Below are 47447 nucleotides of genomic sequence, written 5' to 3'. Positions count from 1 at the left end.
CCGCCATCACCTTCAAGCCATTGACCTTGGCCTTGGCCACGATGGCCGGGCCCAGGGACACGTCCGGCGGGCAGATCACAAAGCCCTTGGCGCCGTTGGCCGCCAGGCTGTCGATGGCCGAGAGGGTCTTCTCGCCGTCGGGCACGGCGATCTTGATCACGGTGAACCCGTGCTCCTTGCCGGCTTTTTCGGCAAAGGCCCATTCGGTCTGGAACCAGGGTTCTTCGGCCTGTTTGACCAGGAAGCCGATTTTGACTTCTTCAGCAGAGACCAAGCCGCTGAGGCTGCTTAACGCAACGGCGGCAGCGAGGACGCGGAGAGTCTTTTTCATGAACGACACCTCTTGTTGTTGTTTTTAAGTTTTGGGGTTTTAACCGGCAAAGCGATGGCAGGGTCTGCCAGGTACATCGACTTCGATAGCCAGCACGGCGCCGTCCAAGGGATGATCCAAGGGGCTGGCCGCGCTGGTGATAAACAGGGTGGTGAGGTCGGGTCCACCGAATACGCAGCTGGTGGGGCGACTGATCGGCAGCTCAATGATGCGATCCACCTGACCATCGGGCGTCAGGCGCAGCAGGCAACTGCCGTCCCAGCGGGCGTTCCAGAGATAGCCGTCAACGTCCATCGCCGACCCGTCCGGCCCGCCGCGCGCGTGCGGGCCAAACCACACGTGCGGCGGCGCGAGCCGGCCATCGGCGTGAATCGCATACTGATAGAGCGTGCCGTCCAGGCTGTCGCCAAAGTGCACCTGGCTGCCCTCCTCGTTCCAGAGCAACGTGTTGGGAATGCCCAGGCCGTCCAGCAATGGCGTGACCTGCCCGTCGGCATCGATGCGAAACAGGCCACCGGAGCGCCGCGTGATCGGCAGGTCTTCGCCCTGTTCACCGATGTTGTTCTGCATGGTGCCCAGCCACAGGCGCCCCTGAGCATCGCAGCGTGCTTCATTGCCACGGTTGCCCGGTTGCGGGTCGGCCACGCACAGCAGGGTCAGGGCTTCGGTGGCCAGGTCGAGGCGGTAGACGCCGCTGCTCAGGGTCACCAGCGCATCGCCGCTTTCACACGGGATAAACGCCGAGACATGCTCGGGCAACTGCCAGATCTGCAGGTGCCCGTCCATCAGGCGCAAGGCCTGTTTGCCGGCGATATTGACCCAATACAACGCCTGGGTCGGCACGTCCCAGAACGGTCCTTCGCCCAATTGTGCACGGTGTGCAGTGACCGCATTCCACAACATGAAACCTCCGGGTTCCTTAGAGCGACTCGCGCGATGGCGTGCCATCCACCAGGCGCTGGATCCGCAACGGGTTGGCGTTTTTCAACGCGTCGGGCAGCAGGCTATCAGGGTAGTTCTGGAAGCACACCGGGCGCAGGAAACGGTCAATGGCCAAGGTGCCGACCGAGGTGCCACGGGCGTCGGACGTGGCCGGGTACGGGCCGCCGTGCACCATCGAATCGCAGACTTCGACGCCGGTCGGGTAACCGTTGAGCAGGATGCGCCCGACTTTCTGTTCCAGCAGCGGCGTGAGCTCAGGGAACTGTTGAAAGTCCGCCGGCTCGCCAATGATCGTCGCGGTCAACTGGCCGTGCAGGCCCTGCAAGGCGGCGCTGAGCTGGGCCTGGTCGGCGACTTCGACAAACACCGTGGTGGGGCCGAAGACTTCTTCCTGCAACGCTTCGTCGCCATTGATCAGCAAGCTGGCATCGGCCTTGAACAGCTGTGGCTGCGCCTGATTGCCGGACTGGGCATTGCCCGCCAGGTGCTGGATGCCAGGGTGCGCCAGCAGTTTTTCCAGGCCCTTGCCGTAGCTGCTCAGGGTCCCGGCATTGAGCATGGTTTGCGCGGGCTGCTCGCCGATCAGTTGCGCGACTTGCTGGGTGAATGCGGTGAATGCCGGCGAGGCAATGCCGATCACCAGGCCGGGGTTGGTGCAGAACTGGCCGCAGCCTTGCACGACCGAGGCGGTAAGGTCGCGGGCAACGGTTTCGGAGCGGGCTTGCAGGGCCTGGGGCAACACGATCACCGGGTTGATGCTCGACATCTCGGCAAACACCGGGATCGGCTGCGGGCGTGCCGCGGCCATATCGCACAGCGCACGGCCGCCTTTGAGCGAACCGGTAAAGCCCACCGCCTGGATCGCCGGGTGCTTGACCAGCGCCTCACCGACACCGCCGCCGAAGATCATATTGAACACGCCCGCGGGCATTTCGGTGGCTTCGGCCGCACGGATGATCGCATTGGCCACCTGCTCAGCCGTGGCCATATGCCCGCTGTGGGCCTTGAACACCACCGGGCAGCCGGCCGCCAGCGCGGCGGCGGTGTCGCCGCCAGCGGTGGAAAACGCCAGGGGGAAGTTACTCGCGCCGAACACTGCCACCGGGCCCAGGCCGATGCGGTATTGGCGCAAGTCGGGGCGTGGCAGTGGCTGGCGATCCGGCAGGGCTTTGTCGATACGCGCACCGTAGAAATCGCCGCGACGCAGCACCGTGGCGAACAGGCGCATCTGGCCGCTGGTGCGCCCGCGCTCGCCTTTGATGCGCGCGGCGGGCAATGCGGTTTCGCGGCACACCAACTCGACGAAGTTGTCGCTCAGCGCATCCAGCTCATCGGCGATCGCATCCAAAAACTGCGCGCGGCGCGCGGCACTCAAGGCGCGGTACGCGGGGTATGCCTGCGCGGCGGCGTTGGCGGCGGCGTCGACTTCCTGCGGGGTGGCCTGGTAGAAATCCTGGGGCAAGGCTTCGCCGGTGCTGGCGTCCACGCTGTGCAGTTTGACGCTGCCGTTGGCGCTGCGCTGACCGCCGATGTAGTTGTGGCCGAGGTACTGGGTCATGGGGAACTCCTTAAAGAGGGGTGACTTGGCCGGGTTCAAATACCGCGTCGACCTTGCCGACGGTGTTGATCAGCGGCGCGCCGAATTCGGCCTGGCTGATCTCGAACACATCGCCCGGTTGGGTACGTATACCGTCGGCGAATGACAACGTGGCGGTGCCGAAGAAGTGAATATGCACGTCGCCTGGCTTGAGGAACTGGCTGTATTTGAAGTGGTGGTATTCGAGGTTTTCCAGGCTGTGGCACATATTGGCCTCGCCGCTGAGGAATTCGTTCCGCCAGATTTCCTCGCCGTTACGCAGGATGCGGCTGGTGCCGGCCAGGTGCTGGGGCAACTCGCCCACGCGCAGTTCCGGACCGTAGCTGCAACTGCGCAGTTTGGAATGGGCCAGGTACAGGTAGTTCTTGCGCTCCATGATGTGGTCGGAGAATTCATTGCCCACCGCGAAGCCCAGGCGATAAGGCTTGCCGTCATGACCGATCACGTAGAGGCCGCCGATTTCCGGCTCTTCGCCGGCGTCTTCGGCAAACGGCGGCACCGGGAAGGCCTGGCCGGGGCGTACCACGATGCTGCCGTCGCCTTTATAAAACCACTCCGGTTGCACACCGGCCTGGCCAGCGGCGGGCTTGCCGCCCTCCACGCCCCATTTGAAGATGCGCATGGTGTCGGTCATGGCGCTGTCGTCGCCAGCCTGCTGGTGCATTTTGTCCCGCGCCGAGGCGCTGCCCAGGTGGGTCAGCCCGGTGCCGCTGATGAGCATATGGGCCGGGTCCGGGTGGTCCAGCGGCGGCAGGACTTTGTGTTCGGCCAGCAACGCCGAGTAATCATGGCTGTCGCCCAGGCCGAGGCTTTCGACCTGCTGTTGCAGCTTGATGCCCGCCTCGATGGCGGCCAGCGCCAGTTCGCGCACGCTGCGTGCGCTGCGCACTTCGCGCAGTTGATCGCCGTCTACGATACCCACGCGACGCTCGCCATTATTGAGTTCGAACTGCACTAAACGCATAACGCTTCTCCAGGATTTAAGTACGTGTGGCGCCACGGGCGCTGGCGGCAAACTGATCGGCCGGCAGCACGTGCCTGCGCTCCAGCACGCGATACACCACACCGGTCAGCACCAGGCCGAACACCATCACTGCGGACAAGAAGTACAAGCCCGACGCCAGGTTGCCGGTGTATTCCTTGAGCGCACCAATCACGAACGGGCCGATATAGCCGCCGAGGTTGCCCACCGAATTGATCAACGCAATGCCCGCCGCCGCACTGGCGCCGGCGAAGAAGCGCCCCGGCAAGGTCCAGAACACGGCGGTGCAGGAAAACAGCGCGAACGCCGCCAGGCACAACGCGGCCATCTGCAGCACCGGCGCGCTCAGCCAGGCACTGCTGAACAGACCGATGGCGCCCAGCACATAAAGCACGGCGAGGTGGCCGTAACGGTCATTCGAACGGTCGGAACTGCGCGGGATGATCAGCAGCCCGATGATGCCGAAGATATACGGCACGGCAGAGATGAAACCGGTGGTGAGGTCGCTGCCGCCGAACTGTTTGATCAGGGTCGGCAGCCACAGGCCCAGGCCGTAGATGCTCAGGGTCACCGGCAGGTAGAACAGCGCCAGCAGCAACACGCGCGTGTCTTTGAGCGCATGCAGCGGGTTGCCGTGGCGGGTCTGGCCGTAGGCTTGCAGGTCTTTGTTCAGCTCACCGGTCAACCAGGTCTTTTCGGCGTCGGTCATCCACGTGACCTGTTTCGGGCCATCCGGCAGGTACCGCAGCACCGGCCAGGTAAGCAGGATCGCCGGGGTGCCGATCACGATGAACAGCCATTGCCAGCCATGCAGGCCGAGGATGCCATCCATGCCCAGCAGGCCACCGGACACGGGGCCAGTGATCATCATGGCGATGGGTTGAGAGAGGATAAACAGCCCGAGGATCTTGCCGCGGTGGCGCACCGGGAACCATTGGGTGATGTAGTACAGCACGCCGGGGAAAAAGCCGGCTTCGGCCGCACCGAGCAGAAAGCGCATCACGTAGAAACTGTGCGGGCCCTGCACGAACGCCATGCCGATGGTGATGGCGCCCCAGGTGATCATGATGCGCGCGAACCAGCGCCGCGCGCCGAAGCGGTCGAGCATCAGGTTGCTGGGGATCTCGAACAGGAAGTAGCCAATGAAGAACAACCCCGCGCCCAGGCCATAGGCCGCATCACCAATGCCGACATCCGCGCCCATGTGCAACTTGGCAAAGCCCACGGCGGAGCGGTCCACGTAGGCGATCAGGTACAGCAGGATCAGGAAGGGAATCAGTTTCAGCGTGATGCGCCGGATAAGCCGCAATTCCTCGCTCATGGGGTCGATCTCCGATTGTTGTTCTTATAGGTATCGGGGATGCCTCTCGCGGAAAAATCCGCCAGGGTCATACCTCAGTTGAGACTGACTATATAGTAGGACTATTTGCAAAACAACACTTCCAAATGGAAGATTTTGCGCTTATGTTTAGCTGTAGAGAGAACATATAGTCATACAATAAGAGAATCGATCATGTCTGATAAAAAGCCCGGCCTACGCTCTGCCCAGTGGTTTGGTACCGCCGACAAGAACGGCTTCATGTACCGCAGCTGGATGAAGAACCAGGGCATCGCCGACCACCAGTTCCACGGCAAGCCGATCATCGGTATCTGCAACACTTGGTCGGAGCTGACCCCGTGCAACGCGCATTTCCGCCAGATCGCCGAGCACGTCAAACGCGGCGTGATCGAAGCCGGGGGCTTCCCGGTGGAATTCCCGGTGTTCTCCAACGGCGAATCGAACCTGCGCCCCACGGCCATGCTGACGCGCAACCTGGCGAGCATGGACGTGGAGGAAGCCATTCGCGGCAACCCCATTGATGGTGTGGTGTTGCTCACCGGGTGCGACAAGACCACCCCTGCCCTGCTGATGGGCGCCGCCAGTTGCGACGTGCCGGCGATCGTGGTCACCGGCGGCCCGATGCTCAACGGTAAGCACAAAGGCCAGGACATCGGCTCGGGCACGGTGGTGTGGCAGCTGAGCGAGCAGGTCAAGGCCGGCACCATTACCCTGGATGATTTCCTCGCGGCCGAAGGCGGCATGTCGCGCTCGGCGGGCACCTGCAACACCATGGGCACCGCGTCGACCATGGCCTGCATGGCTGAAGCGCTCGGCACCTCGCTGCCGCACAACGCGGCGATCCCGGCAGTGGATGCGCGGCGCTATGTGCTGGCGCATATGTCCGGCATGCGCGCGGTGGAGATGGTGCGCGAAGACTTGAAGCTGTCGAAGATCCTCACCAAGGAGGCATTTGAAAACGCCATTCGCGTGAACGCCGCCATCGGTGGCTCGACCAACGCGGTGATCCACCTCAAGGCCATCGCCGGCCGCATCGGCGTGGAGTTGGACCTGGACGACTGGACCCGCATCGGCCGGGGCATGCCGACCATCGTCGACTTGCAACCGTCGGGCCGCTTCCTGATGGAAGAGTTCTACTACGCCGGCGGCCTGCCGGCCGTGCTGCGTCGCCTGGGCGAAGCCAACCTGATCCCGCACCCCAACGCCTTGACCGTCAACGGTAAGACTCTGGGCGAAAATACCAAGGACTCGCCGATCTATGGCCAGGACGAAGTGATCCGCACCCTCGACAACCCGATCCGCGCCGACGGCGGCATTTGTGTGCTGCGTGGCAACCTGGCGCCATTGGGTGCGGTGCTCAAGCCTTCGGCGGCCAGCCCCGAGCTGATGCAGCATCGCGGCCGCGCGGTGGTGTTCGAGAACTTCGACATGTACAAGGCACGCATCAACGACCCGGAGCTGGACGTGGACGCCAACTCGATTCTGGTCATGAAGAACTGCGGGCCCAAGGGTTACCCAGGCATGGCCGAAGTCGGCAACATGGGCCTGCCGGCCAAGCTGCTGGCCCAGGGCGTGACTGATATGGTGCGGATTTCCGATGCGCGCATGAGCGGCACGGCATACGGCACGGTGGTGCTGCACGTGGCACCGGAAGCCGCGGCGGGCGGGCCGTTGGCCACGGTGAAGGAAGGTGACTGGATCGAACTGGACTGCGCCAACGGCCGTTTGCACCTGGACATCCCCGACGCAGAACTGGCGGCGCGCATGGCTGACCTGGCGCCACCGCAGAACCTGATCGTCGGCGGCTACCGCCAGCTGTACATCGACCATGTGTTGCAGGCTGACCAGGGTTGCGACTTTGACTTCCTTGTCGGGTGCCGTGGCGCGGAAGTCCCCCGTCATTCCCACTAATTGGGATGCTATGATGCCGCGAATTTAAGCCAGAGCATCCCGCACGTTATGGATCACCAGCCGCCCAAGCCGCGCAAGAGCATGCATGCCCAGATCGTTCAGGACTTGGGCATGCACATCGTTTCCGGTCGCTTCAAGCCCGAAGAACGGCTGCCCATGGAGGCCACGCTCTGCGAGGAGTACAAGGTCAGCCGCTCGGTGCTGCGCGAGGCCACACGGGTGCTCAGCGCCAAGGGCCTGGTGTATTCCAAGCCACGGGTGGGTGCGGTGGTGCGGCCGCGCTTGAAGTGGCACCTGCTCGACCCGGACGTACTGTCCTGGTTGATGCAGTCCACGCCCCACAGCGAGTTCTTCAATACCCTGGCCGGCGTGCGGCGCATTCTGGAACCGGAGATCGCCGCCATGGCCGCGACCACCGCCACCGATGAAGACATCGCGATCATCGAAAAAGCCTACCAAGGCATGGAAACCGCCAAGACCCACGAGGACTTGCTGCAGGCCGACCTGGACTTCCACCGCGCCATCGCCGACGCCACGCGCAACGATCTGCTCGCCTATATGTGCAACATGCTGTCGTTGCCATTGCGCGAATCGATCAACATCACCAACCGCCGCCCGGATATCCAGGGCCTGAGCCTGCCCCGGCACAAGGCGATCCTCACCGCGATCCAGAACCGCGATGCCCTGGGCGCGCGGCATGCCTCGCTGGTGCAGTTGGATGACACGCGCGTGGCACTGGATACGGTGATGAATGTGTTGACGCCGCTTTAAGCGGTGTCGGCGCTCAGCCCGGCCATCGCGCCTTCAACGCGTCGACATGACGGCCGACTTGACCGGAAGTTTGGAAAATTGCGGGTGCTGCTTGACGAAGGTGCGCACTGACTGTTCCTGACGGTCCACCACGCAGATGCCAATGCTGGGGTAATCCACCGTGCAGGTCGCGAGCGCCAGGATCCCGCAGTTTTTCACGCCATAAATCGCGGCCGGGCGTGCCACGAGCGGGCAACCGTAGGTCATTTCGCCCAGGTAGTTGAGTTGACCGTTAGTCACAGTAAAGCGCAGGGGTTTTGAATAAGGCCCCATCACACCGCGGCGCGAGCCCAGGTCACTGACTTCATAGGTGCCCGCCGGCAGCCAGGCCGAGTAATAATCCTTGGGTCCCCAGCCGTAGTCTTTGCCGGTGTCCACGTTGCGAAAATTCATCCAGGTGCCGTAGGGGCCGCCCTCGATCAGCGCGCCGAGGACAAGCCCCGCGTTTTCCGCGGAATAGACTTTTGAGTCCAATGCCATGTCAGGCGGCAACGTCGAGCAGGCGCTTGTCAATGCCGCGACCCCAATCACAAACCACTGATTTATTTTGTGCATTCAATCCTCGGTCCATCGAAAAAAAATCGATATTGCCCGTATGATGCGCAATTTCCCACCTTTGGCGTTAAGGATGACCCCTTTCCATGAGTAATTTTTTTGCCGGCCGTACGCTCGGCGCGACGTGCCTGGCGGTGATGTTGAGCGGTTGCAGTGTGACGGGCACGTACCCGGATGCCACCGAACCGGATGCCGCCAAGCTGCGGTTTATCAGCGACATGAGCAGTTCCACGCTGAGCGTGATGGATGCGCAGCATTGTGACGGGCAAACCACCGGCATTCTCAACAACCTGTTTCTGGCCAACACCCGCAGGCGGGCGGGCATGTCGATGCCGCCGGTCTCCGAAAAAACGCCGTATCTGGAGATCCGGCTGGCCCCGGATAAACAGGTACTCCTGCACTTGAACACCCAGGGCACCGGCTCGGTGTGTGGCATGGCGTTCACCCTCACCCCGCAACCTGGCGCGGAATACGAAGTGACGTTCGATCGCGCCGGCAGCCAGTGCGTGACCATGCTTAAACGCCTGCACACGGTACAGGGCCAAGTGGTGCGGTCACCGGTCCCGCTGATCCACAAAGGCCTGCCCAGTTGCGCGGGTGCCAACGCGCTGTTTCCCGTAGCGCCCAAAGGTCTCCCGGCCACCCCGGAGCGTGATGCGTTGGCCGAGCAGATTATCGCGCCGAGCATCATCGCGGAAATGAAACCCCAAACCTCCCCGTTCAACGACAGCGCGCGGGCCCAGGCCGTTGAGCTGGTGGTCAACAAGCGCAAGGGCGAGATGAATCTTGACTTGCCGGATGCCTATTGGACTCAGTATCGCCAGAACGTCACCAATTATCTGGTTCAAGCGTATGGCGTAAAGGCCACGGCGCTCGAACGGTACAAAGCTGAGTACCGCGCGCGGCTCTCGCGGCTGGACACGCCAACGTTGAAAACGCTGGTGCCCGATACCCCAGCCACCGACGTGACCCAGGCATTGGCCGTCAACGGCGCGATGCTGCAGTACTACCGGCAGCTGAATGGGTTGCTGGAGAAAGAAGTCATGGCCGACAACTGGGTGAAGATGGCCGAACTGGATAAGCAGTTTGGCGTGTGCGAACGCTACGCCAAATGCTGGCAGAACTGATAACCGCCAGCGGAAGGCGCATCGCGGCGCGCGCGGGTTCGCCCGCACACGCCGCCCATCGCCAGGTCAGAGGGTGTAGGAAATGCCCACCTGCACCGTGCGCGGCGCACCCGGATAGGCGTAGATATTGCCGAAGGCGCCCTCTTCGTACTCGCGATTGAACAGGTTCTTCACATCCAGATTCACGCGCACCTGTTCGTTGACCTTGTAGTAGCCGAGCAGGTCGACGACGGTGTAGGCGTCCATTGAGAACGCGGCATTGGCGGTCTGGCCGGCGCGCTGGTCAACGTATTTGCCGCCGGCACCAAGGCCCAGGCCCTTGAGGGCTCCGTCCTGAAACTCATACACGTTGAGCAGGCTGAAGCTGTTGCGCGGTATGTTCAGCAGACGAGTACCGGCACTGATCGTGTTGTCCTTGGTGACCTGCGCATCCACGTAGGCATAGCCGCCAATCACGCGCCACTGCGGCGTAAGGTTGCCCGCCACGTTCAGGTCAAACCCACGGCTGCGCACTTGGCCGGCAGCGACACTGAAGGTGTTGACCACCGGATCGGTGGTCAGGACGTTCTTCTTCTCGATCTGATAGATCGCCGCGTCGACGCTCAGTTGGCGATCCAGGGCCTCCCACTTGATACCCATTTCGTACGACTTGCCCTTTTCCGGCTCAAAGGCACCGCCTTCGCGCGCGGCGCCGGGGTTCGGCTTGAACGAGCGCGCGGCGTCGGCATAGACCGCGACCGTATCGGTAAGGTCGTAGATCACACCCACGCGTGGGGTGACCGCGTTGTCGGCGGCCTGAAACGGGCTGACGCCGGGCACATAGCTTTCGTACTCATGTTCAAAACGCTCGAAACGCGCACCGGCCAGCACTTTCAGGCGCTCTGTCAGGGCCACCTGGTCCTGCACGAAGGCGGCGTAGGTTTTGAGATTTTCCTTGTCGTGGGTGGGCGTACGGGTCAGCGGCGGACGCGTCTGGCCGTAGACCGGGTTGAAGATATCGATTGGGTAAGTGCCCGCAGCAGCGCTGGAGCGCTGGATGATCGACTTGTAGTCGTAGTCTTCGTACTCAATGCCGGTCAGCAACGTGTGTTCGAAGCTGCCAGTGGAAAAATGCCCGGTCAGGTTGAGTTGGTAGTCCTTGTCGGTCCACTCCAGCTTGCGGTAGTTGAAGTTGCGTTGCAGCGTACGCCCATCGGCGCCCAGGCTTCCCGGACCGTTAGCCTCGATGGCATTGCCCGCCAACGTCCCATCCAACCACTGAAACCCACCGCCCAGTGTCCAACTGTCGTTGAGCATATGCTCGAAACGCAGCTGTGCCATGTTGTTGTCGTTGTGCAGCTTGCCCGCATCCTTGTCACCCCAGAACGTATCGCGCGAAGGCGTGCCGCTCTGGTTGGGAAAGCGCGTCAGGCCGCGGTCCAGCGGGTGATTGTTGCGCATGAAATCGCCTTCGAAGATCACCTTGGTCTCGTCGGTGGCTTGCCAGGTGAGCACCGGTGTCACGCCGTAGCGTTCGGTCTCGACATGGTCGCGGAAGGTATCGCCGCCCTCGCCCACCACATTGAGGCGATAGGCCAGACGGCCCTCCTCGTCCAACGGGCCGGAGGCATCCAGCGTGCCGCGCTTCATGCCCTGGTCATTCAACTGGCTGCCCAGGGTCACGGTACGTTCAGCCAGCGGCTGCTTGGACACCACGTTGAAGGTGCCGCCTGGATCGCCACGGCCATAGAGCATGGTGGCCGGGCCGCGCAGCACTTCGAGGCGTTCGATGGTGTTGGCGTCCGGCATGTTCGGGTAGCCACGGTTGATCGGGAAACCGTTGCGGTAGAACTCGCCGGTGGTAAAGCCGCGCACAGTGAACGTGGTCAGGCCCTGGCCACCGAAGTTGTTCGCCCGGCCCACGCCGCCGGCGTAGTCGAGCGCATCTTGCAGACGGGTTGCGCCGATGTCCTCGACCACATCTTTGGACACCACGCTGATGGACTGCGGGGTTTCATGGATCGAGGTGTCGGTACGCGTCGCACTCGCTGAACGTGTGGCGTGGTATCCCTTGACCGGCCCCTGAGCCGTCTCGTATTCAGCCGTGCCGGTGACGTTGGTTGCCTGCAACTCAATCGCGTTTTTTTCAACCGGTTCGACTTCGGCCCAAGTGAAAGGGGAAAACGCCTGAAGCACGCAGATGGAAATCAGGGTACGACGCATGGATGATGGACCTAGTGAATGAGCCAGATGGGACGGCAAACCTGCCAAGAATTCGCGGCGAATGGTATACCAACGCATTCTTGTTTGATATCTGTTCTCATTCGTTATTTTTTATGTATCCAGCTGGTATTAGATTCGGTACTTAAAAATCGTCAAAAAAAAGCCACTCGATCGAGTGGCTCATGGTTCGGCATTCGCCTCAGCGATAGCGTTCCAACCAATGCGCATACGGTGCGGGCAAGGTCCAGGAGGACTTCTCCACGCCCAGTTCCTTGGCGGCAAAGTAGGCCCAATGCGGGTCGGCCAGATGCGCACGCCCCACCGAGACCAAGTCCAGATGGCCAGCTTGCAACGCACCTTCGGCCAATTGCGGCGTACCAAACCCCCACGCCGAGGTCACCGGGATACCGGCTTCACGGCGAACACGTTCGGCGATAGGCCCCATGAAGGCAGGAGCCCATGGGATGTTGGTGTCGGGAATAGTGAAACCGACGCTGACGCTTAACAGGTCGAGGCCACCGGCCTTGAAGTTACGCGCCAGCTCGATGGATTCGGTGAGGGTCTGCTCGTCGCGGCCGTCGTACTCGATCACACCGAAACGCGCCGTCAGCGGCAGGTTTTCCGGCCAGACTTCACGCACGGCGGCCAGGGTTTCCAGGAGGAAACGGCTGCGGTTGTCGAAGCTGCCGCCGTAGGCGTCGGTGCGCTGGTTGGAATGCTCGGAGAAGAACGTCTGCGCCAGGTAGCCGTGGGCGAAGTGCAGTTCGATCCACTCAAAGCCGGCCTCACGGGCGCGACGGGCGGCATCGACAAAGTCTTGTTTGACCCGCGCGATGTCGTCCAGGGTCATGGCGCGCGGCACATTGGGCAGGTTCGCACCGAAGGCGATGGCCGAGGGCGCGATGGTTTCCCAGTGGCGCGCATCGGAGGCCGGGATGTGGTCGTCGCCTTCCCACGGACGGTTGGCACTGGCTTTACGCCCGGCGTGGGCGATCTGGATGCCGGGGACCGAGCCTGCGGCCTTGATGGCCTGAACCATCGGCACGAAGGCCTGGGCGTGGGCATCGCTCCAGATCCCGGCGCAGCCAGGCGTGATACGGCCTTCAGGCGCGACGGCGGTGGCCTCGACCACCAGCAAACCGGCGCCGCCACGGGCCATGCTCGCCAGGTGCACGTGGTGCCAGTCGTTGACGATGCCGTCGTCGGCCAGGTACTGGCACATCGGCGGAATGGCGATGCGATTGCGCAAGGTGACATCTTTGAGTTTGAACGGTTCGAACAAGGCGGCCATGGAAGACTCCGGGGGCGAGTGGTTGATTCGATAGTTCGATGGTAATCGAACAATGGTATTCAGCGATACCCCCCTGTTATGATCCGCCTCCATGCGAGCCTTCAAACACCCAGCCCTTCAAGACCTGACCCTCGAGCGTGTGCTTTACGCCCTGAGCGATCCGGTGCGCCTGGACATCGTCCGCTGCCTGGCCGGCGTGCCAGAAGCCAGCTGCGGCGAACTGGACGGCGGCCGGCCCAAGTCGAGCATGTCCCACCACTTCCGGGTATTGCGCGACGCCGGGCTGGTTCACACCCGCAGCGTGGGCACCACCCATATGAACTCACTGCGCAGCGAAGAGCTGGAGCGCCGATTTCCGGGTCTGCTGGCCAGCGTTCTCAGCCAACACTGACGCCCACTGAGTCACCGTCCAGGTACACACAATCCTTGCCATTGTGCTTGGCCCGATACAAATTGCTGTCGGCGCACTTGAGTACTGTCGACATGTCCGCCTGCGCCCCAAAACGCGCCATGCCTGCACTGCAGGTGTAGTGGTGCGGCGGCGCGACACTTTCACGAATCGCCTGCAACAGGCCCATCGCGTAGTCCGCCGCGACCGCGGGATCATCGCCCAACAGCAATACGCCGAACTCTTCACCGCCGATGCGGCCGACACTGTGGCTGCCGTGGGTGTTTTTCAGGCACATCGCCATTGCACACAAGATCTTGTCGCCCACGTCATGGCCGAACTGATCGTTCTTGAGCTTGAAACTGTCGATATCCAACATGATGAAGTAGCCGCTCTCGCCCGCCGCAATCAACTTGGCAAAGCTTTCCATAAAGGCGCGCCGGTTGAGGATAGAGGTCAGGTAATCGGTCTGGGCCAACTCGCGAAACTCGCTTTCCACCAACAGCACGGAGCGCAGGTTTTTCAAACAGGAAAAATTCAGTACAAAACCGATCGCCACTGACGAGGCACAAAAGATGAACAGGTAGATATCGACCCCCATGTAAAGGTCTGCCTGAATCGTTGGCCACGTCACTAACCACACCAATACCGCGGACACCAAAAAGTCCTGGGCCACGATGAACAGCAGTGCACTGCTGAGCACTAACGTTACCGCCAACGGCAAGGCAAACACCTGCAAATGCGGGTTGGCCTGAATGATGTAGGCGAAGCCCGCGGACAGCAGCAGCATGTAGACGATACCCAGCGCGCGCCACACGAAATAATCGGGCACCCGGCGGTGAATTCGGTACGTGGCGAACAAGCCGAGGGTGAACAACACCCTCGGCAGATCAAATATCATCGCGCAATCGGTGAGCAACACCGCAAGCCAAGCACCAATCCCGATCAGTTCGGCCTGGGCGACCGCAGGCGACAACAGTCTTTGCATCCGTGGCCTGAGTTTCAAATTAGCCGGCATCCCTTCGCTCCTTGATCGTGAGTCGCCTACTCCCTGCCGGCATGGCCCAGTTGGAGACAGTGCAGGCCCGTGGCAAAAGAGTAAGCCATGAATCGTCTGACCAGCAGCACAAACGGCGGTAGCACTTCGAGCAGTGTTTTGGAGTGAATCTTGAAATACCCCCTGTTCGCACCTTCCTGGGCCAGCCGAATCACATGGGTCTTGGACACGGCTAATTGCGCGGCCAACGCAACATAAGAAGATGACCTGAAACTTGCGCCCTCTTTACCCGGCGAACACGCATCGTTATAAATCGCCAACATCAACATATGACCGGCATCGCGTTTTACCAGCCAATAACACTCAGGTAACAATAGATCAATGGTCAGGTTATGCGTCAGCAGTGTGGAAAAACCTTTGAAATAAACGGCCAGGAACGCTCGATCATCCAACTGGTTCAGTTGTTCAACAACGACCGTCTCGGGGCACATCACGCCCAGCGGCTCCACGATTGAAGCGAGCATCGACCTGACTTCCCGGCACGCCTGGGACGAGGGGCCGAACACCCGGAACCGACTGTCCTCCGTGTACCCGGCCACTTTCATGAACCCCAGCGCCCTGAACAACAGGAAGATCGATTCAAGGCTGTTCTTGGAACAATACCGCCGCCCGACGCAAAAGGTTTTTACGTCGGACAGCAAGGGCACCGGCCGTGAAAAGTAGTGGCTTAACAACGTAAAAGACACCATCAAGCGACTGAACTTCAGCGTCGTCTTATAGAAAAAAGGCCTCTTCGAATAGGGTTCCAGTAAAAGGGTGTAATGGGTGCGCATACAGGTCTCAAAATCCACATGCCGTTCAAACACCCGTGCCGACTGATCCAACCTTAACTTCAACGAACTGCCGTACATGAGAAAGAGCCCTGATCAAACAACTAAAATCCACTGATCTCGATTGCAGTGCTTCTGCAACCTGCTCTCACAACCACTCACGTCACTGTCAGTACCACTAATGGCGTTTTGCCTTGGGCGCAATCTATCGCGATTAGGCAAGAGGACATCGTCGTTACCAAAATTGTTCCAACCCAACCGGGGGGCTTAACCGTTTCAGTTCGCAGGCGAACCTTCCCCGAAACCGGACGTCCGAGCTAGGGCACTGTTGCTTACCGTTCGCCACGAGGTTGTCGTTTGAAAGCCGCCATCGTCAAAAAATACCGCCTGATCATCAAGACCATGGGCTACGTCGGCTGGTCGCTGTTCTGGCTGTTGCTGTGGGACATCGCCGTCACCGTCGATTTCATGCTGTTTCTCAACGCCAAGGTCAACCTGCCGCTGATGCCCCTCACCCTGCTGGGTTCGGCGCTGATCGTGCTGATCAGCTTTCGCAACAGCAGCGCCTACAACCGCTGGTGGGAAGCGCGCACGCTGTGGGGCGCCATGGTCAACAACTCGCGCAGCTTTGCGCGCCAGGTGCTGACCCTGCTGGACGACCCCGGCAGCGAAGTGAACCCGGTCAAATCCACCCTGCTGCGTCGCCATGTGGCCTATGTAAACTGCCTGGCCGCCCACCTCAAGGGTGAGCCGTGCCCGGACGAGGTGCGCGCGTTTATCCCCACCGAGGAGTTCGCACGCAATGGCGCCACCAACAACTTTGCCAACGATATCCTCACTGGTTCTGCGGCGTTGCTGGCCAGGGAATACAAGGCCGGGCACCTGGACAGCATCCGCCTGGCGCGGCTGGAGTCGACGCTGGTGGACCTGTCCAACGCCCAGGGCGGCATGGAGCGCATCGCCAACACGCCCCTGCCCTACCCTTACGTGTATTTCCCACGGCTGTTTATCTCGCTGTTCTGCCTGATCGTGCCAGTGGGCTTGGTGGAATCTCTGGGCTGGTTTACCCCGCTGGCCTCGACGGTGGTGGGTTTTATGCTGCTGGCCATCGAACGCATCGGCACCGACTTGCAGAGCCCGTTCCGCTCCAGCGAACACCAGATCCAGATGGAAGCTATCTGCGAAACCATCGAAAAGAACCTGCAGTCGATGCGCCGCGACGCCCTGGCCGACGACCAAATCGGCTGATCACCCGCCTCGCCCTCAAGTGCGTGCCCCTTCGGTCGATAAACCAAGGGTACGCATGGGCAATCTTCCCTCATAACAACACATGCGGCATTCAGCACTCGCGTTTCTCCTTGCCAAAACTATAAATACCCGCAGGTGAAGTTATGAATATCAAGCAGAAGTTGACCTGGGCGTTCGCGGCTATCGCGTGCCTCCCGGTCATCCTGGTGGCCGTGTTGGTAGTGCTGAATCTGCGCGAGGGGGCCCTGGCCAATTTCCTCGACAGCAGCGGTCGCGAAATACGCCAGATCGACAATGGCATGAAGCAGTTTTTCGACGGCATCAGCCAGAACGTCGACTTCGTGGCCAAGGACCCGCGCGTTGTCGCGGCCAAGGACCTCAAGAGCTATGCAGGGGCCGATGCGGCGCAAATCCCCCTGACCCAGACCAACAAAGAGCTGCTGGCGATTTTCGACCAGTTCGCCAAAAGCCATCCGAGCACCGCTTACCTGTCCCTGGGCTTGAGCGACGGCGGCTACGCCAGTTGGCCGGACGACACCAAACTCAACAACTACGACCCCCGCGTGCGCCCTTGGTACAAGGCCGCCATCGCCGCGCCAGGTGCCACCGTGCGCACTGGCGCTTACTACTGGGCACCGGACGATGTGGTGCTGATCGGCACCGTGCACACCGTCGCCGATGCCAGCGGCAACATCCTCGGCGTGATCGGGTTGGACGTGTCGCTCAAGCAGCTCACCGAGTTGGTGCGCAACATCAAGCTGGGCGACAGCGGTTACCTGATGCTTGTGGAAGGCAACGGCAACGTGCTGGTCGACCCCAGCGATGCCACGCACAACTTCAAGCCCCTGGCCGACCTGGGACCCAACTACGCCGAACTGGCCAAGCGCGGCGACGGCGTTACCCAGATCGACATCGACGGCGTGGCCTACATGGCCAACGTGGTCAGCTCCAAAGACTTGGGCTGGCGCTTTATCGGCCTGATCAAACGCGATGAAGTGATGGCCGGCGCCACCAGCCTCACTTGGCTGATCGCCGCCATCGCGGCGGCCCTGGCCGTGGTCTTCGCCATCGTCGGCGCCAGCTTCGCCAGTGTCATCGTGCGGCCGATCCGTGGCGTGGCCGACGGCCTGCAGGAAATCGCCGAAGGTGAAGGCGACCTCACACGCCAGCTCAAGGTGCAGGGCAAAGACGAAACCGCCAGCCTGGCAGGTTGGTTCAACCAGTTCCTGAGCATGATCGCGCAGTTGGTACAGCGCATCGGCAACGCATCATCCGATCTGCAAAGCGCCGCCGCCGACACCAGCGAGGTGGCCAACAACATGAACCAGGCCGCCGGTCGCCAGCGTGAAGCCGTGGAACTGGTAAGCACTGCGTTCAACGAAATGGTGGCCACCGCCAACGAAGTCGCCCGCTCGTGCAGCGCCGCCGCCTCGAGTGCCGACGCAGGCTACCGTGATGTCCACGACGGCCAGCAGCATATCGGCGAAGCCACCGGCAGCGTGCTCAAGCTCAGCGAAGACCTGCAGAAGTCGACCCAGACCATGCAGTTGCTGGAGCAGGACAGCCAGAACATCAACACCATCCTCGACACCATCCGCTCGATTGCCGAGCAGACCAACCTGCTGGCGCTCAACGCGGCGATTGAAGCCGCCCGCGCCGGTGATCAGGGCCGTGGCTTTGCCGTGGTCGCCGACGAAGTCCGCGCCCTGGCGCGCCGCACTGCCGACTCCACCGGTGAAATCGACAGCCTGCTCGGCAACCTCGCCCGCCGTACCCAGGAAGTCACGCAGCAGATGCAAGGCAGCCTGTTGGTATCGCAAACCAGCGTGGAACGCATCCAGCAGGCCCGCGACAGCTTCGATAAGATCCAAGGCTCGGTGGACTCGATCCGCGACCAGAACACCCAGATCGCCACCGCTGCCGAAGAACAGCATCAGGTGGCCGAGGAGATCAACCGGCACATCGCGCAGATCCATGCCGATGCGCAACTGGTCGAAGGTTTTGCCCATTCGGCACAGACCGGTTCAGGCCGCTTGACCGATATTTCCGGTCAGCTCAAGGGGTTGGTGGGTCGCTTTAAGTTCTAGCACAGCGTCAGCTTCAACCTCAGGCCCTCGACCTCCGCGTCGGGGGCCTTTGCATTTCTGGAGTCTTCACGCCCGCGTGACCTCAGCGCATCATCGCAGTCGCTGCAATAATCTATTACCGGGCCACAATGTACTAACTGGTTACTTATATTGCTAACATGGCGTCTTTGCCCTCTATCACTCGAGTCCTTTCGACATGAAACGAGCATCGCGCGCCGCTGGCGTCTCTAGATTCTTACTGCTGGGCCTGGGCGTTGTCATCGCCCTGCTCGGCCTTGCGCTGGCCGTCGGCGGCGCCAAACTGATCAGTCTTGGAGGTTCCTGGTACTTCCTGATCGGCGGCGTGGCCATGGCGGTTTCCGGCCTGCTGATTGCCCGACGCAAACCCGCCGGCGCCTGGCTGTTCGCCGCGTTCCTGATCGGCACGGCCATTTGGGCGGTGGCGGATGTGGGTCTAGTGTTCTGGCCGCTGTTCTCGCGGCTATTCATGTTTGCCGTGATTGGCCTGGTGGTGGCGATGGTGTACCCGCTGCTGGCGGGTAAACCGGCACGCGGTGCCTATGGGGTGGCCGCCGTATTGGCGGTGGGCGTGGCGGTGGCGGCAGGTAATATGTTTGTCGCCCACCCAAGCGTTGCCCCGACCGGCGCCGGCCCAGGGGTGACCCCGGTGGCCCCGGCCTACGCGCAGAAAGACTGGGCGCACTACGGTAATACCGAAGGCGGAAGCCGCTTCGCCGCCCTCGACCAGATCAACCGCGACACCGTGAACTCACTCAAAGTCGCCTGGACCTATCGCACCGGCGACGTGGCAATCAGCGACGGCAACGGTGCCGAAGACCAACTGACGCCCCTGCAGATTGGCAACAAAGTGTTCATCTGCACCCCGCACAACAACCTGATCGCCCTCGACGCCGACACCGGCAAAGAGCTGTGGAAAAACGAGGTCAACGCCAAGTCGGCGGTCTGGCAGCGTTGCCGGGGCATGGCGTACTTCGACGCGACCGCACCGATCGCCCAGCCGACCCGGCCGAACAGCTCGCCAATCATTGCCGCCAGCGTTGCGCCCGGTGCGCAATGCCAGCGTCGCTTGCTGACCAACACCATCGATGCGCGGCTGATTGCAGTCGATGCCGACACCGGCCAATTCTGCGAAGACTTCGGCACCCACGGCCAGGTGGATTTGAAAGCCGGCCTGGGCAATGTGCCGGACAGCTACTACCAGCTGTCCTCCGCGCCACTGATCGCCGGCACTACCGTGGTGGTGGGCGGCCGCGTCGCGGATAACGTGCAAACCGACATGCCGGGCGGCGTGATTCGTGGTTTTGACGTGATCAGCGGCAAAATGCGCTGGGCCTTTGACCCGGGCAACCCTGAAGACAAGCAGGCCCCGGCCGGTGACCGCACTTATGTGCGCAGCACGCCGAACAGCTGGGCGCCGATGTCCTACGATCCGCTGATGAACACGGTGTTCCTGCCGATGGGCAGCTCGTCCACCGACATCTACGGTGTGGAACGCACCGCACTCGACCACAAGTACGGCGCCTCGGTGCTGGCGCTGGACGCCTCCACCGGCGCCGAAAAATGGGTGTACCAGACCGTCCACAACGACCTGTGGGACTTCGATCTGCCGATGCAACCAAGCCTGATCGACTTCACCCCGCCGGGCAGCGACAGCGCCGTACCGGCAGTGGTGATCGGCACCAAGGCCGGGCAGATCTATGTGCTCGACCGTGCCACCGGCAAGCCGCTGACTGACGTCAAGGACGTCCCGGTCAAGGCCGCCAACATCCCCAACGAACCTTACTCACCCACCCAGCCAAAATCGGTGGGCATGCCACAGATCGGCGCGCAAACCTTGAGCGAGTCGGACATGTGGGGCGCCACGCCGTATGACCAGCTGCTATGCCGTATCGACTTCAAAGGTATGCGCTACGACGGCCTGTACACCGCGCCGGGCACCGATAAGTCCCTGAGCTTCCCCGGTTCCCTGGGTGGCATGAACTGGGGCAGCCTCTCCACCGACCCGGTGCACGGTTTTATCTTCGTCAACGACATGCGCCTGGGCCTGTGGATCCAGATGATCCCTTCGCAGAACAAGGCCCTGGCGGCGTCCGGTGGTGAGGCGCTGAACACCGGCATGGGCGCCGTACCGCTCAAGGGCACGCCGTATGCGGTGAACAAAAACCGCTTCCTGTCGGTAGCCGGCATCCCGTGCCAGGCGCCGCCGTTCGGCACCCTGACCGCCATCGACATGAAGACCCAAAAGATCGCCTGGCAAGTACCGGTCGGTACCGTCGAAGACACCGGCCCCCTGGGCATCCGCATGCACCTGCCGATCAAGATTGGCCTGCCTACGCTTGGCGGCACCCTGTCGACCCAGGGCGGCCTGATTTTCATCGCCGGCACCCAGGACTTCTACCTGCGCGCTTTCAACAGCGGCAACGGTGAAGAAATCTGGAAAGCCCGCCTGCCGGTCGGCAGCCAAGGTGGCCCGATGACCTACGTGTCGCCGAAAACCGGCAAACAATATGTAGTGGTCACCGCCGGCGGTGCCCGCCAATCCACCGACCGTGGCGACTACGTGATCGCCTACGCCCTGCCTTGACCTGGGTCGGCGCGATGCTTCGGCATCGCGCCGCCCTCACTCACACGCCACGCCCTGCTGATACTCCCTTGGCGTGCAGCCAAACTCGCGACGAAACACCGTGTGCAGGTACTGCGCCGACTTGAAGCCGCACTTGGCCGCAATCTCGGCAATCGCCAGGCCCCGGCTTTCCAGGCCCTTGGCTGCAGCGGCGAGTTTGAAGCGCAGAATCTCGTCGTGCACGCTGCAACCGCGTACCTTGCGAAAATGCGCTTCCAGGGATGAACGCGACACCCCGACATACGCCGCCACCTGCGCGGTCTTGATGCCCTGGCAGGCGTATTGGCGGATAAACAGCAGGGCCTGCATCACATACGGGTTGCCCAACGGCTGATGCAAGCTGGAAGCCTGCACATTGATGGCCTCTGGCGGCACCAGGATCTGCGTGCCCGCGCAAGGCTTGCCGTGCAGCATCTGATGCAACAGCGCGGCGGCGGTGCGGCCCATGGTTTCGGTGCCCTGGATCACCGAGCTGAGCGGCACGCGCGTGAGGGTGCGGGTCAGCGGATCGTTGTCGATGCCGATCAAAGCCACCTGCTCCGGCACCGCGATACCAGCAGTAAGGCAGGCCTGCAGCAACTGTCGGGCGCGGGCGTCGGTGACGGCGATGATGCCGATCGGTTTGGGCAGACTTTCCAGCCAGGCGATCTGCTGCTCCACCGCGCTGTCCCACATCGGCGCGCTGGTGCCCAGGCCGCGATAGATCTGCACCTGCAGGCCATCGCGCTGCATCAGGCGGCGAAAGGCTTTTTCGCGCTCCTGGGCCCAGCGATTGGCCTGGGCTTCGGGCAGGCTGAAACAGGCAAAACGCGTCAGCCCGGCCTCGATCAGGTGCTCGTAGGCCAGCTGCATCAACCCGTAATTGTCGGTCGCCACGTAGGGAATGCCCTTGGGATAGGCGCGCACATCGTCATAGGAGCCGCCCACCGCCACCACCGGCAAGTGGCTGCCGGCCAGCGCCTCACCGATCAACGGGTCGTCGAAGTCGGCAATGATGCCGTCGCCCTGCCAGCGCTCGATCCCCCGAAGGCGGCACAGAAAATCTTCCTCCAGAAACAAGTCCCACGAGGCGCGGGTACTGCTCAGGTAATTGCCGATACCGGCGATGATGCCGCGGTCGTAGATTTTGCTGCCGTTGAAGAGCAAGGCGATGCGGTGCACGGGCGGTAGGGTTTTCATTGTTTTTGTCCTGGGGCCGGTGGGTGCAGGTTAGCATGCAGGGCGTTGATTCTTGAGGAAAGCGGGCCTCGAGTGAGGCCCGCCCGAATTATCTGAACTCCAATAGCATTGCTATAACTATCATCCAAATAAAGGCGATAACCTTCACCGTCAAGTTGATGATCAAGCGACGTTTCAGGTGGGGTGGGAAGTTCTCAAGATCAAGCGGATCCAGTTCTCCGATTTGGACCGAAGCCCTTGGCCACGCGGTTGAGTAACTTCGTAAAGTTTCTCACCGATAGTTTCGCCAGCCTTTCCTCCGACAGTCGTGCCCGCCCATGCACCAGTTCCCACTCTGGCCGCGACACAGACAACACCTCCGAGACCTCCTGTAACTGCACCAATTCCCACGCAGACTGGGCCACTGGCAGAACCGGCTATCGCACCACCTAGCGTTCCAGCGAAGGTAGACCCAGTGAACTTTCCGCCTTCAGTAAACTTGATCTTCTCACAGGCCGCTCCCGGGTCATCGCTGCACACCTGCTCGATAGCCAACAACGAAGACACCCCACCAAGACCAATCCCAATATAACCGCCCGCTTTCATATATTTGGTAGCCCGACTCACCGCCCCCTTATCTGTTTGCAGTCTGCAATGGACTTACGGTCCGAGAACGTTCACACGTCACTGCACGGGGTCATGCAGCGCCGCGCCTGTTGTTTCGTCGTTCATTGGGCGGGAGAAAGTCCTCCACCAAGCGAGATGAGCGTTCTGATAGGCCCGCTGTTCTTTGAACCGCGCCAAAGCGCGCTCATTAAAGTTGGATAATTGCTGTTCGGTGAAGGGCGATTTATTTAATTGATTAAGAAACTCCGCGGATACGTCATTGGTATATCGCAACGGGAGCGATGCACTCATATCTCTTTCCTTAATTCAGGTTTAGTTGGCTGGCACACAAAACTCTGAGGAGGCATTTACTCACCGTAAAGTCAGATGTTTCCCTAAATCATGTACTCCTTGAGCCGTTCTGAGCGCGCCACTCAAAATCGCACCCTCCTTTGGTGATTTTCATAATCAGCCCCTCCAACGCCGTTGCTAGTATCCAGACACCGCCAAGAACAATAAGGAAAACGCCATGCCGTACTTCCCAGGTGTCGAGAAGGTTCGCTTCGAAGGCCCCGGCAGCGACGCCCCCCTCGCCTTTCGCCATTACGATGCCGACAAGCTGATCCTCGGCAAACCCATGCGCGAGCACCTGCGCATGGCGGTCTGTTACTGGCACACCTTCGTGTGGCCAGGGGCGGATGTGTTTGGTTCGGGCACCTTCAAGCGGCCCTGGCAGCGCAGCGGCGACCCTATGGAGCTGGCCATCGGCAAGGCAGACGCGGCCTTTGAGTTTTTTTCCAAGCTGGGCATCGACTACTACAGTTTTCACGACACCGACGTCGCCCCCGAAGGCAGCTCGCTCAAGGAGTACCGCAACCACTTTGCGCAGATGGTCGACCACCTGGAGCGCCATCAGGAACAGACCGGCATCAAGCTGTTGTGGGGCACCGCCAACTGCTTCAGCAACCCGCGCTTTGCCGCCGGCGCCGCGAGCAACCCGGACCCGGAGGTGTTTGCCTACGCCGCCGCCCAGGTGTTCAGCGCGATGAACGCCACCCTGCGACTCAAGGGTTCCAACTACGTGCTATGGGGCGGTCGCGAAGGGTATGAAACCCTGCTCAACACCGACCTCAAGCGCGAGCGCGAACAGCTTGGGCGCTTTATGCGCATGGTGGTGGAGCACAAGCACAAGATCGGCTTCAAGGGTGACCTGCTGATCGAACCCAAGCCCCAGGAGCCGACCAAGCACCAATACGATTACGACAGCGCCACGGTGTTCGGCTTCCTGCATGAGTACGGCCTGGAACACGAGATCAAGGTGAATATCGAGGCCAACCACGCCACCCTGGCCGGGCACAGTTTTCAGCATGAGATTGCCACCGCTGTGTCCCTGGGGATCTTCGGCAGCATTGACGCCAACCGCGGCGACCCGCAGAACGGCTGGGACACCGACCAGTTCCCCAACAGCGTCGAAGAGATGACCCTGGCCACCTATGAAATCCTCAAGGCTGGCGGCTTCAAGAATGGCGGCTATAACTTCGACTCCAAGGTGCGCCGCCAGAGCCTGGACGAGATCGACCTGTTCTACGGTCACGTCGCCGCCATGGACACCCTGGCCTTGGCCCTGGAACGCGCGGCAGCCATGGTACAAAACGACCAGTTGCAGCAATTCAAGGACCAGCGTTATGCCGGCTGGCAGCAGCCGCTGGGCAAGGCGGTGCTGGCGGGCGAGTTCAGCCTGGCGTCGCTGGCCGAGCACGCGTTTGCCCATGAGCTGAACCCGCAGGCCGTGAGTGGGCGGCAGGAGATGCTTGAAGGGGTGGTCAATCGGTTCATCTATCGGTGACATTTGCACGACAAAAACCATGCACAGAGCGTCGAGGGACGCTCTACAGTTCTACCCGCATCACGCTGTGTCTTTTCCAACAACAATAAAAGGACGCGCCACCATGAAGTCATTCAAACGTACCCTGCTCGCCACCACCCTGGCCCTGCTGACCCTGCCGGTCATGGCCGACCCCGCCCACCCGAAAATCGGCTTTTCCATCGACGACCTGCGTCTGGAGCGCTGGTCGCGCGACCGCGATTACTTCGTGGCGGCCGCTGAAAAACTCGACGCCAAGGTCTTCGTGCAATCGGCCGACGCCAATGAGCAAAAGCAGATCTCCCAGATCGAAAACCTGATCTCCCGCGGTGTCGATGTGATCGTGATCGTGCCGTTCAACGCCACGGTGCTGACCAACGCGGTGGCCGAAGCCAAGAAAGCCGGGATCAAGGTGGTGTCCTATGACCGGCTGATCCTCAATGCCGACATCGACGCCTACATCTCCTTCGATAACGAAAAAGTCGGCGAAATGCAGGCCAGTGGTGTGCTGCAAGCCGCGCCCAAGGGCAATTATTTCCTGCTCGGCGGCGCGCCCACCGACAACAATGCCAAGGTGCTGCGCGAAGGCCAGATGAAAGTGCTGCAACCGGCCATCGACAAGGGCGACATCAAGGTGGTCGGCCAGCAGTGGGTCAAGGAATGGAACCCTACCGAAGCGCTGAGCATCGTCGAAAACGCCCTGACCCGTAACAACAACAAGATCGACGCCATCGTCGCCTCCAACGACGCCACCGCCGGCGGTGCGATCCAGGCCCTGGCCGCGCAGAAACTGGCGGGCAAGGTGCCGATCTCCGGGCAAGACGCCGACCTGGCAGCCGTCAAGCGCGTGATCGACGGCACCCAGACCATGACCGTGTACAAGCCCCTCAAGCTGATCGCGACCGAAGCCGCCAAGCTGTCGGTACAGTTGGCGCGTAACGAAAAGCCCACCTACAGCTCGCAATACGACAACGGCAGCAAAAAAGTCGACACCATCCTGCTCACCCCGACGCCGCTGACCAAAGCCAACATCGACCTGTTGGAAAAGGACGGGTTTTATACCAAAGAGCAGATCGGCGGGCAGTGAGCGCCATGACCGCAGACTATCTGTTGCAAATGAACGGCATCGTCAAAACCTTTGGCGGTGTCAATGCGCTGAACGGCATCGATATCAAGGTGCGGCCGGGGGAATGCGTCGGCCTGTGCGGTGAAAACGGTGCCGGTAAATCCACCCTGATGAAGGTGCTGTCGGCGGTGTATCCGTACGGCACCTGGGAGGGCGAGATCCTCTGGGACGGGCAGCCGCTCAAGGCGCAGTCGATCAGCGAAACCGAGGCCGCTGGCATCGTTATCATCCACCAGGAACTGACCCTGGTGCCCGACCTGTCGGTGGCCGAAAACATCTTTATGGGCCACGAACTGACCCTGCCCGGTGGACGCATGAATTACCCGGCGATGATCCACCGTGCCGAAGCGCTGATGCGTGAACTCAAGGTGCCGGACATGAACGTCGCGTTGCCGGTGTCGCAGTACGGCGGGGGCTACCAGCAATTGGTGGAAATCGCCAAGGCCCTCAACAAACACGCGCGCCTGTTGATCCTCGACGAACCCTCCTCAGCCCTGACCCGCTCGGAAATCGAGGTGCTGCTGGACATCATCCGTGACCTCAAAGCCAAGGGCGTGGCCTGCGTGTACATCTCCCACAAGCTCGATGAAGTGGCGGCGGTGTGCGACACCATTGCGGTGATCCGCGACGGCAAGCACATCGCGACCACGGCCATGGCCGACATGGACATCCCCCGCATCATCACGCAAATGGTGGGCCGCGAGATGAGTAACCTCTACCCCACCGAACCCCATGCGGTGGGCGAGGTGATTTTCGAGGCGCGCAACGTCACCTGCTATGACGTCGACAACCCCCGGCGCAAGCGCGTCGACGATATTTCCTTTGTGCTCAAGCGCGGTGAGATCCTCGGTATTGCCGGGCTGGTGGGCGCCGGGCGCACGGAGCTGGTCTCGGCGCTGTTCGGAGCCTACCCCGGTCGCTACAGCGCCGAGGTGTGGCTGGACGGCCAAGTAATCGACACCCGCACGCCGCTCAAATCGATCCGCGCCGGGTTGTGCATGGTGCCCGAAGACCGCAAGCGCCAGGGCATCATCCCCGACCTGGGCGTCGGCCATAACATCACTCTGACCGTGCTGGAGAGCTATGCACACCTGAGCCGCATCGATGCAGAAGCCGAATTGGGCAGCATCGACCAGCAGATCGCGCGCATGCACCTGAAGACCTCCAGCCCGTTTTTACCGATCACCAGCCTGTCCGGCGGCAATCAGCAAAAGGCCGTGCTGGCGAAAATGCTCATGGCCAGGCCCAAGGTATTGATCCTCGACGAACCCACGCGCGGGGTGGACGTAGGCGCCAAGTACGAGATCTACAAACTGATGGGCGCGCTGGCGGCCGAGGGTGTGTCGATCATCATGGTGTCCTCGGAACTGGCCGAAGTGCTCGGCGTGTCCAACCGCGTGCTGGTGATCGGTGACGGCCAGTTGCGCGGCGACTTTATCAACGAGGGCCTCACCCAGGAACAGGTGCTCGCCGCCGCGCTCAGCCAAAACAATAACGATCGGAAGACCGCGTAGATGACTCAGCTCAAACAGCTGTTTACCCGCTACAAAATGCTCGCCCTGGTGATCGCCGTGGCGGTGATCTGGCTGTTTTTCAGCTGGCAAACCGAAGGCGGTTTTCTCACGCCGCGTAACCTGTCGAACCTGCTGCGGCAGATGTCGATCACCGGGATTCTGGCGTGCGGCATGGTGCTGGTGATCATCAGCGGCGAGATCGATTTGTCGGTCGGCTCGTTGCTGGGCTTACTGGGTGGCCTGGCGGCGATTCTGGATGTGGTCTATCACATCCCGCTGCTGGCCAACCTCAGCCTGGTGGCGCTGTGCGGGCTGATGATCGGCCTGGCCAACGGCTACATGACCGCCTATCTGCGCATTCCGTCGTTCATCGTCGGCCTGGGCGGCATGTTGGCGTTTCGCGGGATTCTGCTTGGGATCACCGGCGGCACGACCATTGCGCCGGTATCGCCGTCGCTGGTGTACGTGGGTCAGGGGTATTTGCCGCACACGGTGGGCGTCGGCCTGGGGCTGTTGCTGTTTGCGCTGACCCTGTTCCTCACCTGGAAACAGCGGCGCAACCGCGCCTTGCATGGCTTATCGGCGCACTCCCTGGTGCGCGACGTGATGCGCGTGGCAGTGATCGGCGCGGTGCTCGCCGGGTTCGTCACCACCCTCAACAGCTACGACGGCATCCCCGTGCCCGTGCTGCTGTTGCTGGTGCTGCTCGGCGTGTTCAGCTACGTCACCAGCCAGACCGTGTTCGGCCGCCGCGTGTACGCAGTGGGCAGCAACATGGAAGCCACGCGCTTGTCGGGTATCAACGTGCAGGCGGTAAAACTGTGGATCTTCGGCATCATGGGCGTGATGTGCGCCCTCGCCGGCCTGGTCAACACCGCGCGCCTGGCGGCCGGCTCACCGTCGGCTGGCAACATGGGCGAGCTGGATGCCATTGCCGCGTGCTTTATCGGCGGGACGTCGATGCGCGGCGGCTCGGGCACGGTGTATGGCGCGTTGCTGGGGGCGTTGGTGATCACCAGTCTGGACAACGGCATGTCAATGCTGGACGTGGACAGCTACTGGCAGATGATCGTGAAGGGCAGCATTCTGGTGCTGGCGGTGTGGGTGGATGTGAGTACGCGGGCGGGCCGGCGGTAAACCCCATTCTCACTTACACCACATAACCCTGTGGGAGGAGCTTGCTCCCCCCCACATTGACCGCGCTCCACTGTTGGTTAGTGGCATTTGGTCATGGTTTGTAAAGGGCCAGCAAGGCGCATCCCTTTTAATTGCAGGACGTTTCCTAGACAATCCCTGCCGCCTTGTGCCTCTTGGAATCGGTGGCGAGTCTGCGGTCCGTCACTGCCAATTCAGTGATCGGGTTTAGTCGCCCGGAATGTCACAAGGCGCATGGTCCATCAAGTTTTATGGTGGCTGTGCGCAGGGCACCTTCGGGTGCGCCGGATTCTCCTTGTGGCCGGTCGACTAACCTGCGTACAGCCGCCACCCATCGTTTAGTCGCGACGGGAGTCGGTACCTAATCACACAAGGAATTGCACCATGAATAAAGTCCTGCCAGATCCCCCGTTTGCCCACGCCAAAGACCGCGCCGCCTTCAACCGCGCCATCGACCATTACCTGCCTACCCAAGGTTTCCACTCGATCAACGAAGACCTGAGCTTCGAAGACGCCCTGCTCTACACCGCCAGTTTGCTGGACAGCGCGTCGGCGACTGCGCTTGATTGTGGGGAGCAACTGGAAAGCCCGGAACGGGCGAAGATTCTGGCGGTGTGGCATTTGCTGGAGATGGCCAAGAGCACGGCGGATCGCTCCATAGAGTGCATGAAGCCCTCGCCCTAAACGCGGTTAGAAATGTGTGAGGGGCCTTGCCCCTCCCACAGCTGATTGCATTCCAACGTTGGATCGAGGTGGCCAGGCTTATTCAAACGCCTGGCGATTCTCCGGCGTGATCAGCTTGAACGGCACCCACACCACCGTCGACTCCAGCGCTTCGCCACGCACCAGACGCAGCGCGGTGTCCACGGCGCCGCTGGCCTGGCCGGCGGCATCCTGGAACACGCTGACCGCCATCTTGCCCTCCGCCATCAATTTCAAACCGTCCGGTGTGCCGTCGATGCCGCCGACCCAATAGTCCTTGGCCTGCTTGCCGGCCTTTTCCAGCCCCATGATCGCGCCGATCGCCATCTCGTCGTTATTGGCGGCGATGATCGAAAAATCCACGCCCTGCTTGACCCAGTCAATGACAATCGTGGCGGCCTGGCTTCGCTCCCAGTTCCCGACCTTTTTCTGTACGACTTTCATATCCGGGTACTTGGCGACCACTTTTTCCACGTCCTCGGTGCGCATCAAAGAGGAAGCGTTAGCCGGGTCACCCACCAGAATCACCACGTTGCCTTTATAACCGGCACGCCGCGCCAGTTCTTCCATCTGCAACGTACCGGACTCCAGCTCATTGGAGCCGACAAACGCGGTCTGCGCCGGCCAGGTTTGCGGGTTCGGGTTACGGTTGACGAACACCAGCGGGATCTTGGCCTGCGAGGCCAGTTGTATCATTTGCGCCGCACTCTTGCCGTCCACCATCGCGACAATAATCGCGTCCACCTTGGAATTGACCAGGTTGCGGAACTGACGCATCTGCAAATCGACGCTGTCCTTGCCGTTTTCCATAAAAATGTCGGCGTTCATGACGCCGGCCTGCTGCTGCACGCCATTGCGCAGCAGGGTCTGGAAATTATCGTCGTACTTTGCCATCGCCACCCCCAGCAAGGGCGTGGCGGCCTGGGTGGGGCCCGGAACGAACAGCGTCGCCCCCAGCGCGAGCATTAACCATGCTTTCATGTTCTGACTCCTGCGGCTCAAACGCTGAAATGATGGAGCAGCTCACGCTGCACTTTGGCCATGTCTGACAGCGCCTGGCTGCTGACGGCGGACTGCTCGGCGCCGTTTGCCGTCAGTTGCGCCGAATCGTTGATCTGGATGACCATCCGACTGGTTTCCTGCACCGTGGCGCTTTGCTGTTCGGTGGCGGCGGCGATCTGGATATTCATGTCGCGGATACTGTCGACCGCGCCACTCATGGACAGCAACAGATCACCGGCGCCCGAGGCCAGCGACACACATTGGCTGGACTGCGCCTGGCTTTCGTTCATGACGTGCACCACCGAATGAATTTTTTCCTGCATGAGCCCGATCATGTCCTGGATTTCGCTGGTGGAGGCCTGGGTACGGCTGGCCAGGGAGCGCACTTCATCGGCCACGACGGCAAAGCCGCGTCCTTGCTCGCCGGCACGGGCCGCTTCGATCGCCGCATTCAGGGCCAGCAGGTTGGTCTGTTCGGCAATGGTGCGAATGGCGACCACAATGCCCTCGATGTTCTGTCCGTATTTCTGCAGCTCGTCGGTGACTTGCGTGGCTTTGTTCACCTGGTCGGCCTGCTGGCGGATATTGACGATGGTCTCGGCCACGCGCTCCTGCACCTTGTGCGTGAGCTCACTGGTATCGTCCACCGCCTGGCGCGTGTCCTGCGCGCGCCGCGCCACCTCTTCGACCGTGCTTTCCATCTGCGTCATGGCCGAGGCCGCCGATTGCAGGCGGTCCTTCTGCTCATCAACCACGCGGGTGGTCTGCTCGCTGTTCAAGGCGTTGCTCCCCGCGGTCACGGCAAGCGCATCGGCAGAGCTGATTAATTCACGGAAGGTTGTCTGCAGGGCCTTGGTCAATTCGTTCAGGTAACCGCCCAACTCCCCGAACTCATCTTTGCGGCTGACATCGAAACTGACCCGCATGTCCCCGGCGGTGAGCGTTTTGAGCACTTCGCGAAATGCCGCCAACGGACGTCGCAGGCTGAAGGCGACCCATGTGCCAATCGCCACCGCCGCCAGTACCGCCAGCACGCACGCGATCAACAGCAGGCTGCGGCTGGTGCCGATGGTGGCATTGGCCGAGTGACTGGCCTGGTTGGCGACCTCCAGGGACTGGCTGCCAAACTCGCCAATCCGCGCCAGGGTGGCTTTGAGCGTCGCGTCAACCGCATCGCGTTGTTGCTGCACCTGTGCGGCGAGCTTCGCCTCGGCCTGGTAGGCCTGGAACAGACCGTCAGGCGCGGTCAGGTCGGTGAGCAGGCGGTTGACCATAATGCCGGCGATCCGCCCGACCCTCGGGTCAATCTCCGTCAGGGCCTGGGCGCGCGTGCTGATCACTTCGTCCTGAAGGTTAAGCACACGCTGCAATTTATCAATGGCCGGCGTGACGGCATGGGCCGCGAAGCCATCGTAGGATTTGTTGACTTCCAACAGCAGTTTTTCGGCGGCGGCCACCTGCTGCGGCTCGCCGGCACTTCGGGCCTGCGCGACGTAATCACGCAAATAGCTGGTCAGTTGCATCGCCTGCGCGCTGCTGTAGCCTTGCAATTTGCGCGTCAGCACCACTTGCTGCACATGCTGCAAGTGAGAGGTCATCAACGCTTGCGCCTGTTCGGCGTAGGCCGCGACCTGTTGACGCTGCTGCGCCAGGTTCGCCCGCAGCGCGTCATGCTCGCCGGTGTAGGCAAGGGTGCTGTCGAGCAATTGATTGAACTGGGCGATGCTCTCGGTGAACGGGCGTTTACCGTCCTCGATCTGCTTGGGGTCGGTGCTGATCTGAATGGCCAGCAACGCCTGGTTGGCGCGCAGCAAGTGCACGTACAACTCACTGGCGGCCCGGCTCAAGGGCGCCGACTGACCGGTGATAATGGCCAGGCGACCGCTGATGGACTGGGTGTTCTGATAGCTGATCCCGGCCATGATCAGCAGCAACAGCACCAACACCGCAAATCCGCCGATCACACGCTGCAATATGGTCATGGCGACCCCTTTTGATTTTTATTCGTTGACCTGAGCGACGACCAGGCGTGCACGTCCGAGCTCGGGAGCGCTTGGGGTGCTAGTGCCTGTATCGGCTCGCGGGGCGGGGACTTGAGGGCGCGCAGCGCACTGCGTCAACGAACGCCTGCGCGTTGGAGATGGCCTCAAACGCGGCTGATAAAACGCGAAGGGGCTCTCCCCCGATAACGGCGGGTCAGTCGCTATTTACAGTGACTGACCCACCGCCATCGGGAGCAAGCCCCCTCCCACAGTGGGATCGGTTTACGCCGGATGAATCAGGCTGACAGTCACTGACTCAACACCACATCGCGCATCGCCGGGATGTAACCGTAGTCATAAGACTCCTGCACAAACGAGCGATCACCCTTCAATACAATCCTGACCGTGGGCGCTTCGGTACCGCCGATGCGGTAGTCATCACCCTGGGTGGGCACGCTGTCGATAAAGGACGTTACCAGGCCATTGGGCATCACGCAGTGCGAATAGGTCTGGAACGGCTGCGAAGGCGGATTGCCGAGTACCAGCCCGGAGGCGTTCATCGGGGTGTAAGGGCCAAACAGACGGTCGCCGACAAAACCGTAAACACCATCAGGGCCGGTCACCCTATCGGCGTAGGTGAATTTATGACTGATGGTGAACAGGTAATACTTGCCGTCCTGGAACACATAATGCGGCCGCTCGGTTTGATCGTTCACCCCCACGGCAGTGACCAGCGGCGGGAGGATTTCCCACTCGTCACCCTCAAGGTCCTTGGCGACGGCGATGCCGATGCAACCGACCTGATAGCGCGCACCGCCCACGTCTTCATGCCCCGGCGGCACCAGCCCCAGCTCATTCGGACCCACTTCGTGAGTGCCGCGCTCGCCGGCCACGTTGCCTTCAAACACCATGTACAACTTGCCATCCACCGGGTCGATGAACGGGCTGGGATCACGAAAATTCCAGGTCGCGTTCTGCGCTTCGGTTTGGTAATAGGTGCCGTCGGCTTCGAAAAGCGCCTTGACCTGGGTAAAGCCGTGCAGCTCGACACCGCTGTCGGACGTAACCACCTGGCCTCTGACCTTGGCGATCGTCGCACCCGGGGTGACGCAGGTGTAATACAGGTCGATGTCGCCGTTGTTATTGAGCAGGATCGGCGTGCCGGCCCATTCACGGGTGGTCGGTGAAACCCCTTCGGCCATGACCCGGCCGCCGAAGATCCAGTCCTTGCCGGTGCGCGAGTACCAGTAGCAGATGCGCGCATGGCCATGGCGATCTTCCCAATCGCGCTTGATGTCGTAACGGCCATCGGCATTGATGAACTGTGGATCGTGGGGGCGACGGTCAGCCGTGAGGGTGAAGATGACGGACCAGCCGTTGACCGAAACCACCGTGCCATCGAGCGTACGCAACGGCATGGTGTCCCAGATAAACAGTGTGTCGCTCATCACTGGAAAGTCAGCAGGCACCAAAGGCTGGGTCGTGGTCGGGTCGTTTTCATTCACTTTGAGCGCATCAGCGCGCGTCCAGCGAGTGGGGATAATCGTGGCGTGTTTCATAATTAAGTCCTTTTAATAATACCGGTGAGTCAATTCATTACCTGTACACAGTGGCTGGTGTGACTGACGTGACCCATCCTGGGTGACCGTCACTTAAACACTGTGTTTATATACAGTATTCGGCATTCGCTTTGCCGTCAACCCTCATGAAAAAAAGGCCCACGGCGGGCGGGGCTCTCCCCCTTCCACCGTGGGCCTTCTGCCGTCGTGCGTTATTTGGAGACCGGCATCGCAAACTCTGCGCCCTGCTCGATGCTCTCCGACCAGCGCTGCATGATCGACTTCTGCTTGGTGTAGAACCGCACACCCTCAGTGCCGTACGCGTGCATGTCGCCGAACAGGCTCTTCTTCCAGCCGCCAAACCCGTGCCAGGCCATCGGCACCGGGATCGGCACGTTGATGCCGACCATGCCCACCTGGATACGCCGGGCAAATTCACGGGCAATGTTGCCGTCGCGGGTGAAGCAACTGACGCCGTTGCCGAACTCATGCTCGTTGACCAGTTTTATCGCCTCGCCGAAGTCGTTCACCCGCACGCATGCCAGCACCGGGCCGAAGATTTCTTCGCGGTAGATGCTCATCTCTTGGGTCACGTGGTCGAACAACGTCGCGCCGAGCCAGAAGCCGTTCTCCAGGCCCGCTTCTGAAGGCACGTAGTCACGGCCATCGAGCAGCAGGTGCGCGCCGGCCTGCACGCCTTGTTCGATGTAGCCGCTGATGCGCTCCAGCGCGGCGCGGGACACAATCGGGCCCATTTCGGCTTTCAGATCGCGGCCGTCGGTGATGCGCAGGTGCTTGGCGCGTTCGGTCAACGCAGCGATGACTTTGTCACCCACGTCGCCCACCAGTACTGCCACCGAGATGGCCATGCAGCGCTCGCCGGCGCTGCCGTACGCGGCGCCCATCAGCGCGTCGACGGTCTTCTCGATATCCGCGTCGGGCATCACCACCATGTGGTTTTTTGCGCCGCCCAGGCCTTGCACGCGCTTGCCGTGACGGGCACCGGTTTCGTAGATGTATTGGGCAATCGGCGTCGAGCCGACAAAGCTCACGGCCTTGACGTCCGGGTGTTCGATCAGTGCGTCCACCGACTCCTTATCGCCCTGCACCACGTTGAACACGCCTTTGGGCAGGCCGGCTTCACGCAGCAGCTCGGCCATGAACAGCGAAGCGCTCGGGTCGGTGGGGCTTGGTTTGAGGATGAAGGTGTTGCCCGCCGCGATGGCGATCGGGTACATCCACATCGGCACCATCACCGGGAAGTTGAACGGGGTCACGCCGGCCACCACGCCCAGGGGCTGGCGCAGGGTCCAGTTGTCCATGCCACGGGAAACCTGGTCGGAGTGCTCGCCCTTGAGCAGGTTGGGAATGCCGCAGGCGAACTCGAGAATGTCGATGCCTCGGTCGACTTCGCCCTGGGCATCGGTGAATACCTTGCCGTGCTCGGCGACGATGATGCGCGCCAGGTCATCCTTGCGCTCGCGCAGCAGGTGCAGGTATTGGAACAGCACGCGGGCGCGGCGGATCGGCGGCGTGTCGGCCCAATCGGCGAACGCGGCCTGGGCGGCGGCGACGGCTTCGGCCACGGTCTGGCGGCTGGCCAGCGCGACGCGCGCGGTTTTTTCGCCGGTGGCCGGGTTGTAGACGTCCTGATAGCGATCATCGCGGGACACGCGCTGGTCGTTGATGTAGTGCTCGATTGTTGTCGTCATGGCAGTCGATCCAGGTGGGTAGCGTTGGGGCCCACGATAGGCTTTCGCTTTGTTCCAAACCAGAGCAGAATCCTGAACTTATTGTCCATAACAGCGAACAATCGGCACATGGAAAAATCTGAGATCGAAAGCCTGTGGACCCATATCCACTGGCTTTCAGTACTGGAAGAACACGGCACCTACACCGCCGCCGCCGCGCGCCTTGGGGTGAGCAAATCGGCGGTGAGCCAGCGTATCTCTGATCTGGAGAAGGCCACCGGCACGCAGTTGGTCACCCGCACCACGCGCAGTGTGCGGCTGACGGACGCCGGGCTGTCGTTGACCCGTGAAGTGCGCAGCGCCTACGCGCAGATCGCCCGCAGCTTCTCTTCGGTGCGTGATGCGGTCGGTGAGATTCGCGGGCTGGTGCGCCTGACCGCGCCGGTGGCGTTCGCCAGGCAGCAACTGGTGCCGCACCTGTCGGTGTTTTTGCAGCAGTACCCCCAGGTGCGGATCCAACTTGATGTGTCGGATGCCTTGAGTTCGCTGGCCGCCGAGGGCTATGACCTGGCGGTGCGCCACGGCTTCCAGGTGCCGGAAACACACGTGGCCTGGAAGCTGTGCGACACCGGCTCAGTGCTGGTGGCCACCCGCGATTACCTGCAACGCCACGGCGAACCCCGCGAACCGGCGGACCTGTCGGCGCACAACTGCCTGTTCTACCCACGGGGCACCGATCAACCTGCCTGGACCTTCGAGCGCGGCGGCAAACAGGTAGAGCGCCTCACCGTGCCCATCGCCGGCAGCTTCGCCACCAACAACAGCGAAGCCCTGCGCGACGCGGCGCTCAACCACTTGGGCATCGCCCTGCTCCCGGACTTCAGCGCCCATGCCGCGCTGGCCAGCGGCACGCTGGTGCAGGTGCTCAAGGGCTGGACGCTCAAGGGCGCGTTTGCCGATGAGATCTACCTGATCCGGCCGTATTCGCCCCATGTGCCGAAGTCGGTGAGTGTGTTGGTGGGGTATTTGAAGGACGCGCTGTCGGGAGGTTTCAGGTTCACCGGATGACTGGCGTACCCCGCTCTTTATAAAAGCACCTTGCAGAACGCCAAACGCCAACTACGCTCCCAGCACCTGGCAGGCAGGCACTTTGCCAGCAACGCAGGGTCTGGCTGACCCGCAGGCGTTACCACCGTCACTCGATGTTGCTGATCAAAGGACACGCGGCCGTCCGGCTGCGGGCAGTATTTGCGCAATGGCGCAGGGAGAGCACCATGACTTCGTTTCGTATCGTCCTGGCCGGGCTGATGGCCTGCACGACGGTTCCGGCCGCCTTCGCCGAGCTCACGGCCCAGCCGTTCCTGGCACCGCCCAGGCTCACGGAGAAAGCGCCGCCCGGCACCTTGAAATCCACCGCCCTCGCCGTCCCCGAAACCGGCTGCAACCCTGCGGGTGACATCACGCGTGACGGCCAGACCGTGGAACTCAATCTGCAAGTGCAGCAGCGCGACAATGAGATCGCCAACCCTGGCAACGCCGACGGTGCCAAGGACAAGGTCCGCCTGCGCGCCTATGGCGGTTGCCTGTCGGGGCCGCTTATCGATGTGAAACCGGGCAATACCCTGCGCGTGCACCTGGACAACCAACTGGATAAAAACGATCCGAGCTGCCCGGGCGGCACCGACCCGGCCGATGGCAAGCCGGGCTGCTTCAACACGATCAACCTGCACTACCACGGCCTGCACGTTTCGCCTTCGGGCAATAGCGACAACGTGCTGTTGAACATCGCGCCGCAGACGAAATTCGAGTACGAGGTGAACATCCCCACCGATCACCCGTCGGGCACCTTCTGGTACCACGCACACCGCCATGGCTCCACCGCATTGCAGGTGGCCAGCGGCGCAGCCGGTGCGTTGATCGTACGCGGCGACCGTCCCTATACCGGCGGTAAGCCTGGCGACATTGACACCGTTCTCAAGACCGCCACCGGCACGCCGCTGACCGAGCAAGTGTTTTTGTTCCAGCAGATCCCTTATGCATGCTTTGACGACCAGGGCGCCATCATCAAACAACCGGACGGCACCTGGACCTGCCCCACGGGCAAGACCGGTGTCGTGGAGGACTTCGGCAAACAGCTTGCCTCAGCCACGGTATGGGACGAGAGCGGTCGCTTCACCAGCATCAACGGGGCGGTGCAACCGACCTTGCAGGGCATCGCCGCCGGCGAGATTCAGCGCTGGCGCTTTATTCACGGCGGTATCCACGACACCGTCAACTTGCAGATCGTGCCGATGAACACCCAGAGCCCCAAGGCGCTCCAGGCCCTCAAAGGCGTGCTCGGCGGCACGCCTAAACAACAAGCCGCCATGCTGACTGAGCTGTGCCCGAGCACCCTGCCCGACTCCACTGAACCGGTTGAGCTGGTACCGCAATTCGAAATCGCCGCCGATGGCCTCACACGCACGGCCATCCGTCCTATTGGCCTGAATAAAAAGAGTGTCAGCGGCGGTATCGGCAGCAACTTCCTGCAGCCCGGCTATCGCAGCGACGTCCTGCTGATGTTCCCGCGCGACGGCACCTATTGCATCCTCAACCAGGCCGCGACCCCGGCCGAACGCGCCAACGCGGGCGGCGGCGGCCAGGGCCCGAATGAAACCCAATTGCTCGCCACCGTGATTGTCTCGGGCGGCAACGTGGTCACCGACGACCCTCAACAGTACATCCAACAAGCCCTCTACGACGCGAACAAAGCCAACCCGGCACTGCCCGCCGCCGCCCTCGAAGGCCTGCGCACCGGTGACCTGACGCCCTGGCGCGGGATGGACACCCTGCAAGACGCCGTGGTCAACAGCGACATCCAGAAAGCCGACTTCTTCATCGGCAATGCACCGCCGACGGCGGGCGGCAAGTTTGGCTTCTATATCAACTACAAGGTCTACGACCCGGACCGCATCGACTTTACCCGCCAGGTCAACACGACGGACGACTGGGTGCTGACCTCACAAGTCGAACCTCATATTTTTCATATCCACGTCAACCCGTTCCAGATCATGGATGTGCTCTACACCAAGCCTGGCGAACCTGCCAAAAGTATCTTCGGCCCCAATGGCGAATGCTTGATGCCGCCCGACGAACGTGGGCTGCAGAACCAGTATTGCGGGATGTGGCACCAGTTCAAGGACACCGTCTTCGTGCAGAACGACTACCAGGTGCTGGTACGTACCCACTACGACCGCTACATCGGCGAGTTTGTCATTCACTGCCACATCCTCGACCACGAGGACGCCGGCATGATGACCAATATCCAGATCGTCCCCGACCTGACGGCCAAGGGCGGCGGGATTGGCATGGCCGGCATGAAACACACAGCCGATGAGCCGGCGGACAGCCACACACACTGACGACAAGGAGTCGGACATGACCACCCCCACCGCCGTGACCCAGCCAACCTGGTATGGACACATCCGCGACATGTTCAGCACCCCGGACCGTCAGTGCATGGCCGCCCAGGGCCTTGACCTTGCCAGCTACGAAACCGTGATGAACCACGCTGGCAACATCTACCAACAGGTCGCGGCGGGCAACATGCCGATGGGGCGGCCCTGGGCGCCCGACTGGGTTGCCACCTTTCTCAACTGGATGAACGCCGGCTACCCAAAGGGCGTGCCGGCCAGCGGCGCGCTCGAGTTCAGCGCGCGCACCCTGCTCACCGCGAACGTGCCCGCCTCCCGGCTGCGCAAGGACATCACCACCTTGTCCGATCAAGAACTGGCGCTGCTCAAGCACGCGTTCGCGACGATCATGGCCATGGACCCGAGCGAGCCCAACAGCTTTTTCGTGCAGGCGGGGTATCACTGGTTTCCCGCGCCAAACACCTACTGCATGCACCATGTGCCCGGCTACAACCCTTGGCACCGCGCCTACCTGGTCAGCTTTGAGAATGCCTTGCGCGCGGTACCCGGCTGCGAAAACGTGACCCTGCCCTACTGGGACCTTACCGCGCCGTTTCCCGAAGTGCTCAAAAGCGCGCCTTTCGATCACTACACGCTGCCCCACGCCGTCGGACCGGGTTATCCGCAGGGCTACACCACCACGCGCTTTCCCTATGAGCAGATCGCTCAAAACCTGCTCGATAACGATGTGACAGGCGACATCAACCGCGCCATGGGCAAAACCGACTGGGAAGATTTTCATGGCTGGTGGTCCGGCGCTGCCCATAACACCATCATCAGCGCCCACGATGGCGGCCACAACTCGATCGGCACGACCATGCAGGCCCAGGAAGTGGCTGCGTTCGACCCGGTGTTCTGGTTCTTCCATTGCAATTGGGACCGATTGTTCTGGGAATGGCAGAAGAGCATGCAGGCCACCGACCTGCACGGTTTGCTCACCACCATCAATGAGGTCGGCGACTCGTTCAGCTACCAGCTCTTTAACGACCCCGCGTTGCAGGCCCTGAACCCCTTCACCCGCAACCCGCCTGAGCTGGACACCCTGGGGGTCATCAACTCGGTGACCCAGCTCGACGTCGACTATGCCCCCCCTGCCGCCGCTGCGCGTGTCGCCTTCACGGTCAAGACCTCGCGCACGCTCGCCGCTTCCAAAGCGTTCACGGTGGCGGCCGACCGCGTCAACGTGCGGGTCAGTGGTATCAATCGGTTGAAAATCCCGGGGACCTTTTCGGTGCACTTGCAAAAGGACGGCAAGACCATCGCCACCCGCGCGCTGTTTCAACCCGTGGAAGTCCAGACCTGCGCCAACTGCGTCAGCAATGCCATGACCCAGTTCGATTTCGAACTGCCCCTGGCCGACGTACTCGGCGGCCCGTTGAGCGTGTGGGTGGAGCCGGCCAACAAAGACGTGATCGGCGAACGCGTCCCGCTGAAGCTGATGGGCGACCCCGTCATTGAGGTGCATTTGTTGCTGCAGACCGAATAGCCCCGCGAGCAAGCGTGAAGAAAAAATGCAGCACGCTTCTCGTGCTTATCATCAAGCCAACGGCTCACCCCTGACTTTTTTGCACAACGTACCGGTGTTTTTGAGCGTTCATCTTCAGATTTATGCGTGCCTATACTCGGCCCATACCGAAGACAACACTGTCCCTACAACAATAATCAAGGACACCGACCATGACGCATCCCTTCCTGGCCGCCCGGGATTTTCTGCTCACGCACCGTACCGACTACACCACCGCCGTTCGCGACTTCCGCTGGCCACAGCTGGAGACGTTCAACTGGGCGCTGGACTATTTCGATGTGATGGCCGAGGGCAATTCGGCCAACGCGTTGTGGATCGTCGAAGAGGACGGCAGCGAGCAGCGCTACAGCTTCCAGCAACTGGCGGCGCGCTCCAATCAGGTGGCCAACCATCTGCGCGCCCTTGGGGTACGCCGTGGCGAACGGGTGTTGTTGATGCTCGGCAATGATGTGGCACTGTGGGAAACCATGCTCGCCGCGTTCAAGCTGGGGGCGGTGGTGATTCCCGCCACGGCGCTGCTCAACCCGGATGATTTGCGCGACCGTATCGAGCGCGGCCAGGTGCGCCATCTGGTGGTCGGCGCGGCGCATGTCGACAAGTTCGCCGGCCTGGGCGATGGCTGCACGCGCGTCTGCGTGGGCGCGGCGCCTGCCGGTTGGGTCGCGCACCACGCCGCCTTCGAACACCCCCAGCAGTTCGAGGCAGATGGCCGCACCCTGGCCACCGACCCGATGCTGCTGTACTTCACCTCCGGCACCACCTCCAAACCAAAAATGGTCCTGCACAGCCACCAGAGCTACCCGGTGGGGCATCTGTCGACGATGTACTGGATCGGCCTGCAGCCCGGCGATCTGCACCTCAATATTTCCTCTCCCGGCTGGGCCAAGCATGCCTGGAGCTGCCTGTTCGCGCCGTGGAATGCCGGTGCGTGCATCTTTATCCATAACGTCGCGCGGTTCAGCGCGCCGGCACTGCTTGGCGCACTGGCGCGTTACGGCGTGACCAGCCTGTGCGCCCCGCCTACCGTGTGGCGCATGCTGATCCAGGAAGACCTGGGCAGCCACAAGGCGCGCCTGAGCCTGCGCGAGCTGGTGGGGGCCGGCGAGCCGCTGAACCCGGAAATCATCGAGCAGATCCAGCAGGCCTGGGGCTTGCCGCTGCGCGATGGCTTCGGCCAATCGGAAACCACCGCGCTGGTCGGCAACACCCCCGGCCAGTGGCTCAAGCCGGGCTCCATGGGCCGTCCGCTGCCGGGCTACCAGGTCGCGCTGCTCGACCCCGACGGCCTGCCCGCCAGCGAAGGCGAAGTGGCCCTGCCCCTGGAGGTGCGTCCGCTTGGCCTGATGCTGTGCTACGAAGACAGCCCGGAAAAAACCGCCGAAGTGATGCGCGACGGCTATTACCGCACCGGCGATACCGCGCAGATCGACAGCGACGGCTACATCACTTTTGTCGGCCGTGCCGATGATGTGTTCAAAGCCTCCGACTACCGCATCAGCCCGTTCGAACTGGAGAGCGCGCTGATCGAACACCCGGCGGTGATGGAAGTGGCCGTGGTGCCCAGCCCGGATCCGCTGCGTCTGGCGGTGCCCAAAGCATTCCTGATCCTGGCCCACGACGCCCCCGGCAGTGCGGAGCTGGCCGCGCACATCCTCGCCTTTGCCCGTGAGCATCTGGCGCCATACAAACGGGTGCGGCGCATCGAGTTTGTGAGTGAACTGCCCAAGACCATTTCCGGGAAGATCCGCCGGGTGGAGCTGCGGCAGATGGAGGTGCTGCGGCGCCAGGGGCAGGCGCGCGGTGAGCACGAGCATTTCGAGGAGGATTTTTCCTGAGGGCAAAGCCGGTGCTGGCAGGCTACCAGTGGTACCAAATGCTCCAGATAATTGAGGCGCAGAACCATATCGCTCCAAAACTATAGGGCCACAACGCCCAACGCCTAAGGGACAGGGGGATGGCGGCCAGTTCGGCTTCGGTCACCTCCCCTCGCTTGATATGCGTTTTGGGCATCGCCAGCAACTGATTGATCAGGCACATGCGGTGAAACCTGTCGATATGGGTATTTCTGCCCCAAAAACGTTTGTTATCGCAGACCACCTTGTTCTCGCTGAAGTAGCTTTCCAACGCTTCGAGCTTTGTGTATTCGGCGTAGAAAGACAGCCCCGAGCCAATCAGCGCCCCTGCACATATAAAGATCGTAAAGATGAGAAAGAAATCCACGGTCAGGCGCCTTCTGGTTGAAAGACCAAATCACCCTCGATCTCCAAGATTTGCCCTCCCAGAAACGCACCGCCAGCGCCGGCTGTGTTACCTCCTGCATACCCTCCCGCAGAGCCGCCAATAACTGCGCAGGCAAGCGCACCGTTTCCTTTAGCCGCAACCCCCAAAAAAATCGAACAGGCGCTACGTGCCAGCTTTGCCCCCACCTTCCCTCCCCAATACGCCCCCGCCACGCCACCCACCAACTTCCCGGTCTCCACATACTTGGCCCGCCGACACTGGGCCTCGCGCCCGTCGACACACGCCTCCTTGATCTCCAACCCCGCCACGCCCACATCCAGCGCCAATCCCACGTAGGTTCCCGCCCCCAACCACTTCGACGTCTGCGCAATCGCGCGCATCCGCTGCGCATACCCGGCAATCTCGCCCTTGTGCAGATAGCTTTTGGTGGAAACCCCCAGCATCTTCTTCAACGCCTGGTTGCCCCTCAACCCCGTGCCGAATCGCGCCGCGCCTTGCAGCTGGGTTTCCAGCAGCTCGAACAGCACCTGGCGCTGGCGAAAAAACGCTTCTCGATCCAAACCTCAGGCGCTGATGCAATCGCTCGATCTCCTCCAGCGTATGCGCCACCTCATTGAGATGCCGCGACCACGCCGATGTAGTGCTGCCTATGCCCAGCGAGCTGTACCCCAACAGGCTTTGCAGCAGGTCGTAGTCATTGACCACCTGGGCTGCAACCGCATTATCCAGTTGCCGGCGAATCGCCTGCGCGTGACGCATCAGCCAGGCCTCCTCCATCGAACAGGTGGCGCTATAGGCATCGGGAATAACCACCAACTGGCCAGGCGTCACCAGCCCAGGGCGCAGATGACGGTTCAACACATCGAAATGATCCGAACGTTGCCGGCTGGAATCGCCGCCCATCAAGCGGGATTTCAAGCTGTGATAATCCGTGGTGCGGTCGTTGATATAGCTTTGCGCCATGCCTCACATCCCTGGATGCAATGAAGATGGCGTCGGACTATAAGCACGCGAGCCGGCCCCGGACACAAGCCCGGGTGGCCTGAATTACATTTGGGAAGTTGCCTACATCGCGAGGAATTAAGACCTACAAAAAAAACCCGGTGCGCACACCTGTGCGCCACCGGGCAAAACGAAGCACCTCGCTTCAGAAACGCGGTTTGACGGTTTTCCAATCCGGTTGATAACGCTGCATTTGTTTTACGTCGTCGCGCTGGCGAATGCCGCAACTGAGGTATTGATCGTGCAGCTTGCCCAGTTGGTCATGGTCCAGCTCCAGGCCCAGCCCTGGCGCGCGGGTTATCTGCACGCAGCCGTCGACGATCGGTAACTTGCCGCCCTTGATCACTTCTTCATCCGGTTCTTGCCACGGGTAGTGGGTGTCGCAGGCGTAGTCGAGGTTGGGCACCGAGGCGGCCACATGGGCCATGGCCATCAGGCTGATGCCCAAGTGTGAGTTGGAGTGCATCGACACGCCCAGGCCAAAGGTCTGGCACATTTTCGCCAGCACTTGGGTGTCACGCAGGCCGCCCCAGTAGTGGTGGTCGGCGAGCACGATCTGCACGCTGTTCAAGGCCACGCTGCGACGAAACTCGTCAAAATCGGTGACGACCATATTGGTTGCCAGGGGTAAGCCGGTGCGTGTGTGCAGCTCGGCCATGCCGGCCAGGCCAGGGGTCGGGTCTTCGTAGTATTGCAGGTCATCGCCGAGCAATTCGGCCATGCGGATCGAGGTTTCCAAGGACCAGTTACCGTTCGGATCGATGCGCAGCGGCACGTCGGGGAAGGCTTTTTTCAAGGCTTTGATGCACGCCACCTCATGTTCGGGTTGCAGCGCACCGGCCTTGAGCTTGATGCTTTTGAAACCGTAGGTCTCGAGCATCCGCCGGGCCTGGGCGACGATCTGTTCTTCGTTGAGGGCTTCGCCCCAGCTGTCGGGCTTATAGGGTGAATCGATGTGCTCGGCGTATTTGAAAAACAAGTAGGCGCTGAACGGGATCCGGTCGCGAACCGCGCCGCCGAGCAGGTCCACCAGCGGCACATTCAAGGCGTGTGCCTGCAGGTCAAGAAACGCCACTTCGAACGCCGAATAAGCGTTGCTCACCGCTTTACTGGCGTGGGAGCCCGGCGCCAGTTCCGCGCCGGCAATGCTCGCCGGTTTATGGGCGGCAACCGTGGCTTGCACGATGGCGCGCAGTTGGTTGAGGTTGAACGGATCGAGCCCGATCAGTTGTGACTGCACCTGCTGCTGGATCGCCAGCGCCGGGGCATCGCCGTAGCTTTCGCCGAGGCCGATGTAGCCGGTGTCGCTTTCGATCTCGATGATCGAGCGCAGTGCAAAAGGCTCATGGATGCCGCTGGCGTTGAGCAATGGCGGATCACGGAAGGCAATCGGGGTGACGGTGACGCGGACGATTTTCAAGAGGCGGCTCCTTGTGGACCTGGACGCAAGGTGGGTTGATGAGTGGAAGGTGTCGAGGTGGGCGGCACACCGCCTCGTGGCGCGGTGCGGGCAAAAAACACCACCACCGCCGCGACTAACGAAGTCGCGGCCAGGCCGTACAACCCGCCCTCGATGGAGCCGGTGCTCTGTTCCAGCAACCCAAAGGTGGTGGGCGCGACGAAACCGCCCAGGTTGCCCACCGAATTGATCAACGCAATCACCGCCGCCGCAATCCGCGCATCCAGGTAACCCTGGGGGATCGGCCAGAACAGCGCCGACGCCGCCTTGAAGCCGATCGCGGCAAAACAAATGGCGACGAAGGCAAACACCGGCCCGCCGGTGGTGGACATGAACATGCCGAATGCGGCGATCACCAGCATCAGCGAGACCCACGCCTGCTGGTGTTTCCACTTGCTGGCCAGGGACGCAAAGCCGTACATGGCCACGATGGAAATCAACCACGGAATGGAGTTGAACAAGCCCACCTGGAAATCGCCCAGATTGCCCATCTTCTTGATCATGCTCGGCAGCCAGAACGTGGCGCCATAAATGGTCAGCGCGATCGAGAAGTAGATAAAGCAGAACAGCGCGATCTGTTTGTCGGCGAGCAATTTGAACATTGACGGCCGCACGCTCTGGCTCGCCTCGCGCGCCTGCTGCTCAAGCGCAATGGCACTGACCAGCGCGTGTTTTTCCTCCTCGCTGAGCCATGCGGCCTGGCGCGGATGGGACTGCAACCAGAACCACACGAACCCGCAGAGCACGATGGAGGCAAAGCCTTCGATCAGGAACATCCACTGCCAGCCATGCAGGCTCAACCCGCTGACATTGAGCAACGCGCCCGACACCGGCCCGGAGATCACCGAGGCGATGGCCGAACCGCTGAGGAAAATCGCCATGGCCTTGCCGCGCTCGCTGGCCGGCAACCATTGGGTGAAGTAGTAAATGATGCCGGGGAAAAACCCGGCTTCGGCGGCACCGAGGATAAAGCGCAGCACGTAGAAGCTGGTTTCACCCTGCACAAAGGCCATGGCCATCGCCGCCGTGCCCCAGGTGAACATGATGCGCGTCAGCCAGGCCCGCGCGCCGTAGCGCTGCAGCAGCAGGTTGGAGGGCACTTCGAAGATCGCATAGCCGATAAAGAACAGCCCGGCGCCCAAGCCATAGGCCGCCGCGCCGATGCCCAGATCGGTTTCCAAATGGCTGCGTACAAAGCCGATATTGACCCGGTCGATGTAGTTGACGATGAACATCACCACAAACAGCGGCAGGACATGGCGCTTGACCTTGGCCGCTGCGCGAGCGAGCACAGTCGGGTCTGGCGGACTCTGGAGGGTATCCACGGGCAACTCCCATTGATTGTTTTTTTAAGGGACTGACCGATGATGGACGCCGTGTATTGTTCCCGTCTAATCTAACTAGGCATTCGATTGATACCTGGATTAGATCAATGTTCGAACTCACCCAACTGCGTTGCTTTACCACCGTGGCCACCGAGCTGAATTTTCGTCGCGCCGCCGAACGTTTGAACATGACCCAGCCACCGCTGAGTCGGCAGATCCAGTTGCTCGAGCATCACTTGGGGGTGGAGCTGTTTACGCGCACCACCCGCAGCGTCGCGCTCACCGCCGCCGGGCGCGCCTTTTTCATCGAAGCCCAGAACCTGCTGGAGCGCGCCCAGCAAGCGGCCGTCACTGCGAGGCGCTTTGCCGAAGGCGATATCGGCACGGTCAATATCAGCTTCGTCGGCAGCGCGGTGTATGAGTTCTTGCCCAAGGTCATCGCCGAGGCACGGCTCAAACAACCCCACGTCAAGATCGACCTGTCAGAGATGAACACCTACCAGCAATACGAAGCCCTGCGCGCCCGGCGCATCGACCTCGGCATCGTCCGCGCGCCGCTGCTGGAACCGGGTTACGCCACCGAATGCCTGGTGCGCGAGCCGTTTGTGCTGGCGGTGCCGAGCGGGCATCGACTGGCCCATGCACAAACGGTCAGCGTGCACGACCTGGATGCCCAGCCCTTCCTGATGTACGCCCACGCCGCCTACCCGCCGTTCAATGAGCTGCTCACCGGCCTGCTGCGCTCAGCCCGCGTAGCCCCGGAATACGTGCAGTGGCTGGGTTCGTCTCTGACCATCCTGGCG

36 protein-coding genes and 1 pseudogene (1 of these 37 cut by a window edge) are annotated in these 47447 nt (G+C 61.6%); 17 read left to right on the top strand and 20 right to left on the bottom strand.

From position 1 onward, the window contains the following. The 5 genes from KZX66_RS17175 to KZX66_RS17155 form a co-directional block, all read right to left on the bottom strand. A partial coding sequence (locus KZX66_RS17175; RefSeq protein ID WP_248081556.1) for a substrate-binding domain-containing protein occupies window positions 1–331 on the bottom strand: 331 nt, incomplete at its 3' end. Window positions 332–370: 39 nt separating this feature from the next. After that, a complete protein-coding gene (locus KZX66_RS17170) occupies window positions 371–1234 on the bottom strand; it encodes an SMP-30/gluconolactonase/LRE family protein (protein ID WP_248081554.1) in 864 nt (287 codons plus the stop codon). 16 nt (window positions 1235–1250) lie between these two features. Continuing rightward, complete coding sequence (locus KZX66_RS17165; RefSeq protein ID WP_248081552.1) at window positions 1251–2831, bottom strand: aldehyde dehydrogenase (NADP(+)); 1581 nt, start codon at window positions 2829–2831, stop codon at window positions 1251–1253. Between the two features lie 10 nt (window positions 2832–2841). Beyond that, window positions 2842–3834, bottom strand: coding sequence for an AraD1 family protein (gene araD1 / locus KZX66_RS17160; protein ID WP_248081550.1), 993 nt, complete (start codon window positions 3832–3834; stop codon window positions 2842–2844). Window positions 3835–3850: 16 nt separating this feature from the next. After that, window positions 3851–5173, bottom strand: coding sequence for an MFS transporter (locus tag KZX66_RS17155; protein WP_248081548.1), 1323 nt, complete (start codon window positions 5171–5173; stop codon window positions 3851–3853). A 192-nt stretch (window positions 5174–5365) separates the two neighbouring features. Here KZX66_RS17155 and KZX66_RS17150 point away from each other — a divergent pair, with 192 nt between their 5' ends. Together KZX66_RS17150 and KZX66_RS17145 are read left to right on the top strand one after the other, a co-directional pair. After that, window positions 5366–7102, top strand: a complete 1737-nt coding sequence (locus KZX66_RS17150) for an IlvD/Edd family dehydratase (RefSeq protein ID WP_065877889.1) — start codon at window positions 5366–5368, stop codon at window positions 7100–7102. Window positions 7103–7150: 48 nt separating this feature from the next. Next, window positions 7151–7873 carry a FadR/GntR family transcriptional regulator gene (locus KZX66_RS17145; protein WP_248081546.1) on the top strand — a complete coding sequence of 241 codons (723 nt, stop codon included), beginning with the start codon at window positions 7151–7153 and terminating at the stop codon, window positions 7871–7873. Window positions 7874–7906: 33 nt separating this feature from the next. On the opposite strand, the gene KZX66_RS17140 is transcribed toward KZX66_RS17145, so the two are convergent. Further along, on the bottom strand, window positions 7907–8392 hold the full coding sequence (locus KZX66_RS17140) for a hypothetical protein (RefSeq protein WP_248081544.1): 486 nt from the start codon (window positions 8390–8392) through the stop codon (window positions 7907–7909). 161 nt (window positions 8393–8553) lie between these two features. Here KZX66_RS17140 and KZX66_RS17135 point away from each other — a divergent pair, with 161 nt between their 5' ends. Further along, window positions 8554–9594, top strand: coding sequence for a hypothetical protein (locus KZX66_RS17135; RefSeq protein WP_248081543.1), 1041 nt, complete (start codon window positions 8554–8556; stop codon window positions 9592–9594). 66 nt (window positions 9595–9660) lie between these two features. Here the strand turns inward: KZX66_RS17135 and KZX66_RS17130 are convergent, their stop codons facing one another. Next, window positions 9661–11796: a TonB-dependent receptor gene (locus KZX66_RS17130; protein ID WP_248081541.1), complete on the bottom strand. Its 2136-nt coding sequence runs from the start codon at window positions 11794–11796 to the stop codon at window positions 9661–9663. Window positions 11797–11995: 199 nt separating this feature from the next. Then, complete coding sequence (locus tag KZX66_RS17125; protein ID WP_248081539.1) at window positions 11996–13087, bottom strand: NADH:flavin oxidoreductase/NADH oxidase; 1092 nt, start codon at window positions 13085–13087, stop codon at window positions 11996–11998. A gap of 91 nt (window positions 13088–13178) precedes the next feature. On the opposite strand from KZX66_RS17125, the gene KZX66_RS17120 reads away from it, so the two are divergent. Further along, complete coding sequence (locus tag KZX66_RS17120; RefSeq protein WP_248081537.1) at window positions 13179–13478, top strand: helix-turn-helix domain-containing protein; 300 nt, start codon at window positions 13179–13181, stop codon at window positions 13476–13478. Here KZX66_RS17120 and KZX66_RS17115 read toward each other — a convergent pair. Both KZX66_RS17115 and KZX66_RS17110 read right to left on the bottom strand, forming a co-directional pair. Continuing rightward, a complete protein-coding gene (locus KZX66_RS17115; RefSeq protein WP_248081535.1) occupies window positions 13465–14493 on the bottom strand; it encodes a GGDEF domain-containing protein in 1029 nt (342 codons plus the stop codon). The two genes, KZX66_RS17120 and KZX66_RS17115, sit on opposite strands and share 14 nt — an antisense overlap. A 26-nt stretch (window positions 14494–14519) precedes the next feature. Then, window positions 14520–15305, bottom strand: coding sequence for a hypothetical protein (locus tag KZX66_RS17110; RefSeq protein WP_348983820.1), 786 nt, complete (start codon window positions 15303–15305; stop codon window positions 14520–14522). Window positions 15306–15659: 354 nt separating this feature from the next. Here KZX66_RS17110 and KZX66_RS17105 point away from each other — a divergent pair, with 354 nt between their 5' ends. The 3 genes from KZX66_RS17105 to KZX66_RS17095 all read left to right on the top strand — a co-directional run bounded on the left by KZX66_RS17105 (window position 15660) and on the right by KZX66_RS17095 (window position 21242). Then, window positions 15660–16550 carry a bestrophin family ion channel gene (locus KZX66_RS17105; RefSeq protein WP_248081532.1) on the top strand — a complete coding sequence of 297 codons (891 nt, stop codon included), beginning with the start codon at window positions 15660–15662 and terminating at the stop codon, window positions 16548–16550. A gap of 143 nt (window positions 16551–16693) precedes the next feature. After that, window positions 16694–18637, top strand: a complete 1944-nt coding sequence (locus KZX66_RS17100) for a methyl-accepting chemotaxis protein (protein ID WP_248081530.1) — start codon at window positions 16694–16696, stop codon at window positions 18635–18637. 196 nt (window positions 18638–18833) lie between these two features. Next, on the top strand, window positions 18834–21242 hold the full coding sequence (locus tag KZX66_RS17095; protein WP_248081528.1) for a glucose/quinate/shikimate family membrane-bound PQQ-dependent dehydrogenase: 2409 nt from the start codon (window positions 18834–18836) through the stop codon (window positions 21240–21242). A gap of 36 nt (window positions 21243–21278) precedes the next feature. Here the strand turns inward: KZX66_RS17095 and KZX66_RS17090 are convergent, their stop codons facing one another. Further along, complete coding sequence (locus KZX66_RS17090; protein WP_248081526.1) at window positions 21279–22460, bottom strand: XylR family transcriptional regulator; 1182 nt, start codon at window positions 22458–22460, stop codon at window positions 21279–21281. Window positions 22461–23123: 663 nt separating this feature from the next. Then, on the bottom strand, window positions 23124–23357 hold the full coding sequence (locus KZX66_RS17085) for a hypothetical protein (RefSeq protein ID WP_248081524.1): 234 nt from the start codon (window positions 23355–23357) through the stop codon (window positions 23124–23126). Between the two features lie 217 nt (window positions 23358–23574). Between KZX66_RS17085 and xylA the strand changes: the two genes are divergently transcribed. The 5 genes from xylA to KZX66_RS17060 all read left to right on the top strand — a co-directional run bounded on the left by xylA (window position 23575) and on the right by KZX66_RS17060 (window position 29388). Further along, entirely contained in the window at window positions 23575–24891 is a 1317-nt protein-coding gene (gene xylA / locus KZX66_RS17080) for a xylose isomerase (RefSeq protein WP_248081522.1), read from the top strand. Between the two features lie 103 nt (window positions 24892–24994). Further along, the gene (gene xylF, locus KZX66_RS17075) at window positions 24995–25996 is read left to right on the top strand and encodes a D-xylose ABC transporter substrate-binding protein (RefSeq protein ID WP_248081520.1); all 1002 of its coding nucleotides are present in this window, start codon (window positions 24995–24997) and stop codon (window positions 25994–25996) included. 5 nt (window positions 25997–26001) lie between these two features. Continuing rightward, window positions 26002–27549: a D-xylose ABC transporter ATP-binding protein gene (xylG, locus tag KZX66_RS17070; protein WP_248081518.1), complete on the top strand. Its 1548-nt coding sequence runs from the start codon at window positions 26002–26004 to the stop codon at window positions 27547–27549. Next, window positions 27550–28686 carry a sugar ABC transporter permease gene (locus tag KZX66_RS17065; RefSeq protein ID WP_248081517.1) on the top strand — a complete coding sequence of 379 codons (1137 nt, stop codon included), beginning with the start codon at window positions 27550–27552 and terminating at the stop codon, window positions 28684–28686. Between the two features lie 402 nt (window positions 28687–29088). Next, window positions 29089–29388: a hypothetical protein gene (locus KZX66_RS17060; protein ID WP_248081515.1), complete on the top strand. Its 300-nt coding sequence runs from the start codon at window positions 29089–29091 to the stop codon at window positions 29386–29388. A 78-nt stretch (window positions 29389–29466) separates the two neighbouring features. Here KZX66_RS17060 and KZX66_RS17055 read toward each other — a convergent pair whose 3' ends face one another. The 4 genes from KZX66_RS17055 to KZX66_RS17040 all read right to left on the bottom strand — a co-directional run bounded on the left by KZX66_RS17055 (window position 29467) and on the right by KZX66_RS17040 (window position 35661). Beyond that, complete coding sequence (locus KZX66_RS17055; protein WP_248081513.1) at window positions 29467–30387, bottom strand: substrate-binding domain-containing protein; 921 nt, start codon at window positions 30385–30387, stop codon at window positions 29467–29469. Window positions 30388–30404: 17 nt separating this feature from the next. Further along, a complete protein-coding gene (locus tag KZX66_RS17050; RefSeq protein WP_248081511.1) occupies window positions 30405–32390 on the bottom strand; it encodes a methyl-accepting chemotaxis protein in 1986 nt (661 codons plus the stop codon). 308 nt (window positions 32391–32698) lie between these two features. Further along, window positions 32699–33949 carry a glycoside hydrolase family 68 protein gene (locus tag KZX66_RS17045; protein WP_248081509.1) on the bottom strand — a complete coding sequence of 417 codons (1251 nt, stop codon included), beginning with the start codon at window positions 33947–33949 and terminating at the stop codon, window positions 32699–32701. A 212-nt stretch (window positions 33950–34161) separates the two neighbouring features. Then, window positions 34162–35661, bottom strand: a complete 1500-nt coding sequence (locus KZX66_RS17040; RefSeq protein ID WP_248081507.1) for a CoA-acylating methylmalonate-semialdehyde dehydrogenase — start codon at window positions 35659–35661, stop codon at window positions 34162–34164. A gap of 108 nt (window positions 35662–35769) precedes the next feature. Between KZX66_RS17040 and KZX66_RS17035 the strand changes: the two genes are divergently transcribed. The 4 genes from KZX66_RS17035 (at window position 35770) to KZX66_RS17020 (ending at window position 42452) form a co-directional block, all read left to right on the top strand. Next, window positions 35770–36708 (top strand): LysR family transcriptional regulator, encoded by a 939-nt coding sequence (locus KZX66_RS17035; protein WP_248081505.1) that lies wholly within the window; start codon window positions 35770–35772, stop codon window positions 36706–36708. A gap of 206 nt (window positions 36709–36914) precedes the next feature. Then, window positions 36915–39041 carry a multicopper oxidase domain-containing protein gene (locus KZX66_RS17030; RefSeq protein ID WP_248081503.1) on the top strand — a complete coding sequence of 709 codons (2127 nt, stop codon included), beginning with the start codon at window positions 36915–36917 and terminating at the stop codon, window positions 39039–39041. Window positions 39042–39057: 16 nt separating this feature from the next. Beyond that, on the top strand, window positions 39058–40578 hold the full coding sequence (locus KZX66_RS17025) for a tyrosinase family protein (protein WP_248081502.1): 1521 nt from the start codon (window positions 39058–39060) through the stop codon (window positions 40576–40578). A 191-nt stretch (window positions 40579–40769) separates the two neighbouring features. Continuing rightward, the gene (locus KZX66_RS17020) at window positions 40770–42452 is read left to right on the top strand and encodes an AMP-binding protein (protein WP_248081500.1); all 1683 of its coding nucleotides are present in this window, start codon (window positions 40770–40772) and stop codon (window positions 42450–42452) included. Between the two features lie 22 nt (window positions 42453–42474). Here the strand turns inward: KZX66_RS17020 and KZX66_RS17015 are convergent, their stop codons facing one another. From KZX66_RS17015 to KZX66_RS17000, 4 genes and pseudogenes are all read right to left on the bottom strand, one after another. Continuing rightward, window positions 42475–42837, bottom strand: a complete 363-nt coding sequence (locus tag KZX66_RS17015; protein ID WP_248081498.1) for a hypothetical protein — start codon at window positions 42835–42837, stop codon at window positions 42475–42477. A gap of 2 nt (window positions 42838–42839) precedes the next feature. Beyond that, a pseudogene (locus tag KZX66_RS17010) lies at window positions 42840–43821 on the bottom strand (hypothetical protein). Window positions 43822–44005: 184 nt separating this feature from the next. Next, entirely contained in the window at window positions 44006–45280 is a 1275-nt protein-coding gene (locus KZX66_RS17005; protein WP_248081496.1) for a glucarate dehydratase family protein, read from the bottom strand. Continuing rightward, entirely contained in the window at window positions 45277–46644 is a 1368-nt protein-coding gene (locus KZX66_RS17000; protein WP_248081495.1) for an MFS transporter, read from the bottom strand. The genes KZX66_RS17005 and KZX66_RS17000 overlap by 4 nt, the downstream gene beginning before the upstream one ends. A gap of 107 nt (window positions 46645–46751) precedes the next feature. Here KZX66_RS17000 and KZX66_RS16995 point away from each other — a divergent pair, with 107 nt between their 5' ends. Further along, window positions 46752–47447, top strand: partial view of a LysR family transcriptional regulator gene (locus KZX66_RS16995; protein WP_248081493.1) — the 5' portion only. It continues 204 nt past the right edge of the window; the window shows 696 of its 900 coding nt (coding positions 1–696); it begins with the start codon at window positions 46752–46754; its stop codon lies off the right edge, out of view.

The organism is Pseudomonas sp. EYE_354, from assembly GCF_023148575.1.
Lineage (GTDB): Bacteria > Pseudomonadota > Gammaproteobacteria > Pseudomonadales > Pseudomonadaceae > Aquipseudomonas.
This window is presented reverse-complemented; position numbering and strand designations above follow the sequence as displayed.

Bases quoted from the DNA above. Each gene is read 5' to 3' on its own strand.
- KZX66_RS17145 (WP_248081546.1), top strand. From the start codon at position 7,151: ATGGATCACCAGCCGCCCAAGCCGCGCAAGAGCATGCATGCCCAGATC.
- KZX66_RS17020 (WP_248081500.1), top strand. From the start codon at position 40,770: ATGACGCATCCCTTCCTGGCCGCCCGGGATTTTCTGCTCACGCACCGT.
- KZX66_RS17040 (WP_248081507.1), bottom strand. From the start codon at position 35,661: ATGACGACAACAATCGAGCACTACATCAACGACCAGCGCGTGTCCCGC.
- KZX66_RS17140 (WP_248081544.1), bottom strand. From the start codon at position 8,392: ATGGCATTGGACTCAAAAGTCTATTCCGCGGAAAACGCGGGGCTTGTC.
- KZX66_RS17045 (WP_248081509.1), bottom strand. From the start codon at position 33,949: ATGAAACACGCCACGATTATCCCCACTCGCTGGACGCGCGCTGATGCG.
- KZX66_RS17150 (WP_065877889.1), top strand. From the start codon at position 5,366: ATGTCTGATAAAAAGCCCGGCCTACGCTCTGCCCAGTGGTTTGGTACC.
- KZX66_RS17095 (WP_248081528.1), top strand. From the start codon at position 18,834: ATGAAACGAGCATCGCGCGCCGCTGGCGTCTCTAGATTCTTACTGCTG.
- KZX66_RS17050 (WP_248081511.1), bottom strand. From the start codon at position 32,390: ATGACCATATTGCAGCGTGTGATCGGCGGATTTGCGGTGTTGGTGCTG.
- KZX66_RS17135 (WP_248081543.1), top strand. From the start codon at position 8,554: ATGAGTAATTTTTTTGCCGGCCGTACGCTCGGCGCGACGTGCCTGGCG.
- KZX66_RS17065 (WP_248081517.1), top strand. From the start codon at position 27,550: ATGACTCAGCTCAAACAGCTGTTTACCCGCTACAAAATGCTCGCCCTG.
- xylG (WP_248081518.1), top strand. From the start codon at position 26,002: ATGACCGCAGACTATCTGTTGCAAATGAACGGCATCGTCAAAACCTTT.
- KZX66_RS17110 (WP_348983820.1), bottom strand. From the start codon at position 15,305: ATGCGCACCCATTACACCCTTTTACTGGAACCCTATTCGAAGAGGCCT.
- KZX66_RS17155 (WP_248081548.1), bottom strand. From the start codon at position 5,173: ATGAGCGAGGAATTGCGGCTTATCCGGCGCATCACGCTGAAACTGATT.
- xylF (WP_248081520.1), top strand. From the start codon at position 24,995: ATGAAGTCATTCAAACGTACCCTGCTCGCCACCACCCTGGCCCTGCTG.
- KZX66_RS17125 (WP_248081539.1), bottom strand. From the start codon at position 13,087: ATGGCCGCCTTGTTCGAACCGTTCAAACTCAAAGATGTCACCTTGCGC.
- KZX66_RS17085 (WP_248081524.1), bottom strand. From the start codon at position 23,357: ATGAGTGCATCGCTCCCGTTGCGATATACCAATGACGTATCCGCGGAG.
- KZX66_RS17100 (WP_248081530.1), top strand. From the start codon at position 16,694: ATGAATATCAAGCAGAAGTTGACCTGGGCGTTCGCGGCTATCGCGTGC.
- KZX66_RS17130 (WP_248081541.1), bottom strand. From the start codon at position 11,796: ATGCGTCGTACCCTGATTTCCATCTGCGTGCTTCAGGCGTTTTCCCCT.
- KZX66_RS17115 (WP_248081535.1), bottom strand. From the start codon at position 14,493: ATGCCGGCTAATTTGAAACTCAGGCCACGGATGCAAAGACTGTTGTCG.
- xylA (WP_248081522.1), top strand. From the start codon at position 23,575: ATGCCGTACTTCCCAGGTGTCGAGAAGGTTCGCTTCGAAGGCCCCGGC.
- KZX66_RS17025 (WP_248081502.1), top strand. From the start codon at position 39,058: ATGACCACCCCCACCGCCGTGACCCAGCCAACCTGGTATGGACACATC.
- KZX66_RS17090 (WP_248081526.1), bottom strand. From the start codon at position 22,460: ATGAAAACCCTACCGCCCGTGCACCGCATCGCCTTGCTCTTCAACGGC.
- KZX66_RS17055 (WP_248081513.1), bottom strand. From the start codon at position 30,387: ATGAAAGCATGGTTAATGCTCGCGCTGGGGGCGACGCTGTTCGTTCCG.
- KZX66_RS17170 (WP_248081554.1), bottom strand. From the start codon at position 1,234: ATGTTGTGGAATGCGGTCACTGCACACCGTGCACAATTGGGCGAAGGA.
- KZX66_RS17165 (WP_248081552.1), bottom strand. From the start codon at position 2,831: ATGACCCAGTACCTCGGCCACAACTACATCGGCGGTCAGCGCAGCGCC.
- araD1 (WP_248081550.1), bottom strand. From the start codon at position 3,834: ATGCGTTTAGTGCAGTTCGAACTCAATAATGGCGAGCGTCGCGTGGGT.
- KZX66_RS17035 (WP_248081505.1), top strand. From the start codon at position 35,770: ATGGAAAAATCTGAGATCGAAAGCCTGTGGACCCATATCCACTGGCTT.
- KZX66_RS17030 (WP_248081503.1), top strand. From the start codon at position 36,915: ATGACTTCGTTTCGTATCGTCCTGGCCGGGCTGATGGCCTGCACGACG.
- KZX66_RS17120 (WP_248081537.1), top strand. From the start codon at position 13,179: ATGCGAGCCTTCAAACACCCAGCCCTTCAAGACCTGACCCTCGAGCGT.
- KZX66_RS17060 (WP_248081515.1), top strand. From the start codon at position 29,089: ATGAATAAAGTCCTGCCAGATCCCCCGTTTGCCCACGCCAAAGACCGC.